The 50263-nt window shown below is 37.2% G+C and carries 30 protein-coding genes, 1 pseudogene and 1 CRISPR repeat array; of the genes and pseudogenes, 20 read left to right on the plus strand and 11 right to left on the minus strand.

The features are described from left to right. Nucleotides 1-545: 545 nt before the first annotated feature. From F6K54_RS07040 to F6K54_RS07055, 4 genes are all read left to right on the plus strand, one after another. Nucleotides 546-1100, plus strand: a complete 555-nt coding sequence (locus tag F6K54_RS07040) for a TRAP transporter small permease subunit (RefSeq protein WP_293075977.1) — start codon at nucleotides 546-548, stop codon at nucleotides 1098-1100. Continuing rightward, the gene (locus F6K54_RS07045; RefSeq protein WP_293075979.1) at nucleotides 1084-2427 is read left to right on the plus strand and encodes a TRAP transporter large permease subunit; all 1344 of its coding nucleotides are present in this window, start codon (nucleotides 1084-1086) and stop codon (nucleotides 2425-2427) included. The genes F6K54_RS07040 and F6K54_RS07045 overlap by 17 nt, the downstream gene beginning before the upstream one ends. Before the next feature lie 189 nt (nucleotides 2428-2616). Further along, nucleotides 2617-2808 carry a hypothetical protein gene (locus F6K54_RS07050; RefSeq protein WP_293075981.1) on the plus strand — a complete coding sequence of 64 codons (192 nt, stop codon included), beginning with the start codon at nucleotides 2617-2619 and terminating at the stop codon, nucleotides 2806-2808. A gap of 947 nt (nucleotides 2809-3755) precedes the next feature. Then, nucleotides 3756-4916 carry a cupin domain-containing protein gene (locus tag F6K54_RS07055; RefSeq protein ID WP_293075983.1) on the plus strand — a complete coding sequence of 387 codons (1161 nt, stop codon included), beginning with the start codon at nucleotides 3756-3758 and terminating at the stop codon, nucleotides 4914-4916. Between the two features lie 56 nt (nucleotides 4917-4972). On the opposite strand, the gene F6K54_RS07060 is transcribed toward F6K54_RS07055, so the two are convergent. Next, a complete protein-coding gene (locus tag F6K54_RS07060; RefSeq protein WP_293075984.1) occupies nucleotides 4973-5119 on the minus strand; it encodes a hypothetical protein in 147 nt (48 codons plus the stop codon). Between the two features lie 99 nt (nucleotides 5120-5218). On the opposite strand from F6K54_RS07060, the gene F6K54_RS07065 reads away from it, so the two are divergent. Continuing rightward, nucleotides 5219-6226 carry a sucrase ferredoxin gene (locus F6K54_RS07065; RefSeq protein ID WP_293075986.1) on the plus strand — a complete coding sequence of 336 codons (1008 nt, stop codon included), beginning with the start codon at nucleotides 5219-5221 and terminating at the stop codon, nucleotides 6224-6226. Here F6K54_RS07065 and F6K54_RS07070 read toward each other — a convergent pair. The 4 genes from F6K54_RS07070 to F6K54_RS07085 all read right to left on the minus strand — a co-directional run bounded on the left by F6K54_RS07070 (nucleotide 6201) and on the right by F6K54_RS07085 (nucleotide 9714). After that, a complete protein-coding gene (locus F6K54_RS07070; RefSeq protein WP_293075988.1) occupies nucleotides 6201-6650 on the minus strand; it encodes a GNAT family N-acetyltransferase in 450 nt (149 codons plus the stop codon). The genes F6K54_RS07065 and F6K54_RS07070 overlap by 26 nt on opposite strands. A gap of 753 nt (nucleotides 6651-7403) precedes the next feature. After that, nucleotides 7404-8123: a GUN4 domain-containing protein gene (locus tag F6K54_RS07075; protein WP_293075990.1), complete on the minus strand. Its 720-nt coding sequence runs from the start codon at nucleotides 8121-8123 to the stop codon at nucleotides 7404-7406. 247 nt (nucleotides 8124-8370) lie between these two features. Continuing rightward, nucleotides 8371-8877, minus strand: a complete 507-nt coding sequence (locus F6K54_RS07080; protein WP_293075992.1) for an adenylyltransferase/cytidyltransferase family protein — start codon at nucleotides 8875-8877, stop codon at nucleotides 8371-8373. A 135-nt stretch (nucleotides 8878-9012) separates the two neighbouring features. Next, on the minus strand, nucleotides 9013-9714 hold the full coding sequence (locus F6K54_RS07085) for a response regulator transcription factor (RefSeq protein ID WP_293075994.1): 702 nt from the start codon (nucleotides 9712-9714) through the stop codon (nucleotides 9013-9015). A 798-nt stretch (nucleotides 9715-10512) separates the two neighbouring features. Between F6K54_RS07085 and F6K54_RS07090 the strand changes: the two genes are divergently transcribed. From F6K54_RS07090 to dxs, 3 genes are all read left to right on the plus strand, one after another. After that, on the plus strand, nucleotides 10513-11346 hold the full coding sequence (locus F6K54_RS07090) for an HpsJ family protein (protein ID WP_293075996.1): 834 nt from the start codon (nucleotides 10513-10515) through the stop codon (nucleotides 11344-11346). Nucleotides 11347-11677: 331 nt separating this feature from the next. Then, nucleotides 11678-12559, plus strand: a complete 882-nt coding sequence (locus tag F6K54_RS07095; protein ID WP_293075998.1) for a glycosyltransferase family 2 protein — start codon at nucleotides 11678-11680, stop codon at nucleotides 12557-12559. Between the two features lie 1072 nt (nucleotides 12560-13631). Further along, on the plus strand, nucleotides 13632-15539 hold the full coding sequence (gene dxs, locus F6K54_RS07105; protein ID WP_293076000.1) for a 1-deoxy-D-xylulose-5-phosphate synthase: 1908 nt from the start codon (nucleotides 13632-13634) through the stop codon (nucleotides 15537-15539). 1414 nt (nucleotides 15540-16953) lie between these two features. Here the strand turns inward: dxs and F6K54_RS07110 are convergent. Further along, nucleotides 16954-17544 (minus strand): transposase, encoded by a 591-nt coding sequence (locus F6K54_RS07110; protein WP_366558067.1) that lies wholly within the window; start codon nucleotides 17542-17544, stop codon nucleotides 16954-16956. 150 nt (nucleotides 17545-17694) lie between these two features. Then, nucleotides 17695-18075, minus strand: a complete 381-nt coding sequence (locus tag F6K54_RS07115) for a hypothetical protein (RefSeq protein WP_293076002.1) — start codon at nucleotides 18073-18075, stop codon at nucleotides 17695-17697. A 163-nt stretch (nucleotides 18076-18238) separates the two neighbouring features. Here F6K54_RS07115 and F6K54_RS07120 point away from each other — a divergent pair, with 163 nt between their 5' ends. The 9 genes from F6K54_RS07120 (at nucleotide 18239) to mtnA (ending at nucleotide 36893) form a co-directional block, all read left to right on the plus strand. Then, nucleotides 18239-19015 (plus strand): dynamin family protein, encoded by a 777-nt coding sequence (locus F6K54_RS07120; protein ID WP_293076004.1) that lies wholly within the window; start codon nucleotides 18239-18241, stop codon nucleotides 19013-19015. Beyond that, nucleotides 18966-19148 (plus strand): hypothetical protein, encoded by a 183-nt coding sequence (locus F6K54_RS07125; protein WP_293076005.1) that lies wholly within the window; start codon nucleotides 18966-18968, stop codon nucleotides 19146-19148. Before F6K54_RS07120 ends, F6K54_RS07125 begins: the two co-directional genes overlap by 50 nt. Then, nucleotides 19141-19320 (plus strand): hypothetical protein, encoded by a 180-nt coding sequence (locus tag F6K54_RS07130; RefSeq protein ID WP_293076007.1) that lies wholly within the window; start codon nucleotides 19141-19143, stop codon nucleotides 19318-19320. Before F6K54_RS07125 ends, F6K54_RS07130 begins: the two co-directional genes overlap by 8 nt. Before the next feature lie 238 nt (nucleotides 19321-19558). After that, the gene (locus F6K54_RS07135) at nucleotides 19559-20914 is read left to right on the plus strand and encodes an ATP-binding protein (RefSeq protein ID WP_293076009.1); all 1356 of its coding nucleotides are present in this window, start codon (nucleotides 19559-19561) and stop codon (nucleotides 20912-20914) included. Further along, a complete protein-coding gene (locus tag F6K54_RS07140) occupies nucleotides 20911-25047 on the plus strand; it encodes a dynamin family protein (protein ID WP_293076011.1) in 4137 nt (1378 codons plus the stop codon). The genes F6K54_RS07135 and F6K54_RS07140 overlap by 4 nt, the downstream gene beginning before the upstream one ends. Before the next feature lie 22 nt (nucleotides 25048-25069). Further along, entirely contained in the window at nucleotides 25070-25366 is a 297-nt protein-coding gene (locus F6K54_RS07145) for a hypothetical protein (protein WP_293076013.1), read from the plus strand. 373 nt (nucleotides 25367-25739) lie between these two features. Beyond that, nucleotides 25740-32051, plus strand: coding sequence for a non-ribosomal peptide synthetase (locus F6K54_RS07150; RefSeq protein ID WP_293076015.1), 6312 nt, complete (start codon nucleotides 25740-25742; stop codon nucleotides 32049-32051). Between the two features lie 1175 nt (nucleotides 32052-33226). Continuing rightward, entirely contained in the window at nucleotides 33227-34513 is a 1287-nt protein-coding gene (locus F6K54_RS07155) for an NAD(P)/FAD-dependent oxidoreductase (protein ID WP_293076017.1), read from the plus strand. A gap of 1333 nt (nucleotides 34514-35846) precedes the next feature. Then, complete coding sequence (gene mtnA / locus F6K54_RS07160; RefSeq protein ID WP_293076019.1) at nucleotides 35847-36893, plus strand: S-methyl-5-thioribose-1-phosphate isomerase; 1047 nt, start codon at nucleotides 35847-35849, stop codon at nucleotides 36891-36893. Between the two features lie 436 nt (nucleotides 36894-37329). Here mtnA and F6K54_RS07165 read toward each other — a convergent pair whose 3' ends face one another. The 3 genes from F6K54_RS07165 to F6K54_RS07175 form a co-directional block, all read right to left on the minus strand. Beyond that, on the minus strand, nucleotides 37330-39213 hold the full coding sequence (locus F6K54_RS07165) for a serine/threonine-protein kinase (RefSeq protein ID WP_293076021.1): 1884 nt from the start codon (nucleotides 39211-39213) through the stop codon (nucleotides 37330-37332). 863 nt (nucleotides 39214-40076) lie between these two features. Next, a complete protein-coding gene (locus F6K54_RS07170; RefSeq protein ID WP_293076023.1) occupies nucleotides 40077-40301 on the minus strand; it encodes a hypothetical protein in 225 nt (74 codons plus the stop codon). Nucleotides 40302-40566: 265 nt separating this feature from the next. Then, nucleotides 40567-42468 carry a WD40 repeat domain-containing serine/threonine-protein kinase gene (locus F6K54_RS07175; protein WP_293076025.1) on the minus strand — a complete coding sequence of 634 codons (1902 nt, stop codon included), beginning with the start codon at nucleotides 42466-42468 and terminating at the stop codon, nucleotides 40567-40569. 26 nt (nucleotides 42469-42494) lie between these two features. On the opposite strand from F6K54_RS07175, the gene F6K54_RS07180 reads away from it, so the two are divergent. Both F6K54_RS07180 and F6K54_RS07185 read left to right on the plus strand, forming a co-directional pair. Continuing rightward, nucleotides 42495-42668 carry a hypothetical protein gene (locus tag F6K54_RS07180; protein WP_293076026.1) on the plus strand — a complete coding sequence of 58 codons (174 nt, stop codon included), beginning with the start codon at nucleotides 42495-42497 and terminating at the stop codon, nucleotides 42666-42668. A gap of 340 nt (nucleotides 42669-43008) precedes the next feature. After that, nucleotides 43009-44295: pseudogene (locus F6K54_RS07185) on the plus strand (RNA-guided endonuclease InsQ/TnpB family protein). Nucleotides 44296-45041: 746 nt separating this feature from the next. Beyond that, a CRISPR array of direct repeats spans nucleotides 45042-46247; the repeat unit is 36 nt; unit sequence CCCCCCCGCTGGGGTTAATGCGGATTAGTTGGAAAC. Between the two features lie 157 nt (nucleotides 46248-46404). On the opposite strand, the gene F6K54_RS07190 reads toward F6K54_RS07185, so the two are convergent. Beyond that, nucleotides 46405-47997, minus strand: coding sequence for an Hsp70 family protein (locus tag F6K54_RS07190; RefSeq protein ID WP_293076028.1), 1593 nt, complete (start codon nucleotides 47995-47997; stop codon nucleotides 46405-46407). A gap of 525 nt (nucleotides 47998-48522) precedes the next feature. Between F6K54_RS07190 and F6K54_RS07195 the strand changes: the two genes are divergently transcribed. Beyond that, a complete protein-coding gene (locus F6K54_RS07195; protein ID WP_293076029.1) occupies nucleotides 48523-49206 on the plus strand; it encodes a CADD family putative folate metabolism protein in 684 nt (227 codons plus the stop codon). Nucleotides 49207-50263: the final 1057 nt, after the last annotated feature.

Consider the following 50263-nt stretch of genomic DNA (forward strand, 5'->3'; position numbering starts at 1 on the left):
AGACCGCCAGCGTTCATCCTGAGCCAGGATCAAACTCTCCATGATGTTTGATGCTCTAACTTTTTTTCACAGTCTCTTGACTATGAGGGTTTTTTCTTGTATCAAGGATTTAGAACTACGTTCTTGATCCTAATTAAATATTTTCAACAAGGAATGTAGTGCTGTTAAACTTTCAAACTATTGAGTTTTCTAGGTTCTGGCGTTGGTTGGAGGTGTTTACCTCTCTCCCTGCGCATTTACTAATCTAGCAACTCTATCTTTGCCTGTCAACCCCTTTGAGCAAACTTTTTTATTTTTAGTAGGGAGATGATGCTTGTATCTCATATATGGTAGGGCTTTTGAGGCTTGAAATTTTATAGAAAAAATATTAATCTCCATGAAAATAATCTAATTCAAAATGAAGATGCCCCTAGTTTGAGAGTGAGATGTAAATTTTTAAGGCCGTATGCTGTACAAGGTATTCTGAGAATATATAGTTAAAGTTTCGGGGCAAAATTAAATGTCCAAAACATACTATTAAGTTTAATGCTATGGGAGGACTCGTATTGAAAAGACTCCTACGTCTATCACGGATGATTGATGGATTGAATGAATTAATTGGACGTCTTACTTATTGGTTAGTTTTACTGATGGTCTTAGTTGGTGTTTGGAATGTTATTGGACGCTATCTAGGTAGGAGTGTTGGTCAAAATTTAACTTCCAACGCTTTTATTGAAATTCAGTGGTATATTTTTGATCTGGTTTTTCTTCTTGGTGGAGCTTATTGTGTCAAACATAATCAACACGTTCGTGTAGATATTTTTTATACTCGCTGGAGTCCCAAAAGAAAAGCTCTAGCTAACTTGATTGGTACGATATTATTTTTAATTCCCTTCAGTCTCATTGTGATTTTTGTTTCTTGGGGAGCTGTTTTAAATTCATGGGCTATTCTTGAAACTTCTCCCGATCCTGGTGGGTTACCTCGTTACCCAATTAAGACAATGATTATTGTTAGCTTTGTATTGTTGTTTCTCCAAGGAATTTCTGAAGCAATTAAAAATTTTGCGGTTTTTACAGGTCAACTACCAGGTGATAAGGAGTTTTATGAATCTGAGTATTGAATATGAATGGCTAGGCCCATTAATGTTTGCAGGAGCACTGGTGCTACTGTCTATTGGTTACCCTGTAGCTTTTTCTCTGGGGGGTGTGGCAATAATTTTTGGACTAATAGGTATTGCTTTAAAAGTGTTTGACCCTATATTTCTGACTGCAATGCCCCAAAGAATTTTTGGAATCATGGCCAATTATACTTTGTTGGCTATACCCTACTTTATATTTATGGGAGCAATGTTGGAAAAATCCGGTATTGCAGAACAACTTCTGGAAACAATGGGGATATTATTTGGCAGAATAAGGGGTGGTTTAGCTCTAGCTGTTGTTATTGTGGGCGCTCTTTTGGCTGCGACGACAGGTGTTGTTGCTGCTACAGTAGTGGCAATGGGATTAATTTCTTTACCTATTATGTTGCGGTATGGATATAATAGAGAGCTGGCTACGGGTGTTATTGTTGCATCGGGAACTTTGGGGCAAATTATACCTCCTAGTGTAGTTTTGGTAGTATTGGCTGACCAACTCGGAATTTCTGTTGGCGATCTATTTATTGGCTCTATTTTGCCTGGTTTACTAATGGCAGGAACATTTGCTCTTCATATTCTGGTTGTTGCTTTTATTAGGCCAGACTTGGCTCCTGCTTTACCCGCAGAGGTGCGCAGTCTTAGAGGTAAAGATTTGGGCATCAGGGTGCTAAAAGTAATGATTCCACCATTATTATTAATTTTACTGGTTCTGGGTAGTATATTTTTTGGTATTGCTACGCCGACTGAAGCTGGAGCGGTAGGGTGTGTGGGGGCGATCGCTCTGGCTCTGGCCAATGGTCGATTTAGTTGGACTTCTTTGAGAAAGGTATGTGACGTGACTCTCAGGACAACTACGATGGTGATGTTTATACTTCTTGGGTCAACTGCTTTTAGTTTGGTTTTCCGGGGGGTTGAAGGCGATCGCTTTATGTTTGATTTACTTTCTAATCTTCCTGGGGGAACAACAGGCTTTTTATTTGTCAGTATGACAATTGTTTTTTTGCTTGGTTTTTTTATCGACTTTTTTGAGATTGCTTTTATTGTTGTACCTTTATTTGTACCTGTTGCTCAACAACTTGGAATTGATTTGGTTTGGTACGGCGTAATATTGGGGGCTAATCTTCAAGCATCTTTTTTAACGCCTCCCTTTGGTTTTGCACTATTTTATCTAAGGGGTGTTGCACCTCCAGAGGTTACTACTGGTGAAATTTATAGAGGTGCTATTCAATTTATATTACTTCAGTTATTGGTATTAGTTATAATTATTTCTTTTCCTGGTATTGTTGATTTTTTGCCATCATTAAGTAGATAAAGGTTTAAGCTCAAAATCTTGCTCGGAGATGTATACAAGTTTTCAACTCTTTTAAGCAACTTTCAAGGTCCAGCACAAAATAATTAAAAATCTTTCTCAACTATTGCATAAACCAAGGAGTTTAATATATACTGATTTTTAACTCCAGTTCATAGGGAGTTATTCAGAACAAATAAGGAAGGATAAAGTATGTCACAGAGTTTTAATGTTCAGCAAGCTCGGCCTAGTAAAATTCAAATAGAAGTCACAGACATACCTGTGTTACAGGGAAAAAACTTGGTATCAGGATTAAACTTTGATGCAGATGGTGGTGACCGTAATTTTGATGCAGATGGTGGCGACCGTAATTTTGATGCAGATGGTGGTGACCGTCATCATTAATAGTTAAGTATTCAAGTCTTTTAATTTTTGTTTTGAATATTTAGGGGTTAAGGCTTACCTATTTCCCTTATTTTAACTAGCCATGTAAGTCTTGAACTGGTGACAACTAAACAGAGCTAACGGTAAAAGCTTTACCCCTCGTTAATCAAAATATTTATAAGAATTGTTTTTCAAAATTATGTTTATTATATTTATATAGTCCAAGAAGTATTTACAGTCATTTCAGCTTAGATTGAGACAAGGGTTTCTTGCCACAGAAAGTTTTAATTTTTATCTCAACGTTGGTTGAAGACCCGCCCTCTCCCTAAGGGAGAGCGTCGTATGGGAAAACCAATCAATAAGAGCGGTTCTTACAAGGGTATGCTATCCTAAATATACTTAGGCTGCTGGGCTAGCAGTTTCAGTCTGTGGAGCGACCGTAAGACCAGAAAGAGGTTTGGCCTCGGAGGCAGGTGCTACGAAGCAGAAAGTCCTGAGCCGCGAGGTTTAGGAATCCCGCGTTGTCGCGCCATGCGCAACGTCGGGAGGATGTCAATTGAAATGACTATACTAGAGTAAACTCAATAGAAGAGACCAAGCAATTTTTTTGTATACATAGTATTCATAGTTTCAAAATCTCTTGAAGCACCAAGAGCAACAAGTAAAAAAAGTTATTGGTGAGTACTTAGGATTACAACGTATTCCAGCTTTCTCGATCTGCTAAAAAATACAAAACCAATTTTAGGTAGCTTTATAATATGAGAAAGTTAAGAATTCTATAAAAAACCATGTTAAAAAATTAATAGAAAAAAATCTCAATTATGTTAAACCTAAAGCATTTAATACAGCTCTATCAAAGAATACAGAATCAATTTTAGGTAGCTTTATAATATAAGAAAGTTAAGAATTCTGGAAAAACCCATTTTATGAAAATATTATTGAAAATTTAATAGGAAAAATTATCAATTATGTTTAACCTAAGGTATTTAATAGAGCCATTACCTCAAGAAGAATTTCTGGAAAACAACTGGACAAAGAAAGCGATCGCCATCTCTAGTAAAGGACAAAAAAACTTTACAGACTTATTTTCATGGGACAAACTCAACCATCTATTGAACTTCCATCAAATAGAATATCCCGATCTACGTCTTGCATTTGATGGAAAAGTTCTAGAGGCAAAAGAGAATAGAAATCTTACCCAATGGTGTCAGAAAGGTGGGACATTAATCATAGACCAAATTCATCAAAGGGTTCCAGAGGTTTCAATTTTGGCCTCAAAACTTAGTTATGAGTTAGGATATCCTACTCAGGTCAATGCTTACTGTTCCTGGTCTAGTAAACAAGGTTTCTCTCGCCACTACGATACTCACGATGTATTTATTCTGCAAGTAGAAGGAAGCAAACAATGGTATGTCTACACCGACACTTTAAAATACCCATTGCCAAACCAGAAATCATCCTCTCTTGAACCACCAGAAGAAGAAGCTTATTTAAGTTGTATTTTGCATCCAGGAGATGTACTTTATATACCTCGCGGACATTGGCATTACGCAGCGACAAAAGAAGAACCATCTATTCATCTAACTTTAGGTATTCACAGTAAAACAGGTATCGATCTATTGGAATGGTTAATCTGTAAATTACAACACAGAGAAGAGTGGAGAGAAAGTCTACCTTTAAGAATAGATAATAATTCTTTTCATCTAAGTCTTGAAACCTTAATTCAAGACTTAGAACAGTATATAAATAATCATAATATTAGCGAAGAATATTACAGCTATTTAGATAGTTTGGCAAAACCTATCTATCAATATGTTTTGCCTTATCAAGCTGGATTTAATATCTTTGATAATGGCATTGAAACTAAGTTTAAAACACCTCAATTTCAACGTTTACAAATTTCTAAAATAGCCGAGGGAGAAGATGAATATAAAATAATAGTTTCTGGTAAAGAAGTATCTATTAAAGGAGTGCCAGAAAAATTCGTTAAAAATTTATTTAGTCGAGAAACATTTACGGGAAAAGATGTCATAAATTTACTCCCAGATTATGATTGGGAAATAGATATTATGCCAATGTTATCGAAGTTAGTTAATGAAAGAGTTATTTTTGTAGAACCTGGAGTTTAAACATGAATACATATATTTGATAATGCCATGGAAACTAAGTTTAAAATACCTCAATTTCAACGTTTACAGATTTCTAAAATACCTGAGGGAGAAGATGAATATGAAATCATAGTTTCTTGTAAATAAATATCTATTAAAGCAGTGTCATAAAAGTTTGTTGAAAATTTATTTAGTCGAGAAACATTTACGGGAAAAGATGTCATAAATTTACTCCCAGATTATGATTGGGAAATAGATATTATGCCAATGTTATCGAAGTTAGTTAATGAAAGAGTTATTTTTGTAGAACCTGGAGTTTAAACATGAATACATTTTTTTGCGCTGATGCTTGCCGACAAGCAAATGAAGATATTATTGGAAGTGGTACAAACTATTCAATATATGTGTTGATAGAGTGCCCTTACCCTTGGGATTATAATGCTTATGAGTCTCGTTATCTACCAGAAAATTTAGAGATTTTGATGAGAGAAGTTAGTAAATCTCAACTTTCAGTCAGATTTTTACTAATTACTCAAAATCAAAATCAAAGACAAAATAATAGAAAAATTTTAATCTATGAAAAAGAGCAAAGTTCATTTGTAAGTGGTTATAAAAAATATGAATTTGATGTAGATAGTCCTGAAAAAATAGCTCCTGTTATTCAAAAATATTTAGCGGGGGATAATTTAGATATTAATATTCAAGAAAATCAAATTAGGGATATGTTAGTTTGTACTCACGGTAGCCATGACAAGTGCTGTGCTAGATATGGTAATCCGTTTTATATGCAAGCTAAAAAAACTATTTCCGAATTGGGTGTAAAAAATACTAGAATTTGGAAAGCAAGTCACTTTGGTGGCCATAGATTCGCACCTACTATGATTGATTTTCCTGATGGTAGATATTATGGGTTACTTGATGGGGAATCTTTTAAGTCTATTTTGCTACGAACGGGCAATATTAAATTATTAGGTGGTGTATATCGAGGTTGGGGTATTTTACCAACTTGTATTCAGGCATTGGAAAGGGAACTAATGTTCCGCCATGGTTGGGAATGGTTTGAGTGTAAGGTTAATTTTTTAGATATTGATATAAATTCTGATAGAACGTTAATTAATACTGAATTAGCTGTAGTTAAACCTGATGGTTCTAGATACACTTGTCAAGGTAGGTTAGTTAAAGATGAAAGTAAAACTATCCAACTTAAAGGTTCCTGTGATGCTACTCAGAATTCTGAATTTATTAAGTATTATGTTAGTCATATCAGCTTCAAAATTGAACGGAAAATTATTGAGAAAGTTGTTGTCAATCCTCACAAAAAAGCAAGTTAAAGTACATAAATTGATGGGGTATGTCTAAATATTGAAATGGCTCGCCAGTTTCGATAAAACCTATTTTTCTATAGAACTGAGAAGCACTGATACGAGTCATTACTCTCAAATGTTTTAGTTGTTTTTCCTTGGCAATTTCAATGGTTTTTTTGATTAAAGCTGTTCCTATTCCCTGAGATTGAAATTCAGGTAAAACAGAAATATATGCAATACTTCCTAATTCTTTAGATATTTCCCGGAGTCTAGCTGACCCAATGATTTGTTGCTCGCAAACAGCAATAATATGTAAGGCACTATCTTCATATTCATCTTTTTCTGTTCCTATCTCCATATTTATTGGTGCTCTTAATACTAACCAACGTTGATAGTACATTGCATCTTTTTCTTGTTGGTTTTGAATTAAGCGAATCTGAAATTCTCTCATTTTTCAAGCATCTTTAATGGGTGCATTTCAATTTTAAATAAAGCAAAAAAATTATCGCTTTTAGGCAACAGGGAACAGGTCTTTTCAGTTATCAGTTATCAGTTATCAGTACCTCTGTCTGTTTGCGCAGCATCACCATAGGAAAGCAAAGTGAATTGAAAATACTGAATCGAATATTTTTTTCATCCCCTTAAAAGGGGAGGCTTTAGACCCTATTTTTTGGTGACAGGAAATAGAGAATAGGGAATAGAAAATAGGGAATATATAGGAAAAAAGTATTTTTGCAAATATTGAGATGCACCCTCTTTAATTATGGCTTACCGATTAAATTTCAAACCATTGACTGAGATTGACTAAAGCCTTTTTTAAGTTGAAAAAAGGTAAGCATTCAGCTGTCAGCTATCAGTTTTATTAGCTTGAATTGTATAGGTTAAAAACTCAAAACAAGTCTTTCTTGTGTTTCAATTTATGGGGGGAAAATGTAGTATGAAGTTAAACGAATTTTTACTTCATTCATTAAAAAGCTGTTTGCGCAGCATTCCGCAGTTACGAAAAAAGTACCAGGTTTTCAGTCGAAAACCATCAAAAAGTTAGCATAAAAGGCATAATAATTGCAGAAAAATCACTCTAACAATTGTTACAACTATCTCCTAATTAAATGCTATTCTCCATTCCTCCTAACTACTCTCTACTCCCCCACTCCTGAAAAAGACTTTTTCAGCAAACCCTAATTAAAGGCGATCGCCATTCTGATTAAGACCAAGCAGGATGAGATAATATAGAAGCAAACATTCGCACCCCACGCAGTAAATTGGATAGAGGTAAATGTCCTTTTGGTGCATTCAAATTCCAAGTAAATTCATTTGGATATCTCGTCCAACTATTGCCATTTTTCCAGCCAATTTTTGGCAGCAACTTATCCCAATTTTTATTTACGCTTAACCACATTTCTCTCTGTACAGAATAGCCAAATTTACCTTCTGAATAAACTAACCACATAGTATTAATAGTTTGCAAATCTGCAATGGGAATACTATCTACTTCTGAAAAATAAAGCCATTTTCTTTGTATAGCTGCCTCTCCTGCCAATTCACACAATTTTTGCATAGTTAATTTGTCAGCTTCTAAAAAATCCTGATGAGCAAGTTTTACTTGTATATGACTATAGTCAACATTAGATTCTGATTTTATCGGTACAACTCCCAGAGGAAAGTTTTTGTTTATAAATTCATCAATTTTCGATGAATCTATTTGACGTAAAACTTGGTATATTTTTCCTGAAATAATAGTAGGTGAATCTGATTTTTGCCCTTGTAAAAATTCCATTAATATTTGCCAACCATCATTACCTGTTTGTGCCAAAATAGGAATTGCCTGTAGCTGTTTTTTTTCAGAACCAGATTCTAATTGAGACTTTAGTTCAGCTATATTAGATGAAGCGTTTGTTGTAGAATTAATCCTTGATTCTGTCATAAAATTACTGTGTGTTTCAGCTTTTGAAGTAATTTGTAATTTACCGAATAATTAAGGTTTAAAGTCTCTTCCTTATAAAGAAAAAAAGCGGTCGATGGATGGCGTTTTGCTCCGCAAAATATAAAGCGGAGCGGCTCTGTCAAGAGCGGGTCTCCTCGCCATATCCCATCGACCAAAAGAAGAAAAAAATTTTCCTTTTAGTCAATTTTATTCTTGGAAAGAAGAGGTAATTATTAATTGTTGAAAACTATTTATTTTGTAAAATACGATTAATAATTGCAGTAGTGGAAGTCGAAACTTCTATTTGAACTAAAGAAATTTTACCACCATATTCCATAACTTTTGGTGCTTCTGGTAATGTTTCAACCGAATAGTCCCCACCTTTAACATAGACATCAGGTTTCAGCCGTTCTATAAGATGAGTAGCAGTCGCTTCATCAAACATTACTACTCCGTCCACTGGTTTCAGAGCGACTAAAACTTCTGCCCGTTGGTCTTGGGGAATAATTGGCCTCACAGGAGACCCCGATGGTTGTGGCTTAATTGTTTGTACAGATCGGTCGCTATTTAACCCTACTATTAGCGAGCGTCCCAAAGATTTAGCTGCCCATAAATAGCGAATATGTCCTGCATGAAGTAGATCGAAGCATCCATTTGTAAATACTAAAGGTCTCCAATAAGTAGGTTGAGAATTGATTGTCTGTTCTAGTTCAATTAAACTATATAAACCAGAAATTAGTTTTTGGGAGTCCATTCTTTAATATTTATCTTTGATCAAAATAATTGGGTCGCGCAACCCCGCCTTTTAAGGCCAAATATTTTTGGAGCCTTGCTCAAATCCCCGTTAAAAAAATAACTTCTGACTTCTGACTTCTGACTTCTGACTTCGTTAAGCTTGACCTTCATTAACGTTTTGTTCGGTAGGTGGTTGATATCCATGTTCAAAGGCATAACGAACCAACTGGGAGCGATTTTCTAAATTTAGCTTTCTCATTATTTTACTCAAATGAGTTTGTACAGTTCGAGGACTAATAAATAGGCGATCGCTAATCTGTTTATTAGTCAAACCTTGAGCTACTTCCCAAAAAACTCTTTCTTCTGCTGGTGTTAGAGGTAGTGGTTCTGGAGCTTCTTGAGGTTGAGATTTTGTTGTTTGAGTTAGATGCTTTTCAGTCAGCTTTTTGATTTCTAGATGAACACGACGGGAACGGTTTAATTGAGCCTCAATTTTTGCTACCAATTCTCGCATTTCAAATGGCTTATTTATGTAATCATCTGCTCCCATAGATAAACCCAAAATTCGGTCTTCTAACTCTCCTTTACTCGATAGAAATATAAATGGTACTAATTGACCCAAATTACTAGAGCGTAGACGTTGACAAAATTCCAAACCATCCATTTGTGGCATCATTATATCAGAAACAATTAAATCCGGATTTAATTGTTCTAATATTGATAGTGCATCCAAACCAGAATTTGCATCTTTCACCTCATATCCTTGTAACTCTAGATGTCTTTTTAAGAGTATTCTTAAACTGTCTTCATCATCTACTATTAGTATTTGTTTCTTGTTATCAATTTTATCGTTCATTGCTGATTCAATCCTCCTCGTTTACCCATAATTCATACTACCAATAATATATTTATTATATTTATTTATTTTGACATTTATTTTCTACTTTTAATAAGATCTTTGTGATTTTCATCAGTCTTCTTTTTATCCATCGTAATTTTTACCATTATTTCTAGTTTTTAGCAATTCCTGAGTAAATTAAGTTTTGGGAAATTTTTATTTAACTTAATACAAAATATTAACTAATGTAAGCATTCAGCAGTCAGCCAGCCTCCTATGGTCGGAACTACGGACTTCAGCTATCAGCTATTGCTTTTAGTTTAGGATAAAAGCAATATTTAATTGTCTTCCTGCAAAAGTGGCCTCCCTTACCTTTAAACTCAGTTGTTAATTTAAACACTATCCTTAAGGAGATACTCTTGTTGCTGATAGCTGACAGCTAATAGCTGAATGCTTACTAACTAATTTATTTGATCATTAGTAGAAAAAAGTAAATATGATAAATGTGAATGTCAAAACATTAAGCTGTTAAAATCAGCTTAGTCAAGCCAAAAATTGGGTTTTTGTAAAGAATGGGAGTAACTTGGCCTATTTATAGACCATTATTACACAATATATACTTCAGTACCATCAATTTCTAAATAATAATAATAGAGAAATGCTGATAAATTCTTTGTATACTCTGCGATAATTGTAAAGACAGATAGCTACATTAACAGCTAAAATATGTATTAGCTCTTAGCGTAGTAAAGTGCATTCTCAGAATTTAAGACCCGCTACCCAGTGAACGATAATTTTAGAACTTAGTAAAATGTCATGAAAGCAACAAACATTCGTCAATATTCCTCCATAGCTGCTAGGACTCTTACAATAGTAGGAATAATTATGATTCTGTCCTCTCTGCTTGACTTTGTAGTATTGTCAATTCCTTTCAACATAGGTAGTAGACCATGGCAAATTGGCCTAGTGACACAGTTAGTCGATCGAGGAATTATTCCTATGGTAGGAATGGCCTTATTATTTACAGGCTATTGGGTAAGCAGTAATTCTGGACTTCAAGATAACTCCAAGTCCTCTATATTAGATTTGAGGTTTTGGGGACTTTTACTAGCAAGTTTATTAGGGCTAATATATCTGTTAATGTTTCCTCTACATCTAAATAATACTCTTCTAGCTCGAACAGAGGCCATTGAACGAATAAATCAGCAAGCAAGTCAAGCTGAAACACAGTTAGAAGCTCGTGTCAGTACTAGCGAATTTCAAAATCAGATACAACAAAGGCAAAGTCAATTAAAGAATCAATTTAGTACTTTGTTAGGAGATGAAACTAGGCTGAATGAAGCATTAGAAAATGAACAATTATCAGAGCAAGTGAAAAACTTGTTAGCACAATCAAAGGACAACCCTCAAGTTCTAGATGAATTTCTCAACCGTCAGGCACAACAATTACCAACTCAACTTTTAACTAGAATTCGTACTCGCAAGCAAGAATTAGAAGAACAAGCTAAAACAAATTCTTTTAAATCAATGCTCAGAACAGGTTTAAGCAGCTTACTTTTAGCAGTAGGCTACATTATGATTGGTTGGACAGGTTTAAAAAATATGGGAATTATTAAAAGTAAAGGGCGTCGCCAAAATCCCGCAAGATAGTTAAACAATTAATAATTAATAATTAATAATTAATAATTACCTATAGTTGAAAAGAAGAAGATTTACCCTTAAGGAAAATTTTTTCTTCTCTTGGTCGATTGCATATGGTGAGGTCTCCTCGCCATCCTAACCTACGGGAAGCTGCGCTACGACCGCTTTTTCTCCTTTAAAGGAGAGGCTTTAAACAACTCTTTGAAGAGTTAATTGTTGACAGTAAGGATTAAAATATAAACTTAATCCTAATGCTCAATGCCCCACCTTTAAATATCTTAATTTCATAATCTGTATTTACAAGCTTGATAGTTAAAGAGCAGTTACTAAAATTTAGCGAATGTTCTCAATTTATATACTGACTTACAACGAAGAGATAGATATTGCCGCTTGCATTGAGTCAGCAATGTTGTCAGATGACATTATAGTAGTAGACTCCTTAAGTAGCGATCGGACTGTAGAAATAGCAAAATCTTATAATGTAAGAGTAGTTCCACATAAATTTGAAAGCCATGGAAAACAACGCACATGGATGTTACAAGAAGTTACTACAAAAAACGAATGGGTCTATATTCTAGAAGCAGATGAACGAATGACCCCAGAATTATTTAATGAATGCCTAAAAGTAATAAAAAGTCAAGAAGAATATATTGGGTATTATGTTGCGGAACGGGTTATGTTTATGGGGGCTTGGATTCGCTACAGTACACAATATCCCCGCTACCAGATGCGTCTATTTCGTAAAGACAAAGTATGGTTTAGCGATTATGGTCACACAGAAAGAGAAGTTTGTGAAGGTCCCACAAGTTTTTTGAAAGAAACTTATCCCCACTACACCTGCAGCAAAGGAATTTCTCGGTGGATAGAAAAGCACAATCGCTATTCTACAGATGAAGCAGTAGAAACAGTTAAACAACTAGAAACAGGAAACATATCTTGGAAAAATCTATTTTTTGGATCTTCAGAAGTAGATAGAAGACGTGCCCTCAAAGATTTTTCCTTACGCTTGCCCTTTAGACCAGTAATTCGCTTCATCTATATGTATATTTTTCTCAAAGGATGTCTTGATGGCCAAGCAGGATTTGCTTGGTGTACCTTGCAAGCTTTCTATGAATATCTCATACTAATTAAAGTCTGGGAAATGAAAAATATGCCTGTACCATCATTAACTTCAGCCATCGATGCTAATTCATCAAAAGTAGAAATTGAGGCACAAGGGTGAGAAACTGTTTGATAATTTCTACCCATAACTATTGGTCAAATAAACTAGCTGCCATTACAGAAAAGCGTAATCGCCAAATGCGATTTGGGTCTTAATAAAGCAGCCAGAATAGTAATTAATCATTGCGCACAAAAATTCTATTGGTACAATTGTTTTTGGTTGGAATAAAGGTCAGAAAAATGAAATCAAATTAGGAAAAAAAAGTAATTCAGAATTTGTACCAATTCCTACAGCTAGACTCAAAGAAAGAATAGCTCAGTTATGCTCTGAATATGGAATAATATTTATAGAAACAGAAGAAAGTTATACAAATGTCGCTTCATTTTTAGATGGTGACTGTCTGCCTAATTATGGTGAAAAACTCGGTGCTGGTGCTCGGAACCTGAGTCCGAGCAAGGAAGCACCGACCCTACGGGCCAATGATTGGAAACCGTCAGGAAAAAGAATCAAGCGATGCAGCGCCGCCAAAGGGGGTTTCCCCCATGAGCGACTGCATCAAGAAGCGTGGTTTGTATAGAACAGGTAATAATTGGTGTGAAGACTGCAGACTGTAATGGGGCTGCAAATATAATCACAAAAGTAAGCAGAAAGCAGTAGGGGCGATTCGCGAATCGCCCCTACTTAAGCCAACTGTGTAGGGGCACTTTGACTTGTCCCCAGAGAGTGTATCTTTGGTCAGCTAAGAACAGGCGGAGCAACACGGATTTATCCTGTTGCGTAGTATCAACTTAGAATCCTCGTGACTGACCTCCGGGGAGTAGTCAAAAGGTAAATCAATCGTCAATATTCCCCAGTAAACATCTTCATTAATGGATAATTGATAATGGATAATTGATAATGGATAATTGATAATTACCTCTGGTTAAAGCCGAGAGGATTGAATATCAGGAAATATTATTTCTTCTCTTGGTCCATTGGATATGGTTAGGAAAACCATCCATCTCTCGACCGCTTTTTCCCCTTAAAAGGGGAAGCTTTAAACCAGAATTATTTAATTATTAATTATTAATTATTAATTATTAATTATTAATTATTCGGTAAATCTACACAAAACTTCAATAAAATTTAAAGTATGCATCTGAGCGAAATTTCTCATCCTAACCAGTTGCACGGTCTTTCAATTCATCAATTAGAAGAAATTGCTAGACAAATAAGAGAAAAACATCTAGAAACCGTTGCTACAAGTGGAGGACATCTAGGTCCGGGATTAGGAGTAGTAGAACTTACCCTGGGTCTCTACCAAACTCTCGATCTCGATCGGGATAAAGTTCTATGGGATGTAGGCCACCAAGCTTATCCCCACAAAATTATCACAGGTCGATATAACAATTTCCATACCTTGCGACAAAAAGATGGGGTGGCAGGTTATCTCAAACGTTGTGAAAGCAAGTTTGACCATTTTGGTGCAGGTCATGCTTCGACAAGTATCTCTGCTGCTTTAGGAATGGCCTTAGCTAGAGATATGAAAGGAGAGAATTTTAAGGTAGCAGCGATTATCGGTGATGGCGCTTTAACTGGTGGTATGGCCTTAGAAGCTATTAACCATGCAGGTCACTTACCTAAAACTAATATGCTGGTAGTGTTAAATGATAACGAGATGTCTATCTCTCCTAATGTGGGAGCTATTTCTCGCTATCTGAACAAAATGCGCCTCTCTCCACCAATCCAGTTTCTCAAAGATAACCTAGAAGAACAATTCAAACATATTCCTTTTGTAGGCGAAACCTTTACGCCAGAAATGGAAAGGCTTAAAGAAGGGATGAAGCGTTTGGCAGTATCAAAAGTGGGAGCAGTTATTGAAGAATTGGGCTTCACTTATATTGGTCCTGTTGATGGGCATAACTTAGAAGAACTAATTACAACTTTCAAGCAAGCTCACGAAATTCCTGGACCTGTATTAGTTCATGTTTCTACAACTAAGGGTAAAGGGTACGCAGTTGCTGAAGAAGATAAAGTTGGTTATCATGCTCAAAATCCCTTTAATCTAGCTACTGGCAAAGCTTTACCAGCAAACAAGCCAAAGCCTCCCAAATACTCTAAAGTTTTTGCCCATACCTTGGTGAAACTTGCCGAAAATAATCCTAAAATTATCGGTATTACTGCTGCCATGGGAACTGGTACTTGCCTGGATAAACTTCATGCTAAGTTGCCAAAACAATATATTGATGTTGGTATTGCAGAACAACACGCTGTGACTCTAGCTGCGGGATTAGCTTGTGAAGGAATGCGGCCTGTGGCGGGTATTTACTCGACTTTCTTGCAACGAGCTTATGACCAAATTATCCATGATGTTTGTATTCAAAAGCTCCCAGTTTTCTTCTGTTTAGACCGCGCTGGAATTGTGGGAGCTGATGGCCCTACTCATCAGGGAATGTATGATATTGCCTATTTACGTTGTATCCCTAATATGGTAATCATGGCACCTAAAGATGAGGGAGAGTTGCAACGAATGGTGGTGACTGGGATTGACTATACAGATGGCCCTATTGCCATGCGGTATCCTCGTGGTAATGGTTATGGTGTGCCATTAATGGAAGAGGGTTGGGAAGCTATTCCTATTGGTAAGGGTGAAATTCTCCGGAATGGCGATGATGTTTTGATATTGGGCTATGGGTCAATGGTACATCCTGCTGTGCAAACTGCCGAAATTCTCAGCGAACATGGTATTGCAGCTACAGTGGTAAATGCTCGTTTTGTCAAGCCTTTGGATACAGAATTAATTTTGCCTTTGGCACAACGTATTGGAAAAGTTGTGACTATGGAGGAAGGCTGTTTGATGGGTGGTTTTGGTTCGGCAGTTACGGAAGCTTTGATGGATAATGATGTAATAGTACCTGTGTTACGTTTGGGTGTACCGGATAAGTTGGTGGATCATGCTAAACCTGATGAGTCGAAAGCTGATTTGGGTTTGACTCCATCTCAGATGGCTGAACGTATTTTGCAGAGTTTTAAGTCTAAGTTATCAACGGTTAACGTTTAAGTTTACTAGCGGTAATTCCCTCACTAATAGTTTGGCTTTGGTAATTGATAGAATGATTTACCGAAAAATTGGGTTTAAAGCCTCGCCCTTGTAGGGCGACTTTTTATTTGAGCATGCAAGTGAATTGGATATATGCTAAACTGTTATTAGTTGCCGGGGGGCACGCCTCCTCCGGAGGAGCTGCGAATTGCGGAAACTCGTGCGCGGACGTGGAGGGAAGCATCAGACTACCGCCAAGGAAGCAGCGCCCCGTGTTAGCGGCAGCTATGCGAAGCAAAGCGTCAACCCGCCGAAGAGCTACGGCTCAGTAGGAATCCCCGCGCCTAACAGCCGGGGAGGATGTCAATAGGTGTGAGGTACACTCATAGCGGGCAAGATGCTCGCAATGGGAACATTTATAGCAGTTTTCATTAACATAGAATACAGAGATTTTGCCTTAAAGGCAGCTATGCTGAGGGCGAAAGGCAGAAGCTTTGTAGTCTACCTTTGTGAAAACTGCTATAATTTTTAATATCTGTACTTTATCAGGACTTATATCATGTCCGGATAATTAGTGATAAAAAAACTTCTTTCTCCTGACTTCCTGTTCCCCTCCTGGGAGGGGTTAGGGGTGGGTTGACTCCCTAATTATTTATAACTGTTCAACCGGACATGATATTACGCATGAACCGATACTATTTTGCTAACATTTGTTAACAATGCACAGCAAGATTAACCTGCTGAGGGGGTATCTCCCAATGTCTACAAGAAAACCTGTAGACGCAAATGAATTACTTACGTCGCCTTGGTTATCGGCTCAACAGAAGTTTTAATTACTTGACCACGAAGCGCGGCAACTTATCAGGATAGCGGTTACTTAGTGGTCTGGCGCAAGCACCACAAACTACTCTGTTTGCTAGATTTTAGCATAATCTATACAACTAGATCGGTATAGCTGTATCAATATATATGAACTTATGTTAGTAAATATTAGTACATCAACAATTTCTATTCCTCTTTCTTCTTCTTTCTTCCCTCCTGACTCCTAATATCATGTCCGGATAATCAGTTATGAAAAAACTTATCCTCTTGCTTAAACAGTAAATCTTTCTATTTTCCCTACTCCCCTACTACCTTAATAATAAGTATTCAACCGGACATGATATAACTTCCCCTCCTGGGAGCTAGGGGTGGGTTGACTCCTAAGTAATTAAGATTAATATTATACATTAATTCAGCAACGCCGATTTTAGCTTAATCGAATCTGGAGGCATATAAAAATGGAATCAAACTACAATTCTAATAATCAAACCGTACGAAAAAAACTGTAGAAAATTGTAACAACTTTTATCTTGATATTGGATTAACCAATATTGGCGCTCTCGGCACAGCTCACTATTCCCTCGGCAGTAAATGCCTCTGGGAATTTCTTATCTTATATTTGAAGACTGCCATTAACATCAGCATTAATGACTATACCAGTTGCACTCCTGAACAAACCACGTTTGACTCGTTTACCTACATAAGTTCTATGTTTACAAGGTTTTTCTAAGTCAATAGCTGAAGTTTTACTGGTGTAACTTTCTTCCGTTTCAATGACTTTGATCCCAGCCAGTTGACACTTATAAGTTATCTGTTGAATTAGCTGAGAATGCGGTATTTGAGTAAAATTTTGGTTGTTTTTTTTGCCGATATTTGCGCCTTGTTTCCAGTTATCATTTTGGCCGATGACTACAATACCAATTCTGTTAGTGACTAAATAATTCACCACTAATTTACTGGTGTTATGCAGATAATTCTCGACAAAACGATTTCGGTGATAGGTTAATGCTTCAATCTTACGGCTCGTTTTTTTCTGTCCCTTGAGAACACTTTGATACTTAGCTTTTCGCTTGTTATATAGTTGATTGACGCTTTTTAGTGGCTGACCATTAACTAGCATAGGTTTAACACCGGGCTTGTTTGTAGATAGAGCTACCTTACTGTCAATTCCTAGGTCAATTCCGGCTACATATGTTGAGTCTATTTGTGGCTGATGTTTTTTTTCACGCCACTACTTCAATTATATAGCAGCTAGTAGCAGGTACTATCCTCACTTCGATGACAGTATCCACAACTACAGGTATGCATGATTTCACTCATGGATAAGTGACAAATACCATCTAAAAGAGGGGCTTTATAGACTGATTATGCATGAATATATAACTACATTCCTACCTTGAGTTTTATTTTTATACTTTGGTATTTTGGGTTTACCTAAAAACTTCCCTGGATGCTTTGACCATTCAATGATTGCCTGAAAATAACCACGCCAAGTGGCAACCAAGCATTTGATTATTTGTTTTGATACCTTGGTTGGTAAGGATCTGTAAGCATCACTATCTTTGGTTGCATGGTAGAGTTTGGTTAAATCTAGACTTTTTGAACACTTGAAAAAATGCTGACGACAGTAATAATTAGCCAAATTATACAAGTTTTTTGACTTAAAGGCTAACTCATCACACACTCGCCAAAAGTTATGTGTTCGTTTAATAATATGTCTGTCAACAAGTCGCATTCACATGAATTATTTCCTAAGCTTTGGTTACCTGTTTAATATTAACACACTTTTCTACTTCTAGCAACTATTTTATACAATTTTCATTCAACAGTTAATCACCCCAGGAACATTCACGGATTATAGAAAAGTTCAATTAACTTTAGTCACCGATCTGAAAAATTTGCGAGAGTTTTCTCAAAAACTCAACTTACAAAAATCAATTTTCTTGATTGATGATGTTCTAGAACGTGTTCAAAAAAACTCTTTCTCAGTTGCAGTTGTTGGAGAATTCAAAAGAGGAAAAAGCACTTTCATTAATGCTTTGTTAAGTAAAGAGATACTACCAGCAGATGTTAATCCTTGTTCTGCAACTCTCAACCGCGTGACCTATGGAGTTAAACCATTAGTACAGATTAAATTCCGAGATGGTGGAATTGAAGAAGTAGCTATTGATAAATTAGCTGACTATGTTACCAAACTAACACCAGAGTCAGAGGAAACTGCTGCTAATGTAAAAGAAGCAGTAGTTTACTATCCAGTGCATTATTGTCAGAATAATGTCGATATTATTGATACACCTGGATTAAATGATGAAGCTAATATGACTGAGGTAACACTTTCGGTGCTACCGGAAGTGGATGCAGCTATTATGGTTGTGATGGCTCAATCTCCTTTTTCTCAATTTGAGAAAGAATTTGTCGAAACAAAATTACTGACAAACGATCTAGGTCGGATAATCTTTGTTGTAACAGGAATCGATCGTTACAACAGTCCTGAAGATGCTGAGAAAGGAATTAAGTATATCCGAGATCGTATCCAGAAAATGACGACAAATAGAGCTAAAGAACAATATGGCGAAGATTCTCCAGAATATGAAGTATATTATAAAAAAAATTGGAACTCCAAAGGTGTTTGGTCTTTCTGCTTACCAAGCGTTACAAGCAAAGCGCAACGATGATAATGCTCTACTAACTCAAAGTCGCTTTTCAGAATTTAAAACAGCTTTAGAGAAATTTCTCACCCAAGAAAGAGGGGCGACCTTTTTACAAGTTCCACTTAATCGGGCGATCGCTTCAGGGGCAGATGGATAATACTCAACATCAACTATTTGAATTGCGTGAGAAACGTTCGCGGCAAGAAACTTTAACTGAACAAGAGCGTCAAGGTATCAAACAAATGAAAACTGAGACTCAGAGAATTTTAGACAATGCGCAACGATTATCTCAGCAACTCGTTCAGCAGGTCAATCTAATTGATGAGTAGTGGATGTCGCGCAAGTCTTCAGAAGTCAGAAATAATTTCTGACTAAATTTTAACAGCATTTAGGAATAGACATCTCTAGAAAAAAGGGAGTAGGGACGTTGCATGCAACATCCCTACAGAGTAGGGGGAAAGAATTGATTATTTCTGTAGCATAATTGATTTTATTTGTTATTATTAGAGATGTCTAATGTTCTAACCTCAATGTTTAGTAGACTAACACTGATAACTGATAACTAAAATGACAGATTTAAAAGAATTTCGTAGAGCTACAAATCCTAATAAAGCTCTCAATATAGAAAATGCTCAAGATAAAGCATATTACATTGACTTTGCTTCAGTGCGAGGAGGTAAAGTTATTACTAAACTCAAAAATAAAATTACCGTTTTTGATACTGACGAACCTACTTGTAGTCTTTTTACAGGACATATTGGTTGTGGCAAATCTACAGAATTATTACGACTTAAAGTAGAATTAGAAAATAAAAATTTTCATGTTGTTTATTTTGAGTCAAGTGAAGATTTAGACGTTGGTGATGTTGATCTTATTGATGTACTCCTAGTGATTGCTCGTCGTATCAGTGAAAATTTAGAGGAAAATCAAATTAAGCTAGAAGCAACAGGTTTGAAAAAGTTGATTAAAGATGTTTGGCAAGGTTTGAATGCAGAAGTTAAAGGTTTAGAAATAGGCATTCCCAAATTAGGAAAAATAGGAGGAGGAACTACTAATAAAGAAGGAGAATTTTCTTTATCATTTGGCATTGGTAAGATTACGATGATGGCAAAAAGTGACCAGAAGCTACGTCAGCAACTTAACCAATATTTAGGACCTCAAAAAATTGACTTAATTAAAACAATTAATCAGGAATTATTAGAACCTGCGATCGCCAAGCTCAAACAAAAGGGCAAAGAAGGATTAGTCGTAATTGTGGATAACCTAGACCGAATTGACAATACAGTTAAATCTTTTGGGATACCTCAGCAGGAATATCTATTTATCGATCAGGGAGAATTCCTCAAAGGTTTAAATTGTCACTTAGTCTATACCATGCCTCTCTCTCTAATGTTCTCCAATGATTTTGGCAGACTTGAGAACAGATTTGGGGAAGCTCCTGATGTTTTACCCATGGTTCCTGTAAAGTTTAAGAATGGCAAAAACCATAAAGAAGGAATGGAGCTACTACAAAAGATGGTATTAGCGCGAGTTTTTCCTAATATTGAACCAGAACAACGTCTCCACAAAATTACAGAAATTTTTGATTCTACTGAGACTTTGGAGCGTTTATGTCGTGTCAGCGGTGGTCATGTGCGGGACTTATTAAGCCTTTTAAGTACATTAATTATGGAAGAAATGCAATTACCTCTTTCTGGGAAAGTATTAGAAACTGTCATTCGTACTCGCCGAAATAAAAGGACTATGGCTATTTCCGATCAAGAATGGGAGTTATTGCGTCAAGTAAAGCAACGAAAAAAGGTCAGTGATGATATAGGTTATCAAAAGCTCATTCGCAGTCATTTTGTCTTTGAATATATAGAAAATGATGAATCTTGGTTTGATATTAATCCTATTTTGGCAGAAGCACTTGAATTACAATGATGAATGAATCACAGAAAAGGTTAAATATTACGGATGAACAAGAAAGCTCTCTCAAGAAATTAGCCTCAACAATAGAGGATTTTCAGGGAGAGTTTATGTTAATTTTTGCCCATTGTAATTATACGGGTTTAAGGGAGCGCTTAGTTCAACGTCTACAAGAATTTTGTTTAGTTGAAACAGTAGTTATTCAGCCATTGGATATTACTTTGTATACAACTATTCAAACTCAAATTACAGGAAAAAAACCATTAGCTGTGATGGTTTTGGGGTTAGAAACTGTGATTAACCTTCGGCAGATGTTAGCATCAGCAGATCAAGTCCGGGAGGAGTTCCAGAAAAACTTTCATTTCCCTTTAATATTATGGGTTGACGATCGAGTCCAAGTCGAATTCATGGACTCAGCCCCTAATTTTGATAATTGGGGAATAACGAAAGAATTTACGATTACAAAGGAAGAACTAGCCATTATTTTGAAAGATAAAGCCGAAGAGTTTTTTACTCATAATTCCCCACAACTAACTCATGGTGAAGCTTTAGCACTAGAAGTAGAAATAGAAGCGGCACAGAGAGATTTTCACAGTGCAGAAGACCTAGAGTTAGAAGCAAATTTACAATCTTTATTAGGCTTTGTTAAAGATATTAATAAGAAAAGAGATAGTGCTTTAGAGCATTATCAAAAAGGGTTTGAGGTTTGGCAACAACTTGGTAATTTAGAAAGACAAGGAACAATACTGAGTAAAATTGCTTTTTGTTATTATCTGCAAGCTTTTAAACAACCACTTGAGCATCCAGATTGGCAAAAGACTAGAAATTATTTAGAACAAGCACTACAGGCTTGGGAACAGGCAAAAAGACCAGATTTAATGGCTGATTCTATTACTAAATTAGGTAGAATTTTTAGGAAGCTAGAAGACTGGGAAAAGCTTAAAGAATTTGCTAAAAAAGCTTTAGAATGGCATCAAAAGGGTATGATAATTTCAGGAAGAATAGAAGATTATACTTTTCTGGCTGAAGTAGCTTTAGTCCAAGAGCAATGGGAGAAAGCAATTAATTTAGCTCAAGAATCTCTAAAACTTCACCCACCAATAGAATCAGAAAATCAGGTAGTTATTCCAAGCTTTAGTAGATGTTATTTTATAAAAGCAAGAGCGCAACAACATTTAGGAAAGTATCAGGAAGCAATTGAAAACTTAGAAATTGCTGAACGTTCTATAGATACTAGATATAAAGTTTATTTGGTTCTTGATGTTCAATTATATCTAGATATTCTCTACAATTTACGTCAACTCTACTTTGATAACCAAGAATATCGTAAAGCTTTTGAAATTAAGCAACGATCTCAAAGGACTAAATATAGATATGGTCGAAAGCCATTTATTGGTGCAAGTCACCTAGAAAGCAAAGAAATTTTAGCACCTACCTACTTAACTGGGAATGGCTTCCTAAATCTTCCTAGAGAAATAATTTCTTCAGGTCGCGATCAAGATGTGAAAAATTTAGTGCAATGGGTTAAGCGAAAAGACAAAAAAGTAATTGTTATTTATGGCGTTTCTGGAGTAGGAAAAAGTTCTTTAATCAAGGCAGGATTAGTGCCTAGTTTAGAACAAGAATTTATTGGTTTAGAAAAATTTATTCCTGTATATATTCGTAGTTATACTAATTGGCTGGAAGAGTTAGGAAAAAAACTAAAAAAAGCTCTAGCAAAAAATGGGATTAACTTAACTAACCCTCTAAACTCTTCAGAATTTATTTTAGAACAATTACAAAAAAGTCAGTCCCAAAACCTGCGATTTGTTTTAATTTTTGACCAATTTGAGGAATTCTTTTTTATTGCTGATACAGAAGCACTGAGAAATGAATTGTTTGAATTTTTAGGAAAATGTTTAGATATTATTACTCTTAAGGTTATTTTTTCCTTGCGTCAAGATTATATCCATTTATTGCTGAATAGACCAGGAATGACAAAAATTAGTGATGATATTCTCAGCAAGAATGTCCTTTATGAAATTACTAATTTTTCTGTTGATACAGCAAAAAGTTTAATTGATAAATTAACTCAGCAATCTAATCTTCGTTTAGAAGAGGATTTAATTGAGGAACTTGTTAAAGATTTGGGAGAAAAAGATGATCAAATACGTCCTATTGAGTTGCAAGTAGTGGGAGCGCAACTACAACAAGAGAAGATTATTAATCTGGAACAATATCAGAAGTGTGGCAGTAAAGAAGAGTTAGTCAAGCGTTATTTAAAATCAGTTGTACAAGACTGCGGAAGAGAAAACGAAAAGCTAGCAAATTTAATTCTATTTTTGCTAACTAATGAAAAAGATAATAGACCACTGAAAACTCGTTTTGCATTAGAAAAAGAGTTGAAAGATTTAGGAGAGAATCTAACTCTAGGAACTGAAAATTTAGATTTAGTTTTAGAGATTTTAGTAGCTTCTAGGTTGGTGTTTGAAATACCAGAAAATCCAGAAAACAGCTATCAATTAGTTCATGATTATCTAGTTTATTTTATTCGTGAAGCACACGCTTCCAGATTTTTAGAGCAACTAGAAACAAGCAAAGAAATAAATAGACAAACTGAAGCAGAACTCCAAGAAACTCGTCAACAGTTAGAACAATTACTGGAAGTAGTTAAAAGGAATCGTCAACGTGCAGAACAAGAACGAAAACAAACCGAGCAGGTTAAAGAATGGCTAGAAAATGCTACATTTGAGGCACTGAATTCACCTTTTATGAGTCCCAAAGTTTCAGGTTTTACAGATTACAAAGAAACTTTAGAAATGGTGGTAAATAGTCTAGAGAAACTACAACAATTTTCCCAAAAATTTAAGTTAGAAAAATTAATTTTCTTGATTAATGATGTCCTAGAGGATGTTCAAACAAATTCTTTTGCAGTCGCGGTTGTGGGAGAGTTTAAACGAGGTAAAAGTACCTTTATTAATGCTTTAATTGGTGAGGATATATTGCCAACAGATATTAATCCTTGTACTGCTACTGTTACTCGTGTTACCTATGGAATTAAACCTTTAGTGAAGGTAATATTTACAAGTGGTTTAGTGGAAGAAATAGCTACTGATAAGTTATCTGATTATGTTACCCAACTAACACCAGAAGTAGAAAAAATTGCGGCTCATGTTAAAGAAGTAATAGTTTACCATCCAGTTAGTTATTGTCAGAATAATGTAGATATTATAGATACACCAGGGTTAAATAATGAACCTAATATGACAAATGCAGTGCTTTCAATACTGCCTAAAGTTGATGCAATTATTATGGTTATAATGGCTCAAACTCCTCTTTCAAAATTTGAACAAGAATTTATAGAAACTAGGTTATTAAATAGCGATATAGTTCCAATCATTTTTGTCGTTACAGGAATTGACCGCTATTCCAATTCAGAAGATGTTGAAAAAGCAATTCAGTATATCCGAAACCGTATTTCTCATCTAGTCATGGATAAAATCAAAGAAAAATATTCTGAGGATTCTCCACTGTATGAAATTGATAGTAAAAAGCTTGCTACAATGAAAATTTATCCTCTTTCTGCTTATCAAGCTTTGCAAGCAAAAAAGAATTCTAATAATCAACTTTTAATTCAAAGTCGCTTTCCTGAATTTGAGGAAGCTTTAGAGAAATTTCTAACTCAAGAAAGAGGAGGGGCTTTTTTACAAATTCCAATCAATAGAATTATTCATTCAGCCAATGAGATTCTCAAAACTATTAGCCTTAAGCAAAATGCTTTAGATATCCAACAGAACAAGTTGCTGGATGATTATAAAAAGTTGTTTTCTGAGTTAAAAACTGAGGAAGACAGTCAAATATATTTTATTAACTTGATTAAGAAAGAACTTGAAGAAGAACATAAATATCAGCAAATCCCTGCTCAGGTACTTAACAAGATATTTCAACTTTTGGAAAAAGTTCAAGAACATGGAGATTCAAAACTAACTAAGATCAAAAATCTATTAAATGAACAGTATGCTAAACTCAAACAAGAAGAAATTCAACTCAAACCTCAACGGGAAGAACTGGATTATATGGCTGGTGAAACACAGATAATTCTGAGTAATTCCCTGCGCTTATCTCAACGACTTAGACAACAAGTAAATATGGATGACTCAGAACTATAATAAATCCTAATCATGTACAATTATGAATAATACAAATCAAATAGAAAAATCTCATTTCTCGCCATTACTTAATTACAAGCAAACAGTTTTTAAATTATCAAACATTCTCAGAAAATTAAGAGAATATTCTGAAAAACTGAATCTAGAAAAGTCTATTCAACTAACTGACGATGTTCTACAAAGACTCGAAAATAATTCTTTTTCCATTGCTGTTTTTGGAGAATTTAAACGTGCTAAAAGTACCTTCATTAATGCTCTATGGGGCGTTTCATGTCCCGAACAAAATGGCCATTCGCCCCTACTAACTTCTGACAACTGATAACTGATAACTGAAATGACGTGCGCATAGCACTATACTCCTAGTTAAGCGAGTAGCCACAGTTGGAGTAAAAGCGAGCATTATCTATTACAAAAGCACCACAGGAAGGAGAAAAAAACTCTTATTATATCATGTTCGGATAATCAGTTATAAAAAACCTTATCTCGTTTGAACCAATATTCCCTTCAGCATAGCTGCTTTCTGCCCTCTGCCTTCCTTTCTCCAAAGTATAAGTATTTAACCGAACATGATATTAGTGATGGAGCGGGAATCCCGCACTGTCTCTTAGAGCAGCGTCGGGAGGATGTCAAGCTTGACTAAATTAGATTGATATGAAAATATTACCTTTGTAGGATTAGCGGAAAAATGACTTATGGTGACAAAAGAAGAAAGCGATCGCTTCTTAACCTCTTGGAATGATACTGCTATGGAGTATCCCCAGGACAAGTGTATCCACCAGTTATTTGAACAACAGGTAGAAAAAACTCCAAACTCGGTGGCGGTAGTGTTTGAGGAAAAACAGCTAACCTACCGGGAGTTGAACGACAAAGCTAATCAACTCGCCCGCCACTTGCAAGATTTGGGGGTAGGGCCAGAAGTGCTGGTGGGTCTTTGCATCGATCGCTCTTTGGACATGGTTATCGCTATGTTGGGAATCCTAAAAGCGGGTGGCGCTTATGTGCCGTTAGACCCAGCTTATCCGACAGAGCGTTTAGCTTTCATGGTTGAAGATGCGGGTTTGTCAATTGTAGTTACTCAAGAAAAACTAGGGACAAAATTGCTGGAGTTGGCAACGCTGGCAACTTCTTCTTTGATGGTTAGCTTAGACAATGATTGGGAGAAAATATCGCAACAGAGTCCAGAAAATCCTGACAGTAATATAAGTTCTGAAAATTTAGCATACATCATCTATACGTCTGGTTCTACTGGAAAACCTAAAGGAGTGCAAATTGCTCACAAGTCTGTAGTCAACTTATTACAGGCGATCGCTACTTGTCCGGGACTCGGTGCTGGCGATACAATGTTAGCTGTCACCACTATATCATTTGACGTTTCAGTTCCCGAAATATATGGAGTATTAACTATCGGAGGTCGCGTCGTCTTAGCTAGTCGAGAAGTAGTCAAAGATCCACCACAATTAATGGAGTTGCTAGCATCCCAAAATCCTACAGTTATGTCAGCAACTCCAGCAACTTGGCGAATGTTGCTAGACGCTGGTTGGCAAGGTAGTCAAAATCTGAAAATTATTTCTACTGGAGAGAGGTTATCGAGAGAGTTAGCAGACAAGTTATTAGAAAAATGTGACTCCCTCTGGAATTTATACGGACCCACAGAAATTACCGTTTGGGCAACTCTCTACCAGGTTAAACCTGGTGAAGGAGCAGTAGCGATCGGGCGACCAATTGCTAATACTCAAACCTATATTCTCGATCCGAATCAGCAACAAGTACCTGTTGGTGAACCAGGAGAATTGCATATTGGCGGTGCAGGTTTAGCGAAAGGATACCTAAATAGACCAGAACTAACCGCAGAAAAATTTATCTTTTTTAAGTCAAAAGTCAAAAGTCAAAAGTCAAAAGTTTTATATAAAACAGGAGACTTAGCTCGATACCTACCCGACGGCAACATTGAATACCTGGGACGCATTGACCATCAAGTCAAAATTCGCGGTTATCGCATCGAACTTGGAGAAATAGAGGCAACCCTGAGCAAACATCCTGATGTCAAACAAGCTGTAGTTACTGCGCGGGAAGATATCCCCAACCAAAAACGCCTCGTTGCTTACCTGGTTCCTGGTTCCGAAGCAGATACAGAAAATGCAGTCAAGCAAACTGAACAATGGCAAAAAATCTGGGATGAAGCTTATATTCAGCCAGACAATGGGCAAGATGGGAGTTTTCATATCGGTGGTTGGAACGATAGTTATACGGGGAAAGACCTCGACCCCGAACAAGTACGAGAGTGGGTAGAGCATACTGTAGAGCGGATTCTATCTTTGCAACCACAGCGACTGTTAGAAATTGGGTGCGGGACGGGGTTGCTACTGTTTCGGATGGCTTCTCAATGTGAATATTACTACGCTACAGACCTTTCTGGGGAAGCAATTCGCTATCTAGAAAGACAAATTGATAATAGTGAGTTAGCATCTTCAGTAGTGCTGCGTCAGACACCTGCGGATGGGTTAGGAAAAATTGTCAATGAACCGTTTGATACAGCTATCTCTAACTCAGTGATTCAGTTTTTTCCCAGTATTGACTATCTAGTTCAGGTTATAGAAACAGCGGTAAAGTTAGTGGAACCTGGAGGTCAAATTTTTCTGGGGGATATACTGAGTTTGCCTTTGCTGGAAACGTTTCATACGTCGGTGCAGTTGTATCAAGCTTCCGCTTCTCTTTCGATAGCTGAATTACGGCAACGGATAGCTTCGCGCTTATCCCGAGAACAACGACTAATTATTGACCCTGAGTTCTTTATTGCTCTCAAAGCGCATTTACCTCAAATTAGTCATGTAGAAGTTCAACTCAAGCGCGGGTATTATCAAAATGAATTGACTCGCTTCCGTTACGATGTGGTTCTCCATTTAGGAAAAAAAGTCTGTTCTTCGACAACTCCTCCAGTTTATCTAAATTGGCAGGAAGATATCACCCTAAACGCCTTTTTGAAAGAGGAAGATCCCCCCCTAACCCCCCCTTGGGAAGGGGGGGAATTGACTGTAGATGGTGTTTGTCAAAAATTGTTAGAAACTTCCCCAGAAATACTCGTTGTTACCCGCATTCCCAACGCCAGAATTTGGGCAGATGTGCAAGCAATGGCATTGTTAGCAAGTTCAAATTGTCCTGAAACTGTAGGGGAACTGCAACAAAAAATTACCCGAAACGGAATTGAACCGGAAGAATGGTGGGAATTGCAGGAAAAGATTCCTTATCGGATAAACATTACCTGGTCTGGTAATGATGCTGATGGTTACTATAATGTGATATTTATACGGAATGATACCAATTTAATTGCAGACAGCACGGTCATTTGCCCTAAACAACCCAAGTTTAAACCTTGGAATGTTTATGCTAATCAACCATACACCGGAACCAAACACAGTCAGTTAATCCCTCAGTTGCGTGGGTTCCTGCAAGAAAAACTGCCAGATTACATGATGCCATCAGCATTTGTTGTTCTGGACAAACTGCCGCTCACACCGAGCGGAAAAATTGACCGACGCGCTCTACCTGCTCCAGATAAATCTCGTCCGGTTCTGGATGTGGAGTTAGTTGCACCGCGAACTCCCACAGAAGAAATTCTCGCAGGAATATGGGGAGAAGTTCTCAGTCTCAATGAAGTTGGAGTATTAGACAATTTCTTTATGTTGGGAGGAGACTCCATTGGTGCAACTCAACTGATTTCACGAGTGCGCGATACTTTCCAGATAGAACTGTCCCTGCATCGGTTGTTTGAATCTCCAACAGTGGCAGAATTTGGGGAGCTGATATTAGGAGCAACTCGCCAACAATTAGCTCCTATAAAACCAGTGTCGCGAGATGAAGAACTTCCCCTATCTTTTGCCGAACAACGACTATGGTTTTTAGACCAATTGCAGGAAGGAACTATCGTTTATAACGAGCAAGAAGGGTTGCGTCTATCCGGTTCGCTTTCTGTGGAAGCATTAGAAAAAGCAGTACAAGAAATAGTTCGCCGTCACGAGAACTTACGGACAAATTATCAGGCGATCGCTGGTTCTCCTGTGCGAGTTATTCACACAGAACTGGATTTGAAAATTCCTATTGTTGACTTACAGCAGTTGCCACCAGAGGAACAGCGAAAAGAAGTACAACACTTGGGTGAACGAGAAATTCAGCAACCATTTGACTTAGCAAATGATTCTTTAGTGCGAGTTACCCTATTGCAATTGGCAGTCGATGATTATGTGCTATTGCTGACAATGCACCATATTATTACTGATGGTTGGTCAACAGGTGTATTTAGCCATGAATTGGAAGTGCTTTATGGAGCTTATTTTCAAGGGAAACCCTCACCCTTACCCCAACTGCCAATTCAATATGCTGACTTTGCTTGCTGGCAACGGCAACCTGCGACTGTTGAAATTCTAGCACCGCAACTAGATTACTGGAAAAAACAGTTAGCAGGAGCGCCACCTCTATTAGAATTACCTACAGACTATCCTCGGAAAACGGTGCAGACAGCTCTTGGGGGTAAAGAGTTTTTTGAGCTTGGAGTCGATTTCACAAAACAACTCAAGGGTTTGAGTCAAGAATTAGGAGTGACTCTATTTATGACCCTATTTGCTGCGTTTAGCACTTTACTTTATCGTTATTCTGGTCAAGAAGATATAGTTGTTGGTACACCCATTGCCAACCGCAACCGCAGTGAAATAGAAGGGTTAATTGGCTTTTTTGTCAATACGTTGGTGCTGCGAACTCAATTTGAAGATAATCCCAGTTTTACTGACTTGTTGCATCAGATACGGCAGACTTCTTTGGATGCTTACGCTCATCAGGATTTACCGTTTGAGCAATTGGTAGAAGCACTGCAACCAGAACGCAGTCTGAGTTACACGCCCATATTTCAGGTAGCATTTGCCCTGCAAAATGCTCCGATGGCACCTCTGGACTTACCGGGGGTGAGTTTTAATTGGTTGCAGATGGAAAGTGCTAAAGCTAAATTCGATCTAACCTTGTCAATGGAGGAGACAGAAAAAGGATTAATTGGATATTGGGAATATAATCGGGATTTGTTTGAACCAGCAACTATTCGTCGAGCTATCGGACATTTTAAGACTCTGCTCGAAGCGATCGCTACTCATCCAAAAACACGAGTTAGCAAACTTCCCTTATTAACAGAAGCAGAAAGCCATCAATTATTAATAGAGTGGAACGATACCAAAACAACCTATCCTCAAAATCAGTGTATTCATCAGTTACTAGAGGAACAAGTAGAACGTACTCCCAATGCGGTGGCAGTTGTTTTTGAAAGCGAACAACTCACCTATCGCGAATTGAATGCGAAAGCAAACCAACTGGCACGGTATTTGCAAAATTTGGGAGTCAGAGCAGAAGTTCTGGTAGGAATATGCGTTGATCGCTCTCTAGAAATGGTAGTAGGAATACTCGGCATTCTCAAAACTGGTGGAGCTTATGTACCGTTAGATCCAGCTTATCCATCAGAACGCTTGACTTATATGTTAGAAGATTCAGCAATACCAGTGTTGTTAACCCAATTTAAGTTAGTGAGACAACTGCCAAAAACAGAGGCTCAGGTAGTCTGTTTGGATACCCAGTGGGGGGAAATCGCTTCAGAAAGTGAAAAAAACCCAATTAATCAGACGAAACCGGATAACTTAGCTTATATAATTTATACTTCTGGATCGACAGGCAAACCTAAAGGAGTTTTAATTCATCACTCTGGACTGGTTAACTTAGTTTATTGGCATCAAAGAAATTTTGATATTTCTTCATCAGACAGAGCTACTCAAATCGCTGGAACTGCTTTTGATGCATCAGCCTGGGAATTGTGGCCATACTTAACAGCAGGCAGCACTATTTATCTGGCGAAACCTGAAACAATTCTCAACCCAGAAAAGCTGCTCAATTGGCTTGTATGCAACAAAATCACAATTACATTTTTACCCACACCACTAGCAGAAAAGTTGCTAGATTTGAATTGGCCAGAAAATACTCATTTGCGAACAATGCTCGTAGGTGGAGATAAACTTTCTCGCTTTACCTCCGATTCTATTCCATTTAAGCTGATCAACAACTACGGGCCAACTGAAAATACTGTCGTGACCACTTCTGGGTTAGTTATCTCTAACTCAAGGGATTTGATATCACCAGCGATCGGTCGTCCCATAGCTAATACCCAAATCTATATCCTAGACAAACATCTCCAACCCGTCCCCATCGGCGTGCCAGGGGAACTTCATATTGGTGGCGCGGGATTAGCCAGAGGTTATCTCAATCGCCCGGAATTAACCGCGCAAAAATTTATCCCCAATCCCTTTAGCACGGAACCGAACTCCCATCTTTACAAAACTGAATATCAGGGACACTACCTTAACGATAGCAAAACAACCTATCCTCAAAATCAGTGTATTCATCAGTTATTTGAGTCACAAGTAGAACGCACTCCCGACGCGGTGGCAGTTGTTTTTGAAGACGAACAACTCACCTATCGCGAATTAAATGAAAAAGCAAATCAACTGGCGCGGTATTTGCAAAGCTTAGGAGTCAAACCAGAAGTTCTGGTAGGTATTTGCGTAGAGCGATCGCTGGAAATGATAATAGGATTGTTGGGAATTCTCAAAGCAGGTGCGGCCTATGTACCCTTGGACTCCAACTCTCCACCAGAACGCCTAGGTTTTATACTTGCAGATACTCAAATTTCAATTATTCTTACCCAAGAAAAGCTTAAATCTACAATTCCTTCCCTTGCTGATATTGCGCTCTGTTTAGATACTGAGTGGCATCAGATTGCACAACAAGCTCCAACCAATCTGACAACCTCCGTTAAATCTAACAATCTAGCATACATCATCTATACTTCTGGTTCAACTGGTAAGCCAAAAGGGGTGTTGATTCAACATAACAATGTCAACCGCCTGTTTGCGGCAACTCAATCCTGGTTTTCCTTCACAGGATCGGGGGAAGCCAGATGTTGCTACGCTTTTTGTTGAACGGGGGATTTATATCATGTCCGGATAAGAGCGTAATAAAAAACTTTCTCCTTCAACTCCAGTTCTTCTTCTTTCTTGCCTCTTTCCTCCTGACTCCTGACTCCTGACTCCTGACTCCTCCGTAGTTATTTATTTATCACTGTTCAACCGGACATGATATAAGTCATTGCGAGTGGAACGGAGTGGAAGGAAGCAATCTCAGGGGTGCGCGGAGATTGCTTCCTATCGTCGCAATGACGACTGTTCAACCGGATTCTATATTACGCAAATTGACTTTTAAACCACCATCTGTAGGGGCGAATGGCATTGGCTAACGCCAAGCTCCGCTAACGCCCTCACTGGATTTAGTGCCTGTCCGTAAGTCCTGATAAATTTAAGTAAAACTACTGAATTTGCAAATTTTAAGGTTCTGTAGTATACTTGCCGAGATGTAAAACTCAAGGAAAATCAATAATGAATCAACCCTCAGAATCTAATGCTTCTCACAGTAAAATTACTGTTAATCGCCGTTCCCGAACAAACCTGTTGAATTTAAACAGCTCTAATTCCCTTATTCAAGCGGTTTTAGATACTTGTTCTGATTGTGGGCAATATCCCTGCGAATGCTAGAGTAATGTGCTAAATACTACTGTATTTTTGTCTGGGTACATCTATTAAAATTTTTATAAAAACAGTAGAGAGGGGTTAACGGCCGTTAACCCCTAATATGTTTGGTAGTTATGCTTCAATAATTAATAATTAATAATTAATAATTAATAATTAACAATTAATAATTAACAATTACCTCTCCTTTAAAAGAAGAGGATTGACTCAAAGGAAAATTTTTCTTTATTATCCTCTTCAAAGGGTCGGCTTTAAAACACAATTTTTCGGTAAGTCCTGTATAATTTCCGTTTGTTTGAATTCATCCTAATTTTTTTCATCGTTAATATTGAGTCAAATTTGACAATAATTATAATTTTTATAATAATAAGAATCGTTCTTATTTTTTGTTGTTAAAAAAATGTAAACTTAACTTATAATTATATAAAAATCAGTTAAGCTGAAAGTAAAAGAATAAAAAAAATAAGGAAGAATAAATCATGACAACTGTAGCTGAAATGAAGCTTGTGAACCCTATATTTGCTTAATATCAACTGAAGCAGCCCTTCAAAAAGATGGTAAATACTATTATTATGAACAGTAGAAAAGATTTTAATTTAGTAGTTATTGGAGCGGGCCCGACAGGTTGTCAATGTGCTAGAAGTTTGGCAAAATTGGGAATAAAAGTTTTATTAGTTGAACAGCACGAAACATTTAATAAAAATGACTTTTCTAGTGCTGCAACTCCTCAAGAAACTCTCGATAAATTTGATTTGCCAGAAACAGTAGTCGGTAGTTATTGGCAGAAAATTAGTATTGTGACAACTAATGTTAGTCATACTTGGGAATCAGCAAAAATATTAGGAGCAGTTTTAAATTTTGCCAAACTTAGAGAATTTTTGGCGGGTGAAGTGGAAAGTTATGGCGGTAAAGTTTGGATGGGTTGTCGCTACATTAGACATTTTCAAGAAGGTGGAAAAACTATTGTAGAAATGAGGCGTTTCGGAGGTGAAAAATTTACTGTTTGTACAGAAGTTTTAGTTGATGCAACGGGGCCAGCAAGGGCAGTAATGTATGACAAAAAAAGTAGTAAACCTCAATTTTTAACTGCTGCTGGAATTGAATATTTAATAGAAGTTGAACCAAGAGAATATGAGAAATACGCTAAGGATTTGATTTTTTTCTTAGGTCATAAATGGATGCCGAAAGGTTATTCTTGGATTTTTCCTATGGAACCAGAAAAGCACAGATTAAAAATAGGTGTAGCGCGGTTTAATTTAGAACATAAACAAATAGTTGAAACAAAATCTATGAGGTGGTATTTAGAACTATTGATTAAAGATTATATGAAACTTGAGGAGTATGAATTAATTGATTCTCATGGTTCAACTGTTAGATATTCTGTGGGATTAAAGGATATTTATTGCCAAGATAATATTATTGCTATTGGTGATGCTGTTTCTACTATTAATATGTTGGGTGGGGAAGGAATTAGGCATGGTATGGATAATGCAGAAATTGCTAGTAAATATATAGAAAAATATCTCGATAAACGCTTATCTAGTTTTCGTTCATATCAAAGAGAAATGCAGAGACGATATGCGATTAAATGGAATATTTCTGAACAGATGGGGCGCAGAAGATATATGCAAGATAGTGATGAGTTGATTGACAAAGGAGTGAATTATTTAAAATCTTTGACAGTAGAGGATATGATGAATATTTTATTTGCATATAATTTTCAAAAGTTGTATAAAGGACTGGGTAAGTATTTACAACGTAAAATTAAGTTTGGTTGGCAACAAATGCAAGCATTTAGCGGTCAGCTATCAGCTATCAGCTATGAGTTATTAACTCATTATTTTGGCAGGAAGAATTAGACATCTCCAGAAAAGAGGGATTCAACAATTAATAATTAATTATTAATTATTAATTATTAATTATTACCTCTCTTTTAAAACGGATAGGGTGCATCTCATATTTGCAAAAATACTTTTTTCCTATATATTCCCTGTTCCCTGTTCCCTGTTCCCTAAAAGCAATAACTTTTTGGCTTTATTCAAAATTGAGATGCACCCAACGGATAGGATTAACGAACAGGAAAATTTTTCTTTATTATCCCCTTAAAAGGGGAGGCTTTAAACCACAATTTTTCAGTAAGGAGTAGTGGGGGGAAAGAATTGATAATTTATGTGGGATAATTAATTTTATTTTTTATTATTGGAGATGTTTATAGCATTTCTCATAAAGATGAGGTACATTTACGATCCCCCTAAATCCCCCTTGAAAAGGGGGACTTTGAAACCTCCCCTCTTTTTAAGCGGTTCCCCCCTTATTAAGCTATGCTTTATAAACATCTTTCTTAACATAAAAATTGACACCCATAGACAAGTTATGTTCAAGTCTTTAAAAGATTTTTGTCAGAGAAAAAGTGTACTAAAAAGTACATTTTTTTTGATAACTTAAGTAGTTTTTCCTATCTACTATGATTCTTTCTTCTTTCTCCTTTTTCCCATCCTGGGAGGCAGGGCTGTTTCAAAGTATAGTATATAGGACTTACGCATGAACGCTATTGGTAGGGTGTGTTAGCGCTAGCGTAACTGAGCAGCACACCTTATGTAGTGCCTTTGCGTAAGTCCTGGTATATTAACGATTTAAGGAGAATGGGAGTAATGGGGATAGAGGAACACTGAAATTTACTAAAATTTGCCTATTTTGAGCGCCAATAGGTGTAGTTAAACTCTGAGAGGATATCTGGTTCAATACCGCTTAAAAGCCTCCATCCCCGTGTCTCCGTGTCTGGTGCGTCCCCGTGTCTATTGAGAATGAAACAGCCCTACCTCCTGGGAGGGGGAGGGGCGAGGGGTGGGTACCCTGCTCCCCTGCTTGCCACAAGGTTTTCAGGAGTTCCTTATAAGGGATAGCTTATTAAGGGGGGTTATATCATGTCCGGATAATCAGTGATAAAAAACTTTTTCTCATGAGCGCCTTTTCTTCCCTTCTGCCTCCTGCCTCCTGCCTCCTGCCTTCCTGACTCCAAAGTGTAAGTATTCAACCGGACATGATATTAGGGGGGATCTGGAGGCAGGGGGGGAATCTAAAACTGTACCTCATAAATTAGAGAAGCGTTATATTTAAAATTACTATAATTGTTGGGTTGCGCTGTCGCTTAACCCAACCTACTATTCAAGTTAATTATTAGAGAAGAATACTATGTCTAAAATCACAGAGGTTAATCCAATTATCTGGCAAAATGACCGTGTTTTATTAATTGATCAAACTTGTTTACCAGGAGAATATAAAACTGTAGAAATTAATAACTCTATGGAGATGGCAAGAGCTATTAAAACAATGATAGTTCGTGGGGCACCAGCTATTGGTGTATCGGCAGCTTATGGAATGTATTTAGGGGCGAAAGAAATTTCTATAACTGATAGAAATGAGTTCTTAAAACAGTTAGAAGAAGTGGCTGTAATGTTACGACAAACTCGCCCAACTGCTGTTAATTTATTTTGGGCAATTGAACGAATGTTGAAGGTAGCAAATGAAACTAATAGTTCTGTAGAAAAAATTCAAACTGCTTTATTAGAAACTGCTAAAAATATTCATGCAGAAGATTTACAAACTTGTCAAGCTATAGGCGATCGCGGAGTTGAAGTTTTACCGACTTCTCCAGAAAAATTGAATATTTTAACTCACTGTAATGCTGGTGCTTTAGCTACTGCTGGTTATGGTACAGCATTGGGTGTTATTCGTTCAGCGTGGCGAGAGGGAAGGTTAGCAAAAGTCTATGCTGATGAAACTCGTCCTCGTCTCCAAGGTGCAAAACTCACGACTTGGGAATGCGTGCAAGAAAATATTCCTGTCACCTTAATAAGTGATAACATGGCTGCTCATTGTATGAAACAAGGTTTAATTCATGCTGTAGTAGTGGGAGCAGATCGAATTGCTGCTAACGGAGATACTGCTAATAAAATTGGTACTTATAGTTTAGCTATTGTGGCGAAGGCACATAATATTCCTTTTTTTGTAGCAGCACCTTTATCAACAATAGATTTTAAAATATCTGATGGCAGTCAAATACCAATTGAAGAGAGAGATGCGGTGGAAATATATCAAGTAGGAGAAACACGCATTTGTCCGGAAGGAGTAGAATTTTATAATCCAGCATTTGATGTCACCCCTGCGGAATTAATTGCAGGAATTATGACAGAATATGGTACTGTTGCGCCGGGAGAATTAGGACAGTTTCTTAAGTAGGGGAGTGGGGGAGTAGGGGAGTGGGGGAGTAGGGGAGTGGGGAAGTGGGGGAGTGGGGGAGATCGAGTTGAACCAATATTCCCTTCTGCATTCTTCCCTCTCTCTGCCTTCCTTCCTCTTAATATTATGTCTGGATAATTAGTGATAAAAAAAACTTTCTCTTTTTCCTCTTCTTCTTGCTTCTTTCTTCCCTCCTGAGTCCTGACTCCTCAGTCGTTTATTTATAACTAGGACTTGCTGATTAAATCTAAAAACATTTACAAATAAAGGTTTTAGCCTTTTTAGGTCTGAAATACCTTGGTTTTCAGCTCTTCATGCTCAAAAAGTTAGCATTTTTGCTGCTGAGTTGGGCAAAAAAATTCTCCCCTACTCCCCTACTCCCCTACTCCCCTACTCCCCTACTATTTTAATAATAAGTATTCAACCAGACATAGTATTATTCACAACGCCAAATTTTGACGGTATTGTCACTACTTCCACTCACAATTGTATTATCATAGCCACTAATTGCCACAGAATTTACATCCTTAGAATGCCCGTTTAAAGTATTAATAACTTCTCCAGTTTCCATATTCCAAATCTTAATAGTTTTATCTGCACTGCCACTAATTATTGTTTTTTTATCCAAACAAATTACAGATCTAACCCAATCAGAATGCCCTGTAATTGTTTTGATTAATTTACCTGTTTCTACAGACCATAATTTAATTGTTTTGTCACTACTACCACTGACTAAAACTTTACCATCAGGACTAAAAGCAATTGTATTAATATCTCTAGTATGTCCGATTAATTTATCTATAAGATTACCTGTTTCTACTTCCCATAATTTAATTACATTATCGCTACTACCACTAGCTAGAATTTTACCATCGGGGCTAAAAGTAACTACATTAATGCCACGAGAATTTTTGATGCCGTACAAAAGTTGACAAGTTTCTTGATGCCAAATTTTAATAGTCTGGTCGTCGCTACCACTGGCAATAAAATCTCCATTTGGGCTAAATACTACTGGCATTGAAATAATAGAATTAGAATGTCTGGATAAACTGCAACTTATTGTACCTGTAGCTAAATCCCAAATATTAATAATTCCACCAACATTACCAATAGCTAGGATATTACTTTGAGGATTAAAAGCAATTGATAAAACTATATTAGAAGCTATAAAAGAGTCTAATAATTCTCCTGTAGATAATTTCCACAATTTAATTGTCCGGTCAAAACTACCACTAGCAATCATTTGATTATCTGGGCTAATGGCAACTGATGAAACTGAACTTAAATGACCGGAAATAGTTTGCGGTTTTCCCCAAGAATAAAGATGTAATCCTGGTACATAATTTGTATCTTTGAGAGAAATTTTTGGGAATGAAAATTGGAGTAAAGATGGCTGAGGTGGGGGTGGTAATTTTCCGTAATTCAAATCCTTTAAGACATCTGTAGCAGATTTATAACGTTTGTTTGTAGCTTCAGTAATTAGTTTATCGAGAATATTTCCCAATTCTTTGCTAATCGGATTATCAATTAAATAATCTCGCCATACCCATTTATTTTCCCCAGTATCAAATAGTTTAAATGGAGAAATATTGGTTAGTAAATTGATACAGGTTACGCCTAAACTATATAGGTCACTGGCAAAATTTGCTCTACCTTTTAGTTGTTCTGGAGCTACATATTCGGGAGTACATAATATCGTGCCTGGTTTAAATATTGGTGCTCCAGTTAACTGTTTTGCTACATCAAAATCTACTAATACAAATTGACCTTTTATTCCAGCTTGATAAGCAGAATTTGATGGTAAACGACGAATTATATTTTCAGGTTTAATATCTTGATGAATAATGTTGTGAGAGTGAATAAATTCTAGCACTGGCAGAAGACTATTTAATAGTTCTCGAATTTGATATTCGGAAAATATTCCTTCTGTTTCTAAAACTTGAGCTAAATTTTTTCCAGGTATAAATTCTTGGACTAAATATTGACAATAATCATCATGTAAATTTGCCAATAATTCAGCTATTTGAGGATGTTTTCCTAAAGTATCTAGTTTTTCCGCTTCTTTTTCAAACAAAGCGATCGCTCTTTTTATATCTACTTCATTTTGTGAGATAAAATAAAATTGTTTAATTATACATGGTGGTTTAGAAGGTTTATCTTGATCTACTGCTAAATAAGTTTTACTGAAGCCTCCTTGGCCAATCATTTTAATAGTCCTATAGCGGTCTTTTAGAAGTAACATAGAATCACAAGCTAAACAGATTCTAGCTTCTGGTGGAGAACTAGGATTGTTGCAATTTTCTTTAAGGCAGTAATTCATATTTTTTCTACTCTCCTAACGATAAAATTTAGTCAGCACACCCGATAATTTATAGCAGTTTTCATTAAAAGATTTTGCCTTAAAGGCAGAAGGCAGAGGGCAGAAGGCAGAAGGCAGAAGGAAAAGAAAGGTTCAAAGGGTAATGATTTTTGTTATAACAGATTATATGGGCACTATATAACCTATTTGCGTAGTACTATAAAAAGGTGCTTTAGAAGAGCTTAATTGACATAATAATAATTTTTGACTTTTGACTTTGAACTTTTGACTTAAAAAAGGTGCTTACAACAAGTTGCACTTTAATGAGGTACACCCGTCGCGGGCAAGATGCCCGCACTTGCATTCATTTAATTGTTAATCTTTGTACTTCATATACTAGGAATTCGCTGTAATTGACATAATAATAATTTTTAACTTTTAACTTTTGACTGTTGACTTTTGACTTAAAAAAGGTGCTTTAGAAAAGCTTAATTGACATAATAATAATTTTTGACTTTTGACTTTTGACTTTTGACTTGATAAATTTTTGACTTTTGACTTAAAAAAGGTGCTTACAACAAGTTGCACTTTAATGAGGTACACCCGTCGCGGGCAAGATGCCCGCACTTGCATTCATTTAATTGTTAATCTTTGTACTTCATATACTAGGAATTCGCTGTAATTGACATAATAATAATTTTTGACTTTTGACTTTGAACTTGATAAAATTTTGACTTTTGACTTTTGACTTTTGACTTGATAATTTTTGACTTTTAACTTTTGACTTAAAAAAGGTGCTTACAACAAGTTGCACTTTAATGAGGTACACCCGTCGCGGGCAAGATGCCCGCACTTGCATTCATTTAATTGTTAATCTTTGTACTTCATATACTAGGAATTCGCTGTAATTGACATAATAATAATTTTTGACTTTTGACTTTTAACTTGATAAATTTTTGACTTTTGACTTTTGACTTTTGACTTGATAAAATTTTGACTTTTGACTTTTGACTTGATAAAATTTTGACTTTTGACTTAAGAAAGGTGCTTACAACAGACTCAACTTTAATGAGGTACACCCGTCGCGGGCAAGATGCCCGCACTTGCATTCATTTAATTGTTAATCTTTGTACTTCATATACTAGGAATTCGCTGTAATTGACATAATCATAATTTTTAACTTTTAACTTTTGACTTTTGACTTTTGACTTAAAAAAGGTGCTTTAGAAAAGCTTAATTGACATAATAATAATTTTTGACTTTTGACTTTTAACTTGATAAATTTTTGACTTTTGACTTTTAACTTTTAACTTGATAAATTTTTGACTTTTGACTTTTGACTTTTGACTTGATAATTTTTGACTTTTGACTTAATCACTCCTGTTGCCAAATTTTAATTGTATTATCACTACTACCACTAGCTAAACTCTTTCCGTCCTGAGAAAAAGTAACAGAATTAACATATTTAGAATGACCTTCTAAATTAGCAATTTGCTGGCCTGTTTCCCAATGCCAAATCTTAATAGTTTCATCCTCACTACCACTAGCAATAATATCTCCTTGAGGACTAAAAGCTATGGCACAAATATCTTTTGAATGTCCCTCCAAAGTCTTTAATATTTCACCTTGCTCTATTTGCCAAATTTTAATATTGCGATCGCGGCCGCCACTAACTAAAGTTTTACCATCACAGCTAAAAGCAACCGCATAAATATAATGTACTCCCTGATAATAATTGCATAGAGTCTGAACAGCATTACCTAAATTTAAATCCCATAATTTAATCGTATTATCTTCACTTCCGCTCGCCAAAGTTTTACCATCAGGACTAAAAGCAACCGCACGCACTGGACGTGAATGCCCAGTCAAAGTCATTATCACCTTCCCATAGTTAGAGTCATAAATATCGTCCCCAAGTTGCCAAAGTTTAACATCATTATCCTTACTTGCACTAGCCAAAATTTTGCCATCCGGACTGAAAGCGATCGCCGTTACTCCCTTAGAATGACCAAAATATTGCCCCTGACTCCAGTCACCAAGAATACAAAGAAGTTTTCCTGTCTCAACTTCCCAAAGTCTAATAGTTTTGTCATCACTCCCACTAGCTAAAATTTTGCCATCCCGACTAAAAGCAACAGAGTTGACATAACCAGAATGCCCAAACATAGTCAATATTTCTCTGCCACTATCTACTTCCCACAACTTAATAGTTTCATCCTCACTCCCACTCGCTACAATATTGTCATCAGGACTAAAAGCAACAGAGCAAACCCATTTTTGATGACTGGTGAGAGTATGTAGACATTTCCAAGTTTGAGTTGGTAGAGGTTCAGGTGTAACCTCCGGTGTTTGGATAGCAGTTTTATCTTGAATACGAGTCAAATTAACTTGAGTATTAGCATTTAAAATTTTGATGACTTCATCAACAGACTGATAGCGACGGTTAATAGCATTTTCCACCAGTTTATCTAAAACATAACCCAACTGTTCGCTCACAGAATTACTGTTTAAATAACGTCGCCATACCCAATTACCCTCACCCACATCAAATAAATCAAAAGGGGAAATGTTGGTCAAAAGATGTAAGCAAGTTACCCCCAAACTATATAAGTCACTAGCAAATACTGCTTTACCTCGGCTTTGTTCGGGGGGAGTATATTCCGGAGAGCCAATAGTAGTACCTGTTTTCAACAGTGCCGTACCAATAGCATATTTGGCAGCACCAAAATCTACTAATACTAATTGACTGTCACTGTTTTGACGACGAATAATATTGTCTGGTTTGATGTCGCGGTGAATAACGTTGTGAGAGTGGATAAATTGCAGGACTGGCAGTAAATTATTCAGTAACGCTTTAATTTTCTCTTCATTGTAAGGCCCTTCCACTGCCAGAGCTTGGCCTAAATTTTGTCCGTCGATGAATTCTTGCACTAAGTATTGTCGCCCATCCTGGGTGAAGTGGGCCATTAGTTCGGGGATTTGGGAATGTCTGCCCAATTCATCTAATCTTGTAGCTTCTTTTTCAAAGAGTTCGGCAGCTTTGCTAATATTGTTTGTGCCCTGGGATGCTGGAAAAAATTGTTTAATTACGCAATAGGGTTTGGAGGGTTTATCTTCGTCGATAGCTAAGAATGTTCTGCCAAAACCTCCTTGTCCAATGAGGTTAAGGGGACGATAGCGGTCTTTCAGTAGTAGTTTTGAGCCACAGTTTTGACAATATATGTTCGAGTCTGGGTTTTGGGGAATTTGACAATTGGGGTTGAGGCAATGACTCATATCATGTCCGGTTGAGTAATTAGATTTTGGTGGAAGGAAGGCAGAAGGCAAAAGGCAGGAGGCAGGAGGCAGGAGGCAGGAGGCAGGAGGCAGAAGGTTTTTTCCTATTGCTACGTTGTTTTATAAACGCTCCGATACTACTGGAGATGATATCAGGAAAGACAGAAGTCAGAAGTCAGAAGTTAGAAGTCAGAAGTTAACCCACCCCCGCCCCTCCCAGGAGGGGAAGTAGGGGATTTGAGCTTCGCTCCAAAAATATTTCGCTTTAAAAAGCGGGGTTTTAGACCCAATTATTTTGATAAAACCCCATCGTCTAAATGGTGCCTAAAATTGGTTGGGATCAAAAACTCCATCCAATTGTTCCTTCTGCCCTTTGCCCTCTACCTTCTGTCTTCGTTTATCTCAACGTTGGTTGAAGACCCGCGCTCTCCCGAAGGGGAGCGTCGGGATGTTTGCGTAGCATTCCGGAGGAAAAACCAATCAATGTTGTGGTTTCACACATAATATGCTAAAATGTAAATATTAACAAATAAACAGTAGATGGTCGAAAAAGCGTACAAATTTAGGTTCTACCCAACTCCAGAACAGGAGAATCTGTTGCTGAGAACATTGGGGTGTGTTCGACTGATCTACAACAAAGCTTTGGCAGCAAGAACTCAAGCTTGGTATAAAAACAAAGAGCGAGTAGGATATAAGCAAACTTCTGCTATGCTGACTCACTGGAAAAAACAAGATGACTTAGATTTCCTCACAGAAGTCAGTAGCGTCCCATTACAACAAGGCTTGAGACATCTACAAACAGCTTTCACTAACTTTTTTAGTGGACGTACTAAGTATCCTAACTTTAAGAAAAAGCGCGCCGGGTGGTAGTGCTGAGTTCACAAAGTCCGCATTTAAGTGGAAAGAAGGTCAAGTATATTTAGCTAAATGTGCTGAACCATTACCCATTAGATGGAGTAGACAACTGCCGCCAGATTGTTTGCCAACAACAATAACAGTGAAACTGGATTCCTGTGGTAGATGGTCTGTGTCTTTGAGAGTCAATGATACCAGAGATTTAAAACTTAAACCAGTCAAAAAACAAATAGGTATTGACTTAGGAATTGCCAGTTTAGTTACTACCAGTGATGGAGAAAAAATTGCTAACCCTAAGAATATAAACAAATTACACAAAAAATTAAGGTTAGCCCAAAAATCACTTTCTCGTAAAACTAAAGGCTCTAATAACTATCACAAAGCCAGGATAAAAGTAGCGAGGATACACGCAAAAATTAAAGATTCAAGGTTTGACTATACCCATAAGCTAACCACTCAACTGATTAGAGAAAATCAAACTATTGTAGTTGAAAATTTAGCGGTAAAAAACATGGTCAAAAATCACAACCCACCCCCATCCCCTCCCGGGAGGGGAGCAAGAGGGGTGGGTTGTGATGCCAACTGGGGAGAATTAGTCAGGCAATTAGAGTATAAGGCTGATTGGTATGGCCGAGAATTAATCAAGATTGATAGATATTTTCCTAGTTCTAAACGTTGCTCTAGTTGTGGGCACATAGTAGAAAAATTACCTCTAAATATTAGAGAGTGGGATTGTCCAGAGTGTGCAGCTCACCATGACCGTGATATTAACGCTGCAATAAATATTTTGCGGATGGGAACCCGCGTCGGCGTCAGACGCAAGGGAACGCCCACGCTCGAAGGCTGCGGGACTCGCAGTGTCAGTCTGTGGAGCGACTGTAAGACCCGATGGGAGTAAATCTCGTTTATGCTGGTGCTAAGAAACAGAAAGTCCCTAACAGTGATGCTAGGGAATCCCGCGCTGTCTCGTGAGAGCAGCGTCGGGAGGATGTCAATATATAATTGCCTGAAACTAAATATATTTTTAGCCGATGTATTGTCACATCAAGTCTAACTTTTGATTTTTAACTTCAAATATATTGTCAAAATTTTTAACCCAGGCAATCTCACTTCTAACTTTTGAATTTTGAATTCAAATGACTTTTGATTTTTGAATTCAAATATATAGCAATGTGCGCTGGCATATTTACAAATTTCAGGAGGTGTCCAATAGCTAAAAGTTTTATATCATAAGCTTTTTATCCCCCCTACTGCCTATTGCCTACTGCCTATTGCCTGCGCACAGCGCTATATTGTCAAAATTTTTAGCCCAGGCAACCTCACTTTTGACTTTTGACTTTTGACTTTTGACTTCAAATAACTTTTGACTTTTGACTCCACAAAAAGGGTTGACAATTTGTATACTTAAGGTTAAGATAAAAAGTAAGCACATTGGTATAAAGAACCTCGATAAATGAATAGCAGTAGTTTTTTAGTCATTTCTAGTTTTTTAGGAGTGATTAAGAGGTTGTTTTTCATCTTTGCATGGTACCCCATCGACGCACCTCGCAGAATCGCTGAAACCCTGATTCTCTCGTTGAACTGCGTCGATGCCATGCCAGGAGAGGGTTTGAGGGTCGTCATTTTGGCAAAAATTGCCTTGTTGATTTTTTTATCAAAGGGGTGCGTCGATTTGGGGGTCTGAAAGCCTTGTTCTGTCGTGGTTCCAAAACGTAACTCCCCCCCGCTGGGGTTAATGCGGATTAGTTGGAAACTTGAGATTTGACAATTGATCCGGTCGAAACAACCCCCCCGCTGGGGTTAATGCGGATTAGTTGGAAACAAGAAAATCAGAAGCATCACTTAGTGTTTGAAAATTCCCCCCCGCTGGGGTTAATGCGGATTAGTTGGAAACGTTTGTATTATAATGCAAACAATGACCCCATAATGCCTCCCCCCCCCGCTGGGGTTAATGCGGATTAGTTGGAAACTTCTTGCCATTTTCAAGAGCCTGAATCGTTTCCTCAGACCCCCCCGCTGGGGTTAATGCGGATTAGTTGGAAACTGGAACTGTTTGGTTTTAATCTGATTAAATCTGAGACCCCCCCGCTGGGGTTAATGCGGATTAGTTGGAAACCAAATAATACCCCAAAGGTCATTGAAGACATAGCCACAACCCCCCCGCTGGGGTTAATGCGGATTAGTTGGAAACGATATTGATGATTGCGAACACCTTCTTCACATCTTGCCCCCCCGCTGGGGTTAATGCGGATTAGTTGGAAACAAAGATTTAGGAGAAAAGAAACCATAAAAAAGTAAGAAACCCCCCCGCTGGGGTTAATGCGGATTAGTTGGAAACCCGATATTGCCAATTTTTCTCTGGAGTCAATTTGTGGCCCCCCCGCTGGGGTTAATGCGGATTAGTTGGAAACGAAAGGTTTCCTGGGTGTAAAACATGTCTTGAACTTCCCCCCCCGCTGGGGTTAATGCGGATTAGTTGGAAACATCTTGGGGGACCTCATCCCCTGGCTTAAGCTTCCATACCCCCCCGCTGGGGTTAATGCGGATTAGTTGGAAACCCAAGGCTTTCAGATCTTGCCATGTTTTTGGAGGCGCCCCCCCGCTGGGGTTAATGCGGATTAGTTGGAAACAGGGGGGCATCGTCCTTCTTGATCAAGTTGATCGTCCCCCCCGCTGGGGTTAATGCGGATTAGTTGGAAACAATTATGCTATACACTACTAAAAGGAATAACATTGCCCCCCCCGCTGGGGTTAATGCGGATTAGTTGGAAACACAAGTTTTTCTCGCTTTTGCCATTTCTATTTTAGCGACCCCCCCGCTGGGGTTAATGCGGATTAGTTGGAAACCAAAAGCCCCTGAATGACCTATTTGGATCTGTAAATACAATCCCCCCCGCTGGGGTTAATGCGGATTAGTTGGAAACTTTTGGTAGGGGGAGTCCCCCTACTCCCTCATTTTATAGAGATGTTTTTTGTATAAAACAACTAATGCAGGACAGCAGAAATAACTGGTTACAAAATCCTAAAAAAATTACAAATTAATACTTTTTACTTTTGACTTTTAACTTCCGCGTAGCGGCACTAACTCAACTGCACAACCGCCTGCTCATTCAACAAAATTTCATTAGTCAATAAATCTTCTACTGTTATTCTGAGAAATCTAGACTCATCCACCCAAAACAACACCTTAATTCGATCGCTTCCAGGATTTCCCAGAGGACTTAATTGAGCAATACTACGACCTCCATCTCGATCATTTAAAGGTTTTACCACAGTTTGCTCTCCAGATATTTTGCGAGTAATTAGGCGATCGCCATCGAAATAAACTTCTGTACCACCAGACTCAGCACCCAACTCTCCCAAAATTAATTCAATACTTGGTTGACTATTCACCGAAGCACCCAAAACCAACTCCACAGGATTACCCATTGGATATGGTTGACCAGATTTAATCAAAGGATGCCAACTATGAGCATTTTTCCTTCTATCCCAATAACGGATACCATAACTGTGATACAAAAAGTCCTTAACCTCAACCCCTTGAGTTAATTGTAAAGCTCCCTGAGAAATTGCTTCAAAAGGTTTTTCACAACGAATTTTTGCAGCATCAAAATATTCCTTTACCCAATTTTGTACCGCCGGAATTTGTACCGTACCTCCCACCAACAAAACAGCATCAATTTCTGATAAATCTATTCCTTGCCTTTTTGCCTGTAGTATAACCTGATTCATCGATTCATCAAGACTCACAAAAAATCCCTTTTCTCTGAGAATTTCCTCAAAGCCATCTCGCCCTAATTCCAACTCATAACTTTCTAAACTTTCATCATCAAAATAAACTTCCGTTGCCTGCTGTTGTAAAGACAATTGAATCTTTAACTTTTCTGCCAAACGAGTAGTTAAAGGAGTCTTTTCAATACCCTGATTTTCCACAAAATAATCTACCAACCAATTATCAATATCCGAACCACCCAAATTTTGTCCTGCCTTTGCCAAAACCCTCGCAGTTTTTGCCTTTTGACTTGAACTTTTACCAAATGACTTTTCACCCCATTTCAAAATAAAACCCAAAGGTTGTTTCTGTGCCGAATTATCCAACCGCACCAAAGATAAATCTAAAGTACCCCCACCAAAATCAACCACCAATAAAACTTCTGCATCTGCCATCCCATAACCCAAAGCAGCAGCAGTAGGTTCATCAATCATTCTTACCTGCTCAACCTGTAGAGACTGGCAAACCTCCCCCAACCAATTACGATAAGTCTCAAAACTATCTACCGGAACAGTAAAAATCAAAGATTCTACAGGCAAAGGAACATTCCGAATACCAGCCACAACTGATTGTAAAAATAACTCTCCTGCTTGTTCAAAAGAAACCACCTCACCATCAAGCTCAGGCAAAAATCCTTTAATATCTGAGCCAATACCCCGCTTAAAATTACGAAAGAAGCGAGAATCTGTATTAACATCGTAACCCCTATCTCTAACTTGTTGGCCTATTACTACCTTCTTTTCAGCAGCATTCTCCACATAAACCAAACTCGGAATTAGAGGTGGATTTTGTCCATAAATAATTGACAAACCTGGTAATTTAACAATTTCAGGCTGTTGAGTTGTTTGATTCCAACGGGATATTACCGTGTTACTTGTTCCGAAGTCTATCGCGATCGCCATTCAGCTATCCAATTAAAATATGGCATATTATATCATGAATAAGGGAAAAGCAATTGAACGGATGAAAGACGAGTTTATTTCTGTAGTTAGTCACGAACAAAGCTTTGAGCCTAAACTAAAAGCAATAGCTGATGGCTGACGGCTGAATGCTTACCTTATACCAATTTTAAAAAAGAATGTTACAGATAATAAGCAGTATTAAAATAATTTGTAGGAAATATTTATTGGAGGAAAAAGATAAACTTTTATATAATAAATGGCATAAAACCCATTTATTCTAACTCCTGACTCCTGTCTCCTGACTCCTAAACAGTAACCTAAGTATTTGTAGCAAAGATTTATCAAACTGGTATTATTATTGAATATAAATTCTCAATTCTACAAACTTGAATAGAAATCAAGTTTACTGCTAAATTCAGAGTTTGTTAAAAAAATCTTTGCTTTTCTTGACAAGAAAAAATATTATGATAATATTCGTATTTGAAAACTATTAGTTTACTAAATATGTTGCTTCAAAATACACAAATGACTGCACAAGATTTCCTTGCACAACTTGATGAGATTATTGAAAAACAACATCTACTTAAGCATTCTTTCTACCAAATGTGGAATGAAGGAAAACTTTCTCTAGAAATGTTGCAAGAGTATGCCCAAGAATATTATCTACAAGTTCATTATTTCCCCACTTATGTTAGTGCTACTCATGCAGCTTGTGATGATTTAGAAACTCGTAAAATGCTCTTGGAAAATCTCATGGAAGAGGAAATGGGAGCAGCAAATCATCCGGAATTATGGCTACGTTTTGCGGAAGGTTTGGGTGTAAAACGAGAGGCAGTTAAAAATAGGCAACATTTAGCAAAAACCAAGGAATCTGTAAGTATTCTCAAAGAGTTAGCTCGCAGTGAAAATCCGGCAAAAGGTTTAGCAGCTCTTTATGCTTATGAGTCTCAAATTCCTGAAGTAGCTACTACTAAAATTGCTGGTTTGAAAGAATTTTATGGCATTAATTCTGAAGCAGCTTTAGCCTTTTTTAAAGTACATGAAAAAGCTGATGAAATTCACAGTCAAGTTACACGAGAAGCATTAGTAAAAATGTGCCAAACTGATGTTCAAAAACAGGAAGCATTATCAGCAGCAGCTAAGGCAGTAGATGCTTTAAATTTATTACTTGATGGTGTTTATGAAGAGTATTGTCAAGCTGTGAATTAATTTAGCTATCAGCATTTCAGCACTCAGCTTTCAGCACTACAGCGGTTTTCATCACAGTAAGGGGCAAATTGTCATTCGCTCCTTACTGAACTTTGGTGATGACGATGTATAGCAATGTGCGCTGGCATATTTAGGGTTTGCGTATGGAAAGTATGAGTGGTAGGGGTAGGAGACAGGAGACAGGAGACAACCCACCCCTAATACCAATTTTAAAAAAGAATGTTACGAATAGTAAGAGCGATAAAAATAATTTATAGTAGATATTTATTTGAGATAAAAAGATAATTTAAACCCTAAAAAATGGTATTAAAGCTATTCATTCTGACTCCTGACTCCTGACTCCTGACTCCTAAGAAATACCCTAGATATTTGTAGCAAACATTTATCAATTTGGTATAACCCCTCCCAACCCACCCCTAGCCCCTCCCAACCCACCCCTAGCCCCTCCCAACCCACCCCTAGCCCCTCCCAGGAGGGGAGGGGAAGACAGGAGAAATGGAAATTATAGAGGAGGTAGTCGTAAAAATTGTCCCAAGATTTTTCTGCCATAATCATCCCAAAATACTAGCTTTTTGAGCTTGAGCGACCGAAAAGCTTGCACTTTTTAAAGGCAAAAAAAGGCTGAAACCAATATCAGTAAGTCTAAATACTTACTCAAGTTTTCCCCTCTTTATGTACTACATTTTGTCGTGCGTAATGTAGGCTATAAGATGGAGTGGGCAACTACCGCCGGGTTGTGTACCAAGCACAATTACCGAAAAATTGTGGTTTAAAGCCTCCCCTTTTAAGGGGATAATAAAGAAAAATTTTCATTATTAGTCAATCCTCTTCTTTTCAAGGAGAGGTAATTAGGGCTTGCTGATTAAATATCAAAGTATTGACTGGTTTTGGTTTTACCCTTTTCAGGTACTAAGGGAGTACCCGCTTTTAGGTGGTAATGGTTCAAAAATCTAAGATTTTCGGCATTTCGAGGGGTAGAAAATCACTTTTACGATTCTTCTGACTACTTCTTCTATAATTCCCATTCCTCCTGACTTCACCGATTGCAGGATTGCTG

Origin of the sequence: Okeania sp. SIO3B5, assembly GCF_010692555.1 — a bacterium.
GTDB lineage: Bacteria > Cyanobacteriota > Cyanobacteriia > Cyanobacteriales > Microcoleaceae > Okeania.

Excerpts from the sequence above, each read along its gene's own strand:
- F6K54_RS07095 (WP_293075998.1), top strand. The coding sequence starts at position 11,678 with ATGTTCTCAATTTATATACTGACTTACAACGAAGAGATAGATATTGCC.
- F6K54_RS07170 (WP_293076023.1), bottom strand. The coding sequence starts at position 40,301 with ATGCAAGTGCGGGCATCTTGCCCGCGACGGGTGTACCTCATTAAAGTT.
- F6K54_RS07135 (WP_293076009.1), top strand. The coding sequence starts at position 19,559 with ATGACAGATTTAAAAGAATTTCGTAGAGCTACAAATCCTAATAAAGCT.
- F6K54_RS07165 (WP_293076021.1), bottom strand. The coding sequence starts at position 39,213 with ATGAATTACTGCCTTAAAGAAAATTGCAACAATCCTAGTTCTCCACCA.
- F6K54_RS07075 (WP_293075990.1), bottom strand. The coding sequence starts at position 8,123 with ATGACAGAATCAAGGATTAATTCTACAACAAACGCTTCATCTAATATA.
- F6K54_RS07130 (WP_293076007.1), top strand. The coding sequence starts at position 19,141 with ATGGATAATACTCAACATCAACTATTTGAATTGCGTGAGAAACGTTCG.
- F6K54_RS07190 (WP_293076028.1), bottom strand. The coding sequence starts at position 47,997 with ATGGCGATCGCGATAGACTTCGGAACAAGTAACACGGTAATATCCCGT.
- mtnA (WP_293076019.1), top strand. The coding sequence starts at position 35,847 with ATGTCTAAAATCACAGAGGTTAATCCAATTATCTGGCAAAATGACCGT.
- F6K54_RS07080 (WP_293075992.1), bottom strand. The coding sequence starts at position 8,877 with ATGGACTCCCAAAAACTAATTTCTGGTTTATATAGTTTAATTGAACTA.
- F6K54_RS07070 (WP_293075988.1), bottom strand. The coding sequence starts at position 6,650 with ATGAGAGAATTTCAGATTCGCTTAATTCAAAACCAACAAGAAAAAGAT.
- F6K54_RS07145 (WP_293076013.1), top strand. The coding sequence starts at position 25,070 with ATGAATAATACAAATCAAATAGAAAAATCTCATTTCTCGCCATTACTT.
- F6K54_RS07060 (WP_293075984.1), bottom strand. The coding sequence starts at position 5,119 with ATGACATCTTTTCCCGTAAATGTTTCTCGACTAAATAAATTTTCAACA.
- F6K54_RS07065 (WP_293075986.1), top strand. The coding sequence starts at position 5,219 with ATGAATACATTTTTTTGCGCTGATGCTTGCCGACAAGCAAATGAAGAT.
- F6K54_RS07115 (WP_293076002.1), bottom strand. The coding sequence starts at position 18,075 with ATGCGACTTGTTGACAGACATATTATTAAACGAACACATAACTTTTGG.
- F6K54_RS07175 (WP_293076025.1), bottom strand. The coding sequence starts at position 42,468 with ATGAGTCATTGCCTCAACCCCAATTGTCAAATTCCCCAAAACCCAGAC.
- F6K54_RS07140 (WP_293076011.1), top strand. The coding sequence starts at position 20,911 with ATGATGAATGAATCACAGAAAAGGTTAAATATTACGGATGAACAAGAA.
- dxs (WP_293076000.1), top strand. The coding sequence starts at position 13,632 with ATGCATCTGAGCGAAATTTCTCATCCTAACCAGTTGCACGGTCTTTCA.
- F6K54_RS07090 (WP_293075996.1), top strand. The coding sequence starts at position 10,513 with ATGAAAGCAACAAACATTCGTCAATATTCCTCCATAGCTGCTAGGACT.
- F6K54_RS07195 (WP_293076029.1), top strand. The coding sequence starts at position 48,523 with ATGACTGCACAAGATTTCCTTGCACAACTTGATGAGATTATTGAAAAA.
- F6K54_RS07150 (WP_293076015.1), top strand. The coding sequence starts at position 25,740 with ATGGTGACAAAAGAAGAAAGCGATCGCTTCTTAACCTCTTGGAATGAT.
- F6K54_RS07045 (WP_293075979.1), top strand. The coding sequence starts at position 1,084 with ATGAATCTGAGTATTGAATATGAATGGCTAGGCCCATTAATGTTTGCA.
- F6K54_RS07155 (WP_293076017.1), top strand. The coding sequence starts at position 33,227 with ATGAACAGTAGAAAAGATTTTAATTTAGTAGTTATTGGAGCGGGCCCG.
- F6K54_RS07085 (WP_293075994.1), bottom strand. The coding sequence starts at position 9,714 with ATGAACGATAAAATTGATAACAAGAAACAAATACTAATAGTAGATGAT.
- F6K54_RS07055 (WP_293075983.1), top strand. The coding sequence starts at position 3,756 with ATGTTTAACCTAAGGTATTTAATAGAGCCATTACCTCAAGAAGAATTT.
- F6K54_RS07050 (WP_293075981.1), top strand. The coding sequence starts at position 2,617 with ATGTCACAGAGTTTTAATGTTCAGCAAGCTCGGCCTAGTAAAATTCAA.